Source organism: Pseudomonas sp. C8002, from assembly GCF_013385765.1.
Lineage (GTDB): Bacteria > Pseudomonadota > Gammaproteobacteria > Pseudomonadales > Pseudomonadaceae > Aquipseudomonas.
The window spans coordinates 1-57,671 of record NZ_JACAPJ010000030.1 but is presented as its reverse complement, the minus strand read 5'-3'; the positions used below and the strand labels follow the sequence as shown (position 1 = coordinate 57,671).

The 57,671-nt window shown below is 60.9% G+C and carries 47 protein-coding genes (1 of these 47 running past the window's edge); 19 read left to right on the top strand and 28 right to left on the bottom strand.

Features of this window, described 5'->3' with window-relative positions:
• The 3 genes from HX814_RS27305 to HX814_RS27295 all read right to left on the bottom strand — a co-directional run.
• Positions 1-462, bottom strand: the start of a protein-coding gene (locus tag HX814_RS27305; RefSeq protein WP_177008960.1) for an OmpP1/FadL family transporter. 828 nt of this gene lie to the left of the window's left edge; the window shows 462 of its 1,290 coding nt (coding positions 1-462); the start codon lies at positions 460-462; its stop codon lies off the left edge, out of view.
• Between the two features lie 146 nt (positions 463-608).
• A complete protein-coding gene (locus HX814_RS27300) occupies positions 609-1,091 on the bottom strand; it encodes a hypothetical protein (RefSeq protein ID WP_087695206.1) in 483 nt (160 codons plus the stop codon).
• A 265-nt stretch (positions 1,092-1,356) separates the two neighbouring features.
• On the bottom strand, positions 1,357-1,581 hold the full coding sequence (locus HX814_RS27295; RefSeq protein ID WP_003214941.1) for a hypothetical protein: 225 nt from the start codon (positions 1,579-1,581) through the stop codon (positions 1,357-1,359).
• An 846-nt stretch (positions 1,582-2,427) separates the two neighbouring features.
• Between HX814_RS27295 and HX814_RS27290 the strand changes: the two genes are divergently transcribed.
• Entirely contained in the window at positions 2,428-2,751 is a 324-nt protein-coding gene (locus tag HX814_RS27290) for a sel1 repeat family protein (RefSeq protein WP_023659092.1), read from the top strand.
• A gap of 175 nt (positions 2,752-2,926) precedes the next feature.
• Positions 2,927-4,291 carry a DNA recombination protein RmuC gene (rmuC, locus tag HX814_RS27285; protein WP_173406092.1) on the top strand — a complete coding sequence of 455 codons (1,365 nt, stop codon included), beginning with the start codon at positions 2,927-2,929 and terminating at the stop codon, positions 4,289-4,291.
• Positions 4,292-4,393: 102 nt separating this feature from the next.
• On the opposite strand, the gene HX814_RS27280 is transcribed toward rmuC, so the two are convergent.
• Together HX814_RS27280 and HX814_RS27275 are read right to left on the bottom strand one after the other, a co-directional pair.
• Entirely contained in the window at positions 4,394-7,864 is a 3,471-nt protein-coding gene (locus HX814_RS27280) for a PAS domain-containing hybrid sensor histidine kinase/response regulator (protein ID WP_003214948.1), read from the bottom strand.
• Between the two features lie 120 nt (positions 7,865-7,984).
• Positions 7,985-8,731: a 3-oxoacyl-ACP reductase family protein gene (locus HX814_RS27275; RefSeq protein ID WP_008432692.1), complete on the bottom strand. Its 747-nt coding sequence runs from the start codon at positions 8,729-8,731 to the stop codon at positions 7,985-7,987.
• A 114-nt stretch (positions 8,732-8,845) separates the two neighbouring features.
• On the opposite strand from HX814_RS27275, the gene HX814_RS27270 reads away from it, so the two are divergent.
• Entirely contained in the window at positions 8,846-9,769 is a 924-nt protein-coding gene (locus tag HX814_RS27270) for a LysR family transcriptional regulator (RefSeq protein ID WP_102605104.1), read from the top strand.
• Between the two features lie 118 nt (positions 9,770-9,887).
• Here the strand turns inward: HX814_RS27270 and HX814_RS27265 are convergent, their stop codons facing one another.
• The 3 genes from HX814_RS27265 to HX814_RS27255 all read right to left on the bottom strand — a co-directional run bounded on the left by HX814_RS27265 (position 9,888) and on the right by HX814_RS27255 (position 13,246).
• Positions 9,888-10,616, bottom strand: coding sequence for an aspartate/glutamate racemase family protein (locus tag HX814_RS27265; protein ID WP_003214954.1), 729 nt, complete (start codon positions 10,614-10,616; stop codon positions 9,888-9,890).
• 13 nt (positions 10,617-10,629) lie between these two features.
• On the bottom strand, positions 10,630-12,159 hold the full coding sequence (locus tag HX814_RS27260; RefSeq protein WP_177008961.1) for an NCS1 family nucleobase:cation symporter-1: 1,530 nt from the start codon (positions 12,157-12,159) through the stop codon (positions 10,630-10,632).
• 352 nt (positions 12,160-12,511) lie between these two features.
• Positions 12,512-13,246: a phosphoadenylyl-sulfate reductase gene (locus HX814_RS27255; RefSeq protein ID WP_003214958.1), complete on the bottom strand. Its 735-nt coding sequence runs from the start codon at positions 13,244-13,246 to the stop codon at positions 12,512-12,514.
• A gap of 152 nt (positions 13,247-13,398) precedes the next feature.
• Between HX814_RS27255 and thrH the strand changes: the two genes are divergently transcribed.
• Positions 13,399-14,016, top strand: a complete 618-nt coding sequence (gene thrH / locus HX814_RS27250) for a bifunctional phosphoserine phosphatase/homoserine phosphotransferase ThrH (RefSeq protein WP_102368354.1) — start codon at positions 13,399-13,401, stop codon at positions 14,014-14,016.
• A 115-nt stretch (positions 14,017-14,131) separates the two neighbouring features.
• Here the strand turns inward: thrH and HX814_RS27245 are convergent, their stop codons facing one another.
• The 6 genes from HX814_RS27245 to HX814_RS27220 form a co-directional block, all read right to left on the bottom strand.
• Positions 14,132-14,488, bottom strand: a complete 357-nt coding sequence (locus HX814_RS27245) for a type II toxin-antitoxin system HigA family antitoxin (protein ID WP_003214962.1) — start codon at positions 14,486-14,488, stop codon at positions 14,132-14,134.
• Positions 14,488-14,790 (bottom strand): type II toxin-antitoxin system HigB family toxin, encoded by a 303-nt coding sequence (locus HX814_RS27240; RefSeq protein ID WP_003214964.1) that lies wholly within the window; start codon positions 14,788-14,790, stop codon positions 14,488-14,490. Before HX814_RS27240 ends, HX814_RS27245 begins: the two co-directional genes overlap by 1 nt.
• Positions 14,791-15,016: 226 nt before the next feature.
• On the bottom strand, positions 15,017-16,357 hold the full coding sequence (pabB, locus tag HX814_RS27235) for an aminodeoxychorismate synthase component I (protein WP_177008962.1): 1,341 nt from the start codon (positions 16,355-16,357) through the stop codon (positions 15,017-15,019).
• A 5-nt stretch (positions 16,358-16,362) separates the two neighbouring features.
• A complete protein-coding gene (locus HX814_RS27230) occupies positions 16,363-17,349 on the bottom strand; it encodes an alpha-L-glutamate ligase-like protein (RefSeq protein WP_003214969.1) in 987 nt (328 codons plus the stop codon).
• Positions 17,349-18,881, bottom strand: coding sequence for an inactive transglutaminase family protein (locus tag HX814_RS27225; protein ID WP_003214971.1), 1,533 nt, complete (start codon positions 18,879-18,881; stop codon positions 17,349-17,351). The genes HX814_RS27230 and HX814_RS27225 overlap by 1 nt, the downstream gene beginning before the upstream one ends.
• Before the next feature lie 5 nt (positions 18,882-18,886).
• Positions 18,887-19,420, bottom strand: a complete 534-nt coding sequence (locus HX814_RS27220) for an ATP-dependent zinc protease (RefSeq protein ID WP_023659091.1) — start codon at positions 19,418-19,420, stop codon at positions 18,887-18,889.
• A gap of 272 nt (positions 19,421-19,692) precedes the next feature.
• On the opposite strand from HX814_RS27220, the gene HX814_RS27215 reads away from it, so the two are divergent.
• The 6 genes from HX814_RS27215 (at position 19,693) to prpD (ending at position 28,129) form a co-directional block, all read left to right on the top strand.
• Positions 19,693-20,406 carry a GntR family transcriptional regulator gene (locus HX814_RS27215; RefSeq protein WP_008432676.1) on the top strand — a complete coding sequence of 238 codons (714 nt, stop codon included), beginning with the start codon at positions 19,693-19,695 and terminating at the stop codon, positions 20,404-20,406.
• On the top strand, positions 20,403-21,296 hold the full coding sequence (prpB, locus tag HX814_RS27210) for a methylisocitrate lyase (protein WP_003214976.1): 894 nt from the start codon (positions 20,403-20,405) through the stop codon (positions 21,294-21,296). Before HX814_RS27215 ends, prpB begins: the two co-directional genes overlap by 4 nt.
• 40 nt (positions 21,297-21,336) lie before the next feature.
• A complete protein-coding gene (gene prpC / locus HX814_RS27205) occupies positions 21,337-22,464 on the top strand; it encodes a 2-methylcitrate synthase (RefSeq protein ID WP_177008963.1) in 1,128 nt (375 codons plus the stop codon).
• A gap of 201 nt (positions 22,465-22,665) precedes the next feature.
• Positions 22,666-25,260 carry a Fe/S-dependent 2-methylisocitrate dehydratase AcnD gene (gene acnD / locus HX814_RS27200; protein WP_177008964.1) on the top strand — a complete coding sequence of 865 codons (2,595 nt, stop codon included), beginning with the start codon at positions 22,666-22,668 and terminating at the stop codon, positions 25,258-25,260.
• 42 nt (positions 25,261-25,302) lie between these two features.
• Positions 25,303-26,493 (top strand): 2-methylaconitate cis-trans isomerase PrpF, encoded by a 1,191-nt coding sequence (gene prpF / locus HX814_RS27195; RefSeq protein ID WP_177008965.1) that lies wholly within the window; start codon positions 25,303-25,305, stop codon positions 26,491-26,493.
• Between the two features lie 151 nt (positions 26,494-26,644).
• Positions 26,645-28,129, top strand: a complete 1,485-nt coding sequence (prpD, locus tag HX814_RS27190; RefSeq protein WP_177008966.1) for a 2-methylcitrate dehydratase — start codon at positions 26,645-26,647, stop codon at positions 28,127-28,129.
• A gap of 113 nt (positions 28,130-28,242) precedes the next feature.
• Here the strand turns inward: prpD and HX814_RS27185 are convergent, their stop codons facing one another.
• The 7 genes from HX814_RS27185 to HX814_RS27155 all read right to left on the bottom strand — a co-directional run bounded on the left by HX814_RS27185 (position 28,243) and on the right by HX814_RS27155 (position 36,992).
• Positions 28,243-29,565, bottom strand: coding sequence for an AAA-associated domain-containing protein (locus HX814_RS27185; protein WP_008432668.1), 1,323 nt, complete (start codon positions 29,563-29,565; stop codon positions 28,243-28,245).
• A 14-nt stretch (positions 29,566-29,579) separates the two neighbouring features.
• Entirely contained in the window at positions 29,580-31,325 is a 1,746-nt protein-coding gene (locus HX814_RS27180) for an ABC transporter permease subunit (protein WP_003214988.1), read from the bottom strand.
• 227 nt (positions 31,326-31,552) lie between these two features.
• Entirely contained in the window at positions 31,553-32,281 is a 729-nt protein-coding gene (locus HX814_RS27175; protein WP_177008967.1) for an alanyl-tRNA editing protein, read from the bottom strand.
• 2 nt (positions 32,282-32,283) lie between these two features.
• Entirely contained in the window at positions 32,284-33,276 is a 993-nt protein-coding gene (locus HX814_RS27170; protein ID WP_003214992.1) for a serine O-acetyltransferase, read from the bottom strand.
• A 22-nt stretch (positions 33,277-33,298) separates the two neighbouring features.
• Positions 33,299-34,213 (bottom strand): PLP-dependent cysteine synthase family protein, encoded by a 915-nt coding sequence (locus tag HX814_RS27165; RefSeq protein WP_043225528.1) that lies wholly within the window; start codon positions 34,211-34,213, stop codon positions 33,299-33,301.
• 24 nt (positions 34,214-34,237) lie between these two features.
• Complete coding sequence (gene moeB, locus HX814_RS27160) at positions 34,238-36,097, bottom strand: molybdopterin-synthase adenylyltransferase MoeB (RefSeq protein ID WP_177015438.1); 1,860 nt, start codon at positions 36,095-36,097, stop codon at positions 34,238-34,240.
• Between the two features lies 1 nt (position 36,098).
• Positions 36,099-36,992 (bottom strand): DMT family transporter, encoded by an 894-nt coding sequence (locus tag HX814_RS27155; RefSeq protein WP_166742189.1) that lies wholly within the window; start codon positions 36,990-36,992, stop codon positions 36,099-36,101.
• Between the two features lie 150 nt (positions 36,993-37,142).
• Between HX814_RS27155 and HX814_RS27150 the strand changes: the two genes are divergently transcribed.
• Positions 37,143-38,567: a PLP-dependent aminotransferase family protein gene (locus HX814_RS27150; protein ID WP_102370226.1), complete on the top strand. Its 1,425-nt coding sequence runs from the start codon at positions 37,143-37,145 to the stop codon at positions 38,565-38,567.
• Between the two features lie 189 nt (positions 38,568-38,756).
• On the opposite strand, the gene HX814_RS27145 is transcribed toward HX814_RS27150, so the two are convergent.
• Positions 38,757-39,575 carry a pyruvate, water dikinase regulatory protein gene (locus HX814_RS27145; RefSeq protein ID WP_003215001.1) on the bottom strand — a complete coding sequence of 273 codons (819 nt, stop codon included), beginning with the start codon at positions 39,573-39,575 and terminating at the stop codon, positions 38,757-38,759.
• 178 nt (positions 39,576-39,753) lie between these two features.
• Here HX814_RS27145 and ppsA point away from each other — a divergent pair, with 178 nt between their 5' ends.
• From ppsA to HX814_RS27105, 8 genes are all read left to right on the top strand, one after another.
• A complete protein-coding gene (gene ppsA, locus HX814_RS27140) occupies positions 39,754-42,129 on the top strand; it encodes a phosphoenolpyruvate synthase (protein ID WP_003215003.1) in 2,376 nt (791 codons plus the stop codon).
• Between the two features lie 107 nt (positions 42,130-42,236).
• Positions 42,237-43,226, top strand: a complete 990-nt coding sequence (locus HX814_RS27135) for an alpha/beta fold hydrolase (RefSeq protein WP_003215005.1) — start codon at positions 42,237-42,239, stop codon at positions 43,224-43,226.
• A 222-nt stretch (positions 43,227-43,448) separates the two neighbouring features.
• Positions 43,449-43,940 (top strand): ribonuclease E activity regulator RraA, encoded by a 492-nt coding sequence (gene rraA / locus HX814_RS27130; RefSeq protein WP_003215007.1) that lies wholly within the window; start codon positions 43,449-43,451, stop codon positions 43,938-43,940.
• A gap of 25 nt (positions 43,941-43,965) precedes the next feature.
• Positions 43,966-44,961 (top strand): zinc transporter ZntB, encoded by a 996-nt coding sequence (locus tag HX814_RS27125; RefSeq protein ID WP_177008969.1) that lies wholly within the window; start codon positions 43,966-43,968, stop codon positions 44,959-44,961.
• A gap of 86 nt (positions 44,962-45,047) precedes the next feature.
• Entirely contained in the window at positions 45,048-45,293 is a 246-nt protein-coding gene (locus HX814_RS27120) for a hypothetical protein (RefSeq protein ID WP_010563822.1), read from the top strand.
• Between the two features lie 2 nt (positions 45,294-45,295).
• Complete coding sequence (locus HX814_RS27115) at positions 45,296-46,120, top strand: mechanosensitive ion channel domain-containing protein (protein WP_008432650.1); 825 nt, start codon at positions 45,296-45,298, stop codon at positions 46,118-46,120.
• A gap of 87 nt (positions 46,121-46,207) precedes the next feature.
• The gene (sigX, locus tag HX814_RS27110) at positions 46,208-46,798 is read left to right on the top strand and encodes an RNA polymerase sigma factor SigX (RefSeq protein ID WP_003215014.1); all 591 of its coding nucleotides are present in this window, start codon (positions 46,208-46,210) and stop codon (positions 46,796-46,798) included.
• 107 nt (positions 46,799-46,905) lie between these two features.
• Positions 46,906-47,889 carry an OmpA family protein gene (locus HX814_RS27105; RefSeq protein WP_003215016.1) on the top strand — a complete coding sequence of 328 codons (984 nt, stop codon included), beginning with the start codon at positions 46,906-46,908 and terminating at the stop codon, positions 47,887-47,889.
• A gap of 60 nt (positions 47,890-47,949) precedes the next feature.
• Here the strand turns inward: HX814_RS27105 and cobA are convergent, their stop codons facing one another.
• From cobA to HX814_RS27075, 6 genes are all read right to left on the bottom strand, one after another.
• Complete coding sequence (gene cobA, locus HX814_RS27100; protein WP_003215019.1) at positions 47,950-48,693, bottom strand: uroporphyrinogen-III C-methyltransferase; 744 nt, start codon at positions 48,691-48,693, stop codon at positions 47,950-47,952.
• 9 nt (positions 48,694-48,702) lie between these two features.
• The gene (locus HX814_RS27095) at positions 48,703-51,411 is read right to left on the bottom strand and encodes a nitrate reductase (protein WP_177015437.1); all 2,709 of its coding nucleotides are present in this window, start codon (positions 51,409-51,411) and stop codon (positions 48,703-48,705) included.
• Positions 51,411-51,728, bottom strand: coding sequence for a nitrite reductase small subunit NirD (gene nirD / locus HX814_RS27090; protein WP_003215022.1), 318 nt, complete (start codon positions 51,726-51,728; stop codon positions 51,411-51,413). Before nirD ends, HX814_RS27095 begins: the two co-directional genes overlap by 1 nt.
• Positions 51,725-54,178 (bottom strand): nitrite reductase large subunit NirB, encoded by a 2,454-nt coding sequence (gene nirB / locus HX814_RS27085; RefSeq protein ID WP_177008970.1) that lies wholly within the window; start codon positions 54,176-54,178, stop codon positions 51,725-51,727. Before nirB ends, nirD begins: the two co-directional genes overlap by 4 nt.
• 232 nt (positions 54,179-54,410) lie before the next feature.
• Positions 54,411-56,081 carry a bifunctional protein-serine/threonine kinase/phosphatase gene (locus HX814_RS27080; RefSeq protein WP_177008971.1) on the bottom strand — a complete coding sequence of 557 codons (1,671 nt, stop codon included), beginning with the start codon at positions 56,079-56,081 and terminating at the stop codon, positions 54,411-54,413.
• A complete protein-coding gene (locus HX814_RS27075) occupies positions 56,081-57,292 on the bottom strand; it encodes a NarK/NasA family nitrate transporter (RefSeq protein ID WP_003215029.1) in 1,212 nt (403 codons plus the stop codon). Before HX814_RS27075 ends, HX814_RS27080 begins: the two co-directional genes overlap by 1 nt.
• Positions 57,293-57,671: the final 379 nt, after the last annotated feature.

The window sequence follows — 57,671 nt, the reverse complement described above, 5'->3', positions numbered from 1 at the left end:
GGTTGGCTGGAAGGTGATGACCTTCACTTCGCTCTTACTGCCGAATGCTTTGCCCTGGAAGCCGCTTTCGTAGTCAGTCACCAGGCCAAAGGGTGCATAGACGCCGAAACCGACAGCCCATTGCTCATTGAGTTTATTGGTGTAGAAACCGAAAGGAACGGCAGTGAAAGGGACCATGTCGCCTTTATTGCTACCGCTGGAGCGACCACTGACATCTTTGATGTTGGTGGAAGCATCAATCGCTGCAACACCACCTGTAACTTGCTGGCCTTCAAGGCGAGCCATACCGGCAGGGTTGCCATAAACAGTGCTTGCGTTTTCGGCAGATGAAGAACGTCCCGCAAAACCGGTACCCATCCCGGCAACGTCTTGTTCGTTGAGGGCGAAGCCGCTCGCGAACACGTGGGAGGATGCCATTGCAACGGCGAGGCTAAGTGTCGTCTTGAGCATTACTTTTTTCATTATTAGAACTCCGTGGTGATCACCGCTGCGGAAAGTAACAATAAATTTATGTTTGCGCTATAGCCTCAAACACAGGAGATAGAGCGGTTTTGTAGGACAATCCGACCAAAATCAACGTTTTTAGCCGAATCTTGCAAATCGCCCGGTCAACAGGCGACGTGATTCATGGGTGAAACACAGGTTTGCCAGGCCTGGGTGAAATCCCGGAGCCGGCCTTGAGGGTGAAATATTTCTTTCCAGATACGTGCCATCGCCAATACGTCGTCGGCCGGTGGCAGGTTTGGGCGGTGTTGTTCCACCAGCAGCCAGGCGATGGCGGTGGCGTAACGCAGGTTGACCGTCAGCTCAAGCTGCGGCCCGCTGAGGAAGGCATGCTGGCTGGCGAGTCCGCGTACCAGGCTGGCGCGCTCGGGGTCCAGCGCCAGATAGTTATCCCACAGCGCGCGATGGCGCGGCTCGGTGATGCTGTAGAGGCCATGGCCGCGGCGGTCGTGCAGGGCTGAACCGAGTGCCGACTGGCTGGCGGCGATGCCCAGCAGCAGGGACTCAGCCGTCTGGTTATGGCGACCCAGGTAAAGCAGGGTGGGCCGGATCACATAACGACACAATTCGCTGGCGGCGATGCCCATAAATGCCTCAATCCATGAAATTAATCGGCGATACCTGAGCGAGGGCTTGGCAGCGGTGAATCGGATCTCAGGTCCGCCGGAAGCGGATCATGCCGCTTGAGTTGAAGTGTAGTGTCATATTTACGATGTAAAGGACTGTTTTTAAAATATTTTCATCATTTAGTTATATCGTTTATATCAATTTAAACTTAGCGCGCCTGAATTTCAGGCAATAAAAAACCCCGGGTTTTAACCGGGGTTTTTGTGTTTCAGCGATTCGGGTCGATCAGGCAACCAGTGCCTGGCGAGTACGATCGATCACGGCCTGCAGCGGTTCTGCGCTGGAGTATTGATCGGGGTACAGGCGTTCGCTGTGACGAGCGATGCCGTGTTCGTTGACCAGGGTAAAGCTGAAGCAGCCTTTGCGAGCGGCCATGATCAGGCAGTTCATTGGTGCAAAAGCGTTGGTGAGGGTGCGAATGGCATCCTGAGTGTGGATTTGAGTGGACATATTATTGGTGTTCCTACAAATGACACGGTTAAGAACCGTGCAACGTTAAAACGTTCCAGTGACGTTGATCACCATTGATCGAACGAAGAACCCGACTGGAACAAAGCAGCCAGTTTGAAGCGCTATTAAGTTGGCGCGCTTGGGCTGGCAGGTAGGTACTTAGGAGGGCAGGCAACACAACAGGGGCAAAGGTTCTGGGCCCGGGGTGAAGATCCTGATCAATTTGCAGGTTGGTTCTTTCAGAGTATGGAAACTTCGCGACACCCTTTGCATTGTTCAAAGGCCGTGTCGTCGCAAGTGATACCTGGAAACCATCGAGGTGGTCGATCCCTTTTTGTCGGCGGTGCCGTGAGGGAGTTGTTCGACCAGAATTGACTTTCAGCTTGGTACTAACGCCGCGGATAGTAACGGATTGAAACGATGAAAGGAAGTGTGATAGGCAAAAAACTTTTCGGGTCCTGGGCCTGCGGTAACATTCCTCAGCCGCTGCCTGAGCAAAAAACGCGGTTGATATAACCGGCGAGTGGGTAGTTGTGCACATTGGTGGCGCCCTGTGTAACTGAACTGACATACGCCCCGCAAAGCGCCCGGGTGCCTGCAACTAAAATTTAAGTCAATGAAAAATCGAGCTTTTTTTTATTGGTGAAAAAATCGTCAGTTTGACTGCGGCCCCCGTTCCATGGGCCTTTGCGGGACTTACAGAACGGTTGTCCACTGAGTTATCCACAGCTTCTGTGGATTGTCCCAAGCGCTTGCTCTAGAACGGGCGTGCAGGCTTTTTTCAGCTTTACCTGTACGAAAAAAAGAGTAGAGTGGCGCGCCTTCCGTTCTGTCCCACAGTGCTTTATGAAGTTTCGCTCAGTATCACCTTCTGTTACCGACAGCCCTCAGGTTGTTACCGCACCCAAGCGTTTTTCCCTGAAAGTTGCCTTGTGGTTGCTCGACAGCCCGCGCCTGGGCCACAGCCCCAACGTCAAACATTTTGCAGGGCATTTGCTCAAGCAACCGGCTCGTGCTGGCGTGGTGGTGGCGCAAAGCCGTCTGGGCCAGTTGATGTGCCGCGAGTGCGGCAATGCCCGCGACCGCCGTATCGGCCACGAACTGCTGCGCCAGGCCGCCCGCGCCGGCGACCGCATCGCCCAGCGTGAACTGGGCCAGATCGAAGACTGAGCTGTCCTCAATGCGCTGGCTTGGTTAACCTTCTTCTTTTCGGGTGACGGCAGGAATCGCTATGGCTTTTGACTGGACCAGTGTTGTGCTGGGTCTCGCCGCTGCTGGATTGCCGCTGTTGGGCCTGTGCTGGCAGATTCAGCGCCGACTGAGCGCGCGAATGGCCGGCTGGGAATTGCTCGAAGAGCGCCTGGCCACCGCGCAACTGGCCCAGGAAGGGCTCGCCGCGCAGTTGGACGCCAGCCGTGACGAAATCAGCGACCTGAGCCAGGCCAACGCTGCCAAACAGGCTGATCTGGCCGCCGTGCGCCGGGAAGTCGAACTGCTGCAGATCGACCGTGACAACGCCCGCGACGCCGCCCACGCCTGGAACCTCGACCGTTCCGCCAAGGAAACCGAACTGCGCCGCCTGGATGCCTTGTCCGCGTCCCTGCGCGCCGAACTTCGCGAGCAACAGGAAAGCCATCAGCAACGCCTCAGCGACCTGCAAGGTTCCCGTGATGAGCTGCGCGCGCAGTTCGCTGAACTCGCCGGGAAGATCTTCGACGAGCGCGAGCAACGCTTCGCCGAAACCAGCCAGCAGCGCCTCGGCCAATTGCTCGACCCGCTCAAGGAGCGCATCCAGTCGTTCGAAAAGCGCGTCGAAGAAAGCTACCAGAGCGAAGCCCGCGAGCGGTTCTCCCTGGCCAAGGAGCTGGAGCGCCTGCAACAGCTGAACCTGCGCCTGTCCGATGAAGCCACCAACCTGACCCGCGCCCTCAAGGGCCAGAAAACCCAGGGCAACTGGGGCGAGTTGATCCTGGAGCGGGTGCTGGAACATGCCGGTCTGGAAAAGGGCCGCGAGTACCAGACCCAGGTCAACCTCAAAGGCCCGGACGGCGAACGCTTCCAGCCCGACGTGTTGATCATGCTGCCGGGGGACAAGCAGGTAGTGGTGGACTCCAAGGTCAGCCTGACCGCCTATCAACAGTACGTCGCCGAGGACGACCAGGCGATCGGCCAGGCAGCCCTCAAGCAGCACGTACTGTCCTTGCGCAACCACGTCAAAGGCCTGGCCGGCAAGGACTACAAACGTCTGGAAGGCCTGCACAGCCTGGATTTCGTGCTGCTGTTCGTGCCCATCGAAGCCGCATTTTCGGCTGCACTCCAAGCCGAGCCGAACCTGTTCCAGGAAGCCTTCGACCGCAACATCGTGATCGTCAGCCCGACCACGCTGTTGGCCACCTTGCGGGTGATCGACAGCCTGTGGAAACAGGAACGGCAAAGCCAGAACGCCCGGGAAATTGCCGAGCGTGCCGGTTGGCTGTACGACAAGTTCGTGCTGTTTATCCAGGACCTGGACGAGGTAGGCAACCGCCTGCAGCAGCTGGATAAAGCCTACAGTGCAGCGCGCAACAAGCTGACCGACGGACGCGGAAACCTGGTGAGCCGTACCGAGCAACTGAAGCTGCTCGGCGCCCGCGCCAGCAAAAGCCTGCCGGCCGACTTGCTGGAACGGGCGATGACCGATGAAGACGGCGTGGCGCAGTTGCCAGAATAGTCACCGGTCTCTGTGGGAGCTGGCTTGCCTGCGATGCAGACACCTCGTTCCTCCAGATACACCGAGGCGATGCCATCGCAGGCAAGCCAGCTCCCACATGGGCTAAAGCGGCAGGTGCCGGCTCAACAAGGCCCGCAACGCCGCCGGCTTCACCGGCTTGGCCAGGTAATCCAACCCTGCCGCATGCACCTGGGCCACCATCTCCGGCCGCCCGTCGGCACTGATCACCACACCCGGAATCGGCTCTGCCAGTTGTGCCCGCAGCCAGCCCATCAACTCGGTGCCGGTCTCGCCGTGGTCGAGGTGGTAATCCACCAGGGCCAGTTGCGGCCGCACACCCTCGGCCAGCAACGCGGCACATTGCGCCTGGTCGCGGGCGGTCCAGACTTCACAGCCCCAGCGCGTGAGCAAACTGCGCATGCCGATCAGGATGCTTTCTTCGTTATCCACACACAGCACCTGTGCACCGCTCAACGGCTGGCCGCTTTCCTGCGCCGGCTTGGCAGGCGCGCTGACCTGAGTGCGCGCCAACGGCACACGCACGCTGAACACGCTGCCTTTGCCCGGCCATGAACGCACGCTCAAGCGGTGCCCGAGCACGCGGCACAGGCCATCGGCAATCGCCAGGCCCAGTCCCAGGCCTTTCTCGGCACGGGTCTGGTGACTGTCCAGGCGTTTGAATTCCTCGAAGATGACTTTTTGCTTGTCCTGGGGAATCCCGGGACCACGGTCCCATACTTCCAGGCACAACTCGCCGCGACGGCGCCGCACACCCAATAGCACCGGCCCGTCGGCGTACCGGAATGCGTTGGTGAGGAAATTCTGCAACACCCGCCGCAGCAACTTGATGTCACTGTCCACCCGCAAACGACTGCCCCGCAGACGGAAACGCAAACCCTGCTCCTGAGCCAGCGCCTTGAACTCGGCGCCCAGCGTATCGAACAGTTCATTGAGCACGAAGGGCTGGCGCTGCGGATTGATCTTGCCGTTTTCCAGGCGCGAAATATCCAGCAGGTCGCTGATCAGGTCTTCCGCCGAACGCAACGAACTGTCCAGATGCTGCACCAACTGCCGGGCATCCGGCGACATGCCGTCGTTCTGATGGGAGAGGGCAGCAGAGAACAATCTTGCGGCGTTCAACGGTTGCATCAAGTCGTGACTGACCGCTGCGAGGAACCGGGTTTTCGACTGGCTGGCGGTCTCGGCCACGCCCTTGGCATCGGTCAGCGCGACGTTGAGTTGCGACAGTTCGTGGGTTCGCTCGGTCACCCGCTGTTCCAGGCCTTCATTGGCCTCGGTCAACGCCTGCTCGGCTTCGCGGAACGCGGTGATGTCGGTGAAGCTCATCACAAACCCGCCACCCGGCATCGGGTTGCCGATCAGTTCGATCACCCGGCCATTGGGAAACAGCCGCTCGGAGGTATGCGCACGGCCCTGGCGCATCCAGTGCAGGCGACGCGCCACGTGTACTTCGGCCTCGCCCGGGCCGCACAGCCCGCGCTCGGCGTTGTAGCGAATGATGTCGGCTATCGGCCGGCCCACACTGATCAGGCCTTCGGGGTAATTGAACAGCTCCAGGTACCGCCGGTTCCACGCCACCAGCCGCAGGGACTGGTCGACCACGCTGATGCCCTGGGTGATGTTTTCGATGGCGCCTTGCAGCAATGCCCGGTTGAACTGCAGCACTTCCGACGCCTCGTCGGCGATGCGTACTACGTCCTCCAGTTGCATTTCCCGGCCTTCAATGGCGGCTTTCACCACTGCGCGGGTCGATGAAGCCCCGAGTACACCGGCCAACAGGCGTTCGGTGTGGGCAATCCAGTCATTGTCGGCGTTCTGGTTGGGGTTGAAACCTTTGCCTTGCCGATAGGCGAAGCGCACAAAACTCTGGTGCGCCCGTTCTTCACCGACAAACCGCGCTGCCAGGCTGAGCAAGTCGTTGATCTGCACCGAAAGCATCGAGCGAGCGCTGGCCCGCTGGCTGATTTCCTGGCCGATAAAACGCCCGGCCTGCCAATGTTCCGACACGCGCGTGCGGGACAGCATCGAGACCCACACGAACAACGTGAAGTTACCCGCCAGGGAAAATACGGTGCCCAGCGTCAGAGAAGTTACAGACAAGCCCAGCGGGTGCGAATGCAGCCACGTCATGCCCGGGAAAAGGCTGAACGACCAGCCCAGACTTTTCGCGGTGACCGGCAGGACCAAGGTGTAGAACCACAGGAACGTACCCGCCGCCAATCCGGCAAACACGCCGCGCCGGTTGGCCTGTTTCCAGTACAGCGCACCCAGCATCGCCGGTGCCAGCTGGGTCACGGCGGCGAACGCAATCTGGCCAATGGTTGCAAGGCTGGCGGAGGACCCCAGCAGCCGGTAACTGACGTAAGCCAGCAGCAGGATGATGACAATACTCACCCGGCGTACCGACAGCATCCAGTGACGGAACACTTCGAACGGCCGCTCGGCGCTGGAGCGGCGCAGCAGCCAGGGCAGCAGCATGTCGTTGGAGACCATGGTCGACAGGGCGATGCTCGCGACGATCACCATGCCCGTAGCCGCCGAGGCGCCGCCGATAAACGCCAGCACGGCGAGCGCCGGGTGGGCTTCGGCCAACGGCAGGCTGATCACGTAGGAATCCGGCAATACCGAACCCGGCAGCAGCATCTTCCCGCCGAGGGCAATCGGGATCACAAACAGGGCGGCCAGGATCAGATAGGCCGGGAATACCCACTTGGCCAGGCGCAGGTCCTGGGGGTCGATATTTTCCACCACGGTGACATGGAATTGCCGGGGCAGGCAGATGATCGCCATCATCGCGACGCCGGTCTGCACCACCATCGAGGGCCAGTTGACGGTCTCTTTCCAGTATTCCTCCAGCCGTGGCGCGAGCATCGCCTGGCTGAACAAATCGTCGAAACCGTCGTACAGGCCGTAGGTCACAAACGCACCGACGGCGAGAAACGCGAACAGCTTGACCAAGGATTCAAAGGCAATCGCCAGCACCATGCCGCGGTGGTGTTCCGTGGCGTCCAGGTTGCGGGTACCGAACACAATGGTGAACAACGCCAATACCAGCGACACGATCAGCGCCGTGTCCTGGGAGCGGGTGCCCGTGGTGTCGGCGCTGGCGCCGATCAGCAGGTTCACCCCCAGCACGATGCCTTTGAGTTGCAAGGCTATATAAGGCAGGACGCCCACCAGGCAGATCAGCGCCACCACCACCGCCAGGGATTGGGATTTGCCGTAACGGGCGGCGATAAAGTCGGCGATGGAGGTGATGTTTTCCTGCTTGCTGATCAGCACCATCTTCTGCAGGACCCACGGCGCGAGCACCAACAGCAGCACCGGTCCCAGGTAGATCGGTAAAAACGCCCACAACTGTTCGGCCGCCTGGCCTACGGCACCAAAGAATGTCCAGCTGGTGCAATACACCGCCAGCGACAGGCTATACACCCAGGCACGCATCCGCGGCGGCAGCGGCGCATGGCGACGGTCACCGTAAAAGGCGATGGCAAACATAATGGCCATATAGGCCAGGGCAACGGCGGCGATCAGCCCGCTGGACAGCGTCATGAGAACTCCAGACATAAGAACGCCCGGGCATTCCCGGCCCGGGCGAACAGTCTCGCATGATGCTTGGCGTTAGTCAGTGTCGACCAAGGTCGGAGCGTGGTGTGATGTCGCAGCGTTGGTTCAGGCGCCGAAACCGCCGTCGATGGTCAGGCTGGCGCCGGTGATGTAGCCGGCCTCAGGGCCTGCCAGATAGGCGACGAAACTGGCGATCTCTTCTACATGGCCATAACGGCCCACGGCCATGAAGCCGATCAGGCTTTCGGCGAAATCACCGCTTGCCGGGTTCATGTCGGTGTCCACCGGGCCTGGCTGCACGTTATTGATGGTGATGCCCCGTGGGCCCAGGTCGCGGGCCAGGCCTTTGGTCAGGCCGACCAGCGCCGATTTGCTCATGGCGTACGGGCCGCCACCGGCAAACGGCATGCGATCGGCATTGGTGCTGCCGATGTTGATGATGCGGCCACCTTCGCCCATGTGCCGCGCGGCTTCCTGGGTGGCGACAAATACGCTGCGTACGTTGATGGCGAGGGTGCGGTCGAAGTCTTCCAGCTTGAAATCTTCCAGCGGGCCGACGGCCAGCACGCCTGCGTTGTTGACCAGGATATCCAGGCGCCCGAACGCTTCGACGGTGGCATTGACGGCGCTGCGGATGGCGTCTGCGTCGGCGCTGTCGGCATGAATCGCCAGGGCTTTGCCGCCTTGGCTGATCACGCTGTTCTGCAACTCTTCAGCCTTGGCAGCCGAACTGACGTAGGTAAAGGCGACGGCAGCGCCCTGTGCGGCCAGGCGCTTGACGATGGCGGCGCCGATACCGCGGGAACCGCCCTGGATCAAGGCGACTTTGCCGCTGAGGTTCTGTGTGGTCATGTCGATCTCCAAAAGGTGTGTTGAGGTTGGAGTCGAGTATCGACCTCACCCGGCGCGCCCGGTAGACCGTGATTGCTATAGTCTGTGTAAACCAAAAGTTTAGAGTGGGGCGATATGGAAAGCTTTGGCAGTATCGAATGCTTCGTGCGCAGCGCCGAAGGCGGCAGTTTTGCCGAAGCTGCCCGGCACCTGAGCCTGACCCCGGCGGCCGTGGGCAAAAGTGTGGCCAAGCTGGAGGCGCGCCTGGGTGTAAGGCTGTTCCAGCGCAGTACCCGGCGCCTGACGCTGACTGAGGCCGGCAAGCTCTTCCTCGAAGAAGTCAGCGGCAGCCTCACCACCATTCAAAACGCCGTGGCTAACCTGGCCAGTGCCGAAGGGCGGCCAGTGGGCACGCTGAAAGTGAGCATGGGCACGGTGTTCGGCAACCGTTATGTGGTGCCGTTGCTGGGGGAGTTTCTAAAGCGCTTTCCTGATATCAACCCCGACTGGCATTTTGATAACCGCCAGGTGGACCTGATCGGCCAGGGCTTCGATGCCGCGATCGGCGGTGGTTTTGAGCTGCCCCAGGGCGTGGTCGCGCGCAAGCTGGCGCCGGCGCACCGGATCCTGCTGGCCTCACCGGAATACCTCGCCAAACGCAAGCCGGTAGTCGCGCCCGAGGACTTGTCTGTGTGCAACGGCATCCTGATCCGCTCACCGCAAACCGGCCGCGTGCGTTCGTGGCAACTCACCCACCGCACGCGCGAACAACGCCCGCTGGTGCTCAAGCCGCGCATGACCATGAGCGACTCGGGCGCTGCCTGCTGCGCCAGTGCCCAGGGCCTGGGGATTGCGCTGGTCAGCATGCCGATGGCGGTGCCGTATCTGGACAGCGGCCAACTGGTGCGAGTGCTGCCCGACTGGTACGTCGACGACGGCAACATCTCGCTGTACTACGCCGAACACAAGCTGCTGCCCGGCAAGACCCGGGCGTTTGTGGATTTCATCCTGGAGCAGTTTGTCGAACGCGAGTTGGGGCGGCGGTTCAGCGCCATTTGATCCTTGTGGGGATCAAAGTGTGGGAGCGGGCTTGCTCGCGAAGGCGGTGTGACAGTCACCACATGCATCGACTGATCCACCGCTTTCGCGAGCAAGCCCGCTCCCACATTCTGGATCTTCAATGTCCGAACTTTCCGGGCCAGCCGATCACTTTCTTCGGCCTCGGCGTCGCATACGTGCGTATCTTCGAGGTCGACAGCCCCAACCGCACCAAGCCTTCGGCAATCGTGACAGCCGAGGTCACACCGTCCACCACCGGCACACCCGTGCGGTAGCGAATCTGCTCATCCAGCCCGGCCATGCCGCCGCAGCCCAGGCAGATCACTTCGGCCTTGTCTTCGCTGATCGCCAATTCAGCCTGGCGCACGATGGCCTCCATGGCCCGCAGCGGGTCTTCCTCCAGTTCCAATACCGCCATGCCGCTGGCCCGTACCGACGCGCACCGCTGATATAAGCCGGCCAGTTTCAGCCGGTCCTCGATCAGCGGCACGGTGCGGTCCAGAGTCGTCACCACGGAGTAGGCATGTCCGAGGAACATCGCGGTGCTGGCGGCCGCTTCGGTGATGTCCACCACCGGCACGTTGAGCAACTCCTGCAAGCCTTCGCGGCCATGTTCGCCGTAGCCGGCCTGGATTACCGCATCGAACGGCTGGTCGTAAGCCATCACCCGGTCCATCACCGCGATGGCCGCCAGGTAGCTTTCGAAATTGCCTTCCACCGATTCGGCACCGAAAAACGGAGTCAGGCCGACGATCTCGGTGCCGGGGGACGCCACCGCCCGTGCCTGTTTGGCGATGGCCTCGGTGATGGACTCGGTGGTGTTGACGTTGACCACAAGGATGCGCATGGAATGTCCTTACTTAATGACTGACGTTATCGACTGCAATGCTTTCGCCGCTCACATCGGCGTAGTACAGCTGGCGCTTGGCGAACAGCAGGTACAGCAGCCCTGCAATACCGGCGCCAATCAGCCAGGAGAACGGCGAGACAAGGGCGAAACCCGGCAGCAGGGCGAGGAGAATGGCGATCACCGCCGCAGGAATAAACGCCGCCACCGCCCGCAAATTGATCCCGCGGCTGTAGTAATAAGCGCCATTCGGGTCTTCGCTATACAACTGCGGCACGTCCACCTGGCTTTTACGGATCAACCAGTAGTCGACCATGATCACCCCGTACAACGGCCCCAGCAGAGCGCCCAGCCCCGAGAGGAAATACACGATCACCAGCGGGCTGTTGTAGAGGTTCCACGGCAGGATCAGCACCGCCACGGTGGCGCTGATCAGCCCGGCGCGGCGGAAGTTCAGGTACTTGGGCGCCAGGTTGCTCAGCACAAAGGCCGGCGCGACGAAGTTGGCCATGATATTCACCGCCACGGTCACAATCAGGAACGCCAGGCAGCCCAGCACCAGGAAGAACGTATTCGGAATCGCCGCAATGATTTCCGTGGGGCTCTCGATCACCCGGCCATTGAGGTGGAACTGCCCGCCGCACAGCAGCACGGTGATGGCCGCGAACACCAGGATATTCACCGGCAGGCCCCAGAAGTTGCCGACCTTGATGGTCTTGCGGCACGGCGAGGAGCGGGCGAAGTCGCAGAAATTCAGGATCAGCGTGCCGTAGATCGCCAGCCACAGCGCGCCGCCGGCAAAGATATTGCGCCACATCTCACCACCGGTCAGCGGCTCGCGAATGGCCCAGGCAATGTGGCCGTCCGCCTGGAAATACATCCAGCCGGCCAGGGACGCTACTGTCAGCAGAATCACCGGCCCGGCGAAGGCTTCATAGCGGCGCACCATCTCCATCCCATAGGCGAGGATGGCGAGCTGCACAAACCAGATCGCCACAAAACACGCCCAGCCCAGGGTGGACAGGCCGAGGATCGAGTTGTGGTCGTAGTCGGCAAAACCTGGATGAACCGCCGTCAACAGCACGCGGAAAACCACCGAGGCCAGGTAGGTCTGTATCCCGAACCAGGCAATCGCGATCACCGCACGAATCAGTGCCGGGATCTGCGCACCATGGATGCCAAAACTGATGCGGCTGATCACTGGAAACGGTACGCCGGTCTTCTGCCCCATATAGCCCGACAGGTTCATGAAGAAGTACACCAGCGCCGCGCCGATCCCCAGGGACAGCAGAATCTGCCAGCCACCCAGGCCCAGCGCATACAGGCCGATGGCGAAGGAGTAGTTGGCGATGTTGTGCACATCGTTGGTCCACAAGGCAAAGATGCTGTAGCGGCCCCAGCGCCGGCCTTCGGCCTTGGTAGGCGCCAGGTCCTTGTTGTGCAGGCGCGGGCTGAGGACCAACGGGCCGGGGCTCGTGGCCTCGGCGTTCAGGGTGGAGGAGGGCAGATCCAGTGCGATGTTATTGGAGAGACTTGTACGCATTCCGGCAGGCTCCTGGACATCAGCAGGAGAGCGGCTGATGTCAAAGTGTATGTATCTTTTTTATTAATTGTATACAAAGTGTGTTTTGCCTTAAGCCACATGCGTGCCAGATTTTCGCCGGGTGAAATACACGGCGATTTGGTTTTTAGCGTGATTGGAAATAACAGACTGAATTTAAAGCGATATAAATTGACCGTTTGAACAGCTATTTATTTTGTGGTGCAGAGAGGGGCGGGGATTTAAGAAGAGGTGTGACGAGGGAGGATGTAACTTTTCGGTGCAGGATTTTATAAGTGCACACAAAAATGGCACCGATGGTGACATTTCTGTGTACAGGATTCTGGCTCAGGCGTTACGCCTTGCTGATGATGTTCCCGGCGTGCAACCCGCATTCTTTTTGGGTTGCTTCTTCCCACCACCAACGGCCTTCGCGTTCGTGCTGGTTCGGCAGTACCGGACGGGTGCACGGCTCACAGCCGATGCTGATAAAACCGCGCTCGTGCAGGCTGTTGTACGGCAACTCCAGCATGCGGATGTAACCCCATACTTCCTCACTGGTCATCTGCGCCAGCGGGTTGAACTTGTACAGGGTGCGTTCCGGGGTGGAAAAAGCCGTATCGATTTCCAGCGCGGCCACCTGGCTGCGGGTGCCGGGGCTCTGGTCGCGGCGCTGGCCGGTGGCCCAGGCGCTCACACCGGACAGCTTGCGGCGCAGCGGTTCGATCTTGCGCACGCCACAGCACTCGCCATGGCCGTCCTTGTAGAAACTGAACAGGCCCTTTTCCTTGACGAAGGGTTCCAGCTTGCTCTGGTCCGGCGAGATCAGTTCGATGTCGATCTTGTAGAACTCACGCACCTGCTCGATAAACCGGTAGGTCTCCGGGTGCAGGCGACCGGTGTCGAGGCTGAACACCTTGACGTTCTTGTTCAGCTTCCAGGCCATGTCTACCAGCACCACGTCCTCGGCACCGCTGAAAGAGATCCACAGGTCGTCGCCAAACTGGCTGAAGGCCAGCTTGAGAATGTCCTGGGCGGATTTGTTGGCGTAAGTCGCGGCGAGTTCAGCGACGTCGAAGGCTTGGTTCATCAGGACGGTTCCTACAGGTCAGTGGCGCTGAGCGCTCTATAGGGGGGCGATGGTAACAAAATCCCGCCTGCGTTGCGGCGGCCAGCGTGAATCGCTAGAGTTCGGCAGTCCTTTTGCTCGCTCAACTCAATAACTTTAAATGGGAGTGTCTTGTGGAAATTGCCTGTCTCGACCTGGAAGGGGTGCTGGTTCCGGAAATCTGGATCGCCTTCGCCGAAAAAACCGGTATTGAATCATTGCGGGCCACCACCCGGGACATCCCCGACTACGACGTGCTGATGAAACAGCGCCTGCGCATTCTTGATGAGCATGGGCTGAAGCTCTCGGACATCCAGGAAGTGATCGCCACCCTCAAGCCGCTGGACGGCGCCATCGAGTTCGTCAATTGGCTGCGCGAGCGCTTCCAGGTGGTGATCCTGTCTGACACCTTCTATGAGTTCTCCCAGCCGCTGATGCGCCAACTGGGTTTCCCGACCTTGCTGTGCCACCGGTTGATCACCGACGAGAGTGACCGGGTGGTGAGCTACCAGCTGCGTCAGAAAGATCCCAAGCGTCAGTCGGTGCTGGCCTTCAAGACCCTGTACTACCGCGTGATTGCCGCTGGTGATTCCTACAACGACACCACCATGCTGGGTGAGGCCGACCGTGGGATTCTGTTCCACGCGCCGGAGAACGTGATTCGCGAGTTCCCGCAGTTCCCGGCGGTGCATACGTTTGAGGATTTGAAGAAGGAGTTCATCAAGGCGTCGAATCGGCAGTTGAGCCTGTAAGTTATTTGGCGTGGCTGACGCCTCATCGCAGGCAAGCCAGCTCCCACATGTTGACCGCGCTCCCATGTGGGAGCCGGGCTTGCCCGCGATAGGGCCGGTATGGCCACTGCACAGCCTAGACCCCTGCCAGCAAACTCTCATAAGGAATGCGCAAGCCTTCATGCAGGCGTTTGATCATCGACAAGCTCAGCTTGCGCTTATGATTCAACACTTCGGAAACCCGCCCGCTCGGACCTATGAAAGGCTCCAGGTCACGGGCGGTCAGGCCTAGTTGCTCCATTCGAAATCTAATCGCTTCTACGGGATCCGAAGGCGGCATTGGGAAATGCTCCGCTTCGTACTTTTCGATAAGTATCGCGAGAATTTCCAGCTCGTCACCCTCGGGCGAGCCGATTTCCGCTTCCCATAGCTGTTCGACGCGCGCGAGCGCAGCGGTCAGGTCTTCCTGGGAATGAATGGGTTTGATGTTCATCACACGGTCTCCGCATTGATCTGATCGTACTGCGCGTGGGTCCCCACGAAGCGAATGAACGCAAGCTGTCGCTGATAATTGATCGCCATGATCACTCGATACTTGTTGCCGCCTATGTTGAACACAACCCTGCCCCCTTTGAGAATGCTCGCTGTCCTTAGCTCTGCCTTGAGGGCCTGAGGGGTTGGGTAAACAGCTTTTTCCATATGGCGATACAGCTCGACCAGCGGCGTTTTGGCATCCATGCAACCAGGGTGGTTTTCCCAGAATATTCGTAGGGCAGACAGAGCGATTATCCGCATCGCTGCGATCTCCCAATTTGGGAGATAATAGGTGCGGTTGAGGGCAGATGCAATCTCGGAAATCTTTCCTGACAAGTAGGCAGTCGTTTCATGTGATCCTTCACAGACGGCTGGTGGACGGTTGAAACCGGACGCTATCCTCCGGCTTCGACCTCGTCTACTTCGGTACTGATTCAGGTCTTTTCTGCTGCCTGGCTCCGCGTCGCAGAGCAGGGAGGGCTGCGTGCTACAGGCTTTCCAAGGTTTGTAACAACACCCGCACCTTGGTCATCGACTCCTGATACTCCGCCTGCCACTCCGAGTCCGCGACAATCCCGCCGCCGCCCCAGCAGCACACCTGACCATCCTTGACCAACAGGCTGCGAATGGCGATGGAGCTGTCCATCTCGCCGCGCACGTCCAGATACACCAGCGAACCGCAATACAACCCGCGCCGGGTCGGCTCCAGCTCGTCGATGATCTGCATCGCGCGAATCTTCGGTGCGCCGGTGATGGAGCCGCCGGGGAAGCTGCCGGCGATCAGGTCGAGGGCGTCTTTGTCGTCCGCCAGCTCACCGGTGACGCTGCTCACCAGATGATGCACGTTGGGATAGCTTTCCAGGCTGAACAACTCCGGCACTTTCACCGAGCCGGTGCGGCAGGTGCGGCCCAGGTCGTTGCGCAGCAGGTCGACGATCATCAGGTTTTCGGCACGATCCTTGGGGCTGGCCAGCAATTCAGCGGCGTTGGCTGCATCTTCCTCAGGCGTCGCACCCCTTGGCCGGGTGCCCTTGATCGGGCGGGTTTCCACCTGGCGCTGGCTGATTTTGACGAAGCGCTCCGGCGATAAACTCAATACCGCGCCATCATCCGGCAAGCTTTGGAACCCGGAAAACGGCGTCGGGCAGGCTTCGCGCAAGGCGCAGTAGGCCACCCACGGATCGCCACTGCACGGGGCACGGAAACGTTGGGCAAAGTTGACCTGGTAGCAGTCACCGGCCTGGATGTAGTCCTGGATACGGGCGAGGGCGTGCTGGTAGGTGTCGGCTGTCACGTCCGGGGCCATTGGGCCTTGCAGCTTGAAGGTGGCCGATGCGCTGATGGTCGGCTGACCGAACAGTGCGATCAGGCGTTGCCGTTCGCTTTCCTCCAGTTTGGGGTGGAACACCAGTTGGCTGGTCTGCGCCTGGTGATCGCTGATCAAGGCCCAGGCGTACAGGCCAAAGCGTGCATCCGGCAGGTGCAGGTCGTCCACCGCCAGGTGCGGCAGGTGCTCAAGATGACGACCGAAGTCGTAGCTCAGGTAGCCGATGAGGCCACCGGCAAACGGCAGTTCGTAGGGCGCGGGGATCGTGGCTTCACCCAGCAACGTCAGGTTTTCCCGCAGGCGCTGCAGGAAATCACTGCCGCTTTCGTCGGGCAGTACCGCCAGGGTCGTCTCGGGCCAGGCGCTCAGCAGGTCATAACGGCCGCGCTCGGCCGCCGGTCGGCCACTGTCCAGCAGCACCGCGCCGGGCGCATGGCGGATTGCTGCAAAGTATTCGGCAGGGTTGGCCCGGTAGGGCAGCGGGTGTACGGAGCAGGTCACTGGGTTTATCCCTCGACCGCCGGAATATGCCCAAACATTTCCTGCACAAACTTAACCCGTTCCTCCGGTGTTTCCGTTACGCCCGCCGCCTTCAGCTCTTCCAGTCGAGCCTCCACGGCATGGGTGCGCAAGGTCAGGCCGCAGTCGTTGGCAATCTGGATGTTCAGCCCCGGGCGAGCGTTAAGTTCCAGGATCAACGGACCCTTTTCCTGGTCCAGCACCATGTCCACGCCGATATAGCCCAGGCCGCACAGCTCGTAGCAGCCGGCGGCGAGCTTCATGAACCCGTCCCAGTTGGGCAGTTGCACGCCGTCCACCGCATTGGTGGTGTCGGGGTGCTTGGTGATGATGTTGTTCAGCCAGGTGCCGCGCAGGGTCAGGCCGGTGGCGAGGTCGACACCCACGCCAATCGCGCCCTGGTGCAGGTTGGCCTTGCCGCCGGACTGGCGGGTTGGCAAGCGCAGCATGGCCATCACCGGGTAGCCCATCAGCACAATGATGCGGATGTCCGGTACGCCTTCGTAGCTGATGCTCTTGAAGATCTGGTCGGGCACCACCCGGTATTCGATCAGTGCCCGGTCCCGGTGGCCGCCGAGGGAATACAGGCCGGTGAGGATGCTGGAAATCTGATGCTCGATTTCTTCATGGCTGATGATCTTGCCGGAGACGGTCCGGTAGCGCCCTTCAAAACGGTCGGCGATCACCAGGATACCGTCACCACCGGCGCCCTGGGCCGGCTTGATCACGAAGTCGCTGCGCCCGCCGATGATCTCGTCGAGCTTGTCGATTTCCTTCTCGGTGGAAATGACCCCGTACATTTCCGGCACGTGGATGCCGGCGGCCATGGCCCGTTCCTTGGTGATGATCTTGTCATCGACGATCGGATACAGGCTGCGCTTGTTGTACTTGAGCACGTAGTCGGCATTTCGCCGGTTGATGCCCATGATCCCCCGCGCTTCCAGGGCCTTCCAGGTCTTCCAGAAGCCGAACATTACGAGTCAGCCTTGAGGAAGGCCTTGAAACGCACCAGTTCGGTCAGGCGGTAGCCGCGATAACGACCCATGGCCAGCATGAAGCCCACCAGGATCAACAGGATCGCCGGGAAGGTGAACACGAAGTAGATCAGTTCCGGCACGCTCATGATGATGTGCGCCAGGGAAGCGGCGAACAGCGTGCCGATCGCGACTTTCATCGCATGGCCGCCACCGCGTTCTTCCCAGGTAATCGACAGGCGTTCGATGGTCATGGTCAGGATCACCATCGGGAACAATGCCACCGACAGCCCGCGTTCCAGGCCGAGCTTGTGGCTGAACAGACTGATGGCGGCGATCAGCACCACCACGAAGGTCAGCACCACCGAGAGCCTCGGCAGCATCTGCAGCTTCAAGTGTTCCAGGTAAGACCGAAGCGACAGCCCCAGCGCCGTAATAATGGTGAACAGCACAATCCCGAAGCCCAGCTGTGTCTCGCGGAACGCCAGGGCAATCAGCACCGGGGTAAACGTGCCAAGGGTCTGCAGGCCGATCAGGTTGCGCAGGATCAGGATCACCAGCACGCCAATCGGGATCATCACCATGATCATGAAGGTCTGCTGGGTTTGCAGCGGCAGGCCGTACAGCGAGTACTCGAGGAAGTTGGCGTCGGTGTTTTCGTCCGTCAGCTTGGCCAGGCGAATCGCGTTCATTTCGCTGTTGTTGAGGCTGAAGGTCACCATGGCCTTCTTGCCGCCGTCGACGGTGATCAGGTTTTCATCACCGGTCCACCACAGCAGGCGGTCGGCCGGCAGGCCTTGCTCGCCGGTGTCGGGGTTGAAGTACAGCCAGTCGTTGCCATTGAAACTGCGCAGCCAGAGTTCCGGGGTTTGCGGCTGGTCGGCCACCAGGCGGATGGTGTGGACCTTTTCCACCGGCACGTGGGCGATGGACAGCAGCAACTCGACGATCTTGGCCTTGTGCGGCGTCGACGGGTCGCCCGCCAGCAGCAGCTTCACGTTGTCGTCGTTGAGGTTGTTGGTGCGCTTGATGGCTTCGCTGATAAAGGTCTCGACGTCGGCCGAGTGCTGGCGGATCGGCGCCAGCAGGGCTTCGGCGGCGATTTTTTCCGGGCCTTCGACGGCGATGCTGTCGCGGAAGGTCGGGCCCTTGACCTTGACCTTTTCACCGCTGTAACGCTTGGTCAGCACCAGGCGGTAGTAGAGGGTCTGGTTGCCCTTGGCCCGGCGTGCCGACCAGGTGACCTTGCGGTTGCCGTCGAGGCGATTGACGCTGACGCCGTAGTTATTCGAGATAAAGCTTTCATTCAGGCTGACGAAGTCGCGGCTCAGGGGCGGCACGAACATCTGGATTTTCACCGGGTCCTTGGCGCTGGCGACGAACTCGACCTTGGCGTCGATGTTCCACAGGTCGTCGGTGGCGTCCTCGGTGACGGGAATCCCCAGCACGAAAATCTGATAGGCGGTGACCGAAATGCCCAAGACCACCAAAACGGCGATCAGGATTTTCAGGTGCAGATTAAGAGAGCGCATTCAAATTACTCAGCGGTATGAGCGTCGGAGGCGCAGGCAGGTTTGCCCGCCGCGTATTTAAGACTGGGGTCGACCAGCGCATCAAAGCGTTTCAGCGCTTCGGAGCCGATCAGCAGCGGGTATTGGAAGGCGCTGCGGTCAGTCAAGTTCACTTCGATACTGCGTAAAGCGGTGCCCATGCAGATGTCCAGGGCGATGACTGGACGGGCGGTGTAGTTCTTGTCTTCATCGGGGTCGTAGTCACCGGCGCGGCGCTTGATCTTGCTCACGCGGGCCAGGGGACGCTCGATGGGGTGGGAGTGTGCGGTGTCGATGGCCAGGTAGAAGCGCACCCAGGACTCGCCGTTGCGCTTGAAGCGCTTGATGTCGCGGGCGCTCAAGGACGCGGTCTTGGCCCCGGTGTCGAGCTTGGCGGCCACTTCCAGGTCAATGCCGGCCAACTTGGCGTATTCATTGAGTCCATAAACGGTCTTCTCGGCAGCAACGCCAAGGCCCGGGATAAACAGTAGAAGCAAAAGGGGGAAGGGCTTGAGTCTCATAAATCCTGACGCGGTGCAGTGCGATGTTCAATTCAAGGCGACTGGCATTGCTGCGCAAGCTCCCTCGTGCGCCTTTTCATCCAGGGATGTGAGGCAAAAGTGGCCGGCATTCTAACATGAAGGTTTTCTGGCGCCAGCGCTGGCAGCCGGCCATGCCCCGATAGAGTGCAAGGCGGGTTATTAGACGATTGTCGACAATGTGTATTTATTCTTTGACTATCCGGGGCTGATTGGCTAGTTTTTGCGGCATTGCTTTTAAAGGTGTCGACAATATGCTGGATCAACTGGAAACCCCAGTGATGGCCCAAGACGATTCCCAGACCATGTCCGAGAACGTCTTCCGGCGTATCCAGGCCGCCATCGTCAAGGGCGAAATCGCCCCCGGCAGCAAGATCTCCGAGCCGGAACTGGCGCGCACCTATGGCATCAGCCGTGGCCCGCTGCGCGAGGCGATTCATCGCCTGGAAGGCCAGCGCCTGCTGGTGCGCATCCCCCATGTGGGCGCGCGAGTGGTCTCGTTGAGCCATGAAGAACTGATCGAACTCTACGAAATCCGCGAATCCCTGGAAGGCATGGCCTGCCGCCTGGCCGCCGAGCGCATGACCGACGCCGAGATCGAAGAGCTGCGCCAGGTGTTGCACACCCACGAGCGCGATGCGGCCTTCCAGGCCGGTGTCGGCTACTACCAGCAGGAAGGCGACTTCGATTTTCATTACCGGATAATTCAAGGCGCCGGTAATCGCACCCTGACCCAAATGTTGTGCGGCGAGCTGTATCAGTTGGTGCGCATGTACCGCATCCAGTTCTCCGCCACCCCCAATCGTCCACGCCAGGCCTTTGCCGAGCATCACCGCATTCTTGACGCGATTGCCGATCGCGACGGTGAACTGGCCGAGTTGTTGATGCGCCGGCATATCGGCGCCTCCAAACGCAACATTGCCCGTCACTTCCCGGACGGCGCTCCCCAATCACGAGGTGAGTCATGAGTTCCAATAACAACACCACTCCAGGCCAGCGTTTCCGTGACGCGGTTGCCAGCGAGCACCCGTTGCAGGTAGTCGGCGCGATCAACGCCAACCATGCGCTGCTGGCCAAGCGCGCCGGCTTCAAGGCGATCTACCTGTCGGGTGGCGGGGTGGCTGCCGGCTCCCTCGGTGTGCCGGACCTGGGCATCACCGGCCTGGATGACGTGCTGACGGACGTGCGCCGCATCACCGACGTGTGCGACCTGCCGCTGCTGGTGGACGTGGACACCGGTTTCGGCTCCTCCGCGTTCAACGTAGCGCGCACCGTCAAGTCGATGATCAAGTTCGGCGCGGCGGCGATCCATATCGAAGACCAGGTGGGCGCCAAGCGTTGCGGCCATCGCCCGAACAAAGAAATCGTGTCCCAGCAGGAAATGGTCGACCGCATCAAGGCTGCGGTGGATGCGCGTACCGATGACAGCTTCGTGATCATGGCCCGCACCGACGCACTGGCCGTGGAAGGTTTGGAATCCGCCCTGGAACGTGCCGCCGCCTGCATCGAGGCCGGTGCCGACATGGTGTTCCCGGAAGCCATCACTGAGCTTGAGATGTACAAGCTGTTCGCCTCTCGCGTGAAAGCGCCGATCCTGGCCAACATCACCGAATTCGGTGCGACACCTCTCTATACCGTCGATCAACTGAAATCTGCGGATGTTTCCATCGTCCTGTACCCGCTCTCGGCCTTCCGCGCCATGAACAAGGCGGCCGAGAACGTCTACACCGCGATCCGTCGCGACGGCACCCAGCAGAACGTGATCGACACCATGCAAACCCGCATGGAGCTTTACGATCGCATCGACTACCACACCTTCGAGCAGAAGCTCGACGCGCTGTTCGCCGCCAAGAAGTAACGCGAGCGCCTCACTAATAACTACAAGATTGGAGATAACCATGGCCGAAGCAAAAGTACTCAGTGGAGCTGGCCTGCGTGGCCAGGTTGCCGGGCAAACCGCACTGTCCACCGTGGGCCAGGCCGGTGCCGGCTTGACCTATCGCGGCTACGACGTGCGCGAACTCGCCGCCGATGCCCAGTTTGAAGAAGTCGCCTACCTGCTGCTCTACGGCGAACTGCCGACCAAAGCCGAACTGGCCGCCTACACCGCCAAGCTCGGCAAACTGCGCGACCTGCCCCAGGCGCTGAAAGAAGTGCTGGAACGCATCCCCGCCGACGCGCACCCGATGGACGTGATGCGCACCGGTTGCTCGTTCCTGGGCAACATCGAGCCGGAGAGAGACTTCAGCGTGCAGCGCGACGTGACCGACCGCCTGCTGGCCGCGTTCCCGGCGATCATGTGCTACTGGTACCGCTTCAGCCACGACGGCCAGCGCATCAACTGCGTGACCGACGAGCCGAGCATCGGCGGGCACTTCCTGCACCTGCTGCACGACAAGAAGCCCAGCGACTTGCACGTCAAGGTGATGAACGTGTCGCTGATTCTCTACGCCGAGCACGAATTCAACGCCTCGACCTTCACCGCCCGCGTGTGTGCGTCGACCCTGTCGGACCTGTATTCCTGCGTGACTGCCGCCATCGGCTCCCTGCGTGGCCCGCTGCACGGCGGCGCCAATGAAGCGGCGATGGAGATGATCGAGCGTTTCTCTTCCGCCCAGGAAGCGGTGGAAGGCACCCTCGGCATGCTGGCGCGCAAGGACAAGATCATGGGCTTTGGCCACGCGATCTATAAAGACAGCGACCCGCGTAATGAAGTGATCAAGGCCTGGTCGAAAAAACTCGCCGACGAAGTGGGCGACACCGTGCTGTTCCCGGTTTCCGAAGCCATCGACAAGACCATGTGGGAGCAGAAGAAACTGTTCCCCAACGCCGACTTCTATCATGCCTCGGCGTACCACTTCATGGGCATCCCGACGAAGCTGTTCACCCCGATTTTCGTCTGCTCGCGGCTGACAGGATGGGCAGCTCACGTGTTCGAGCAGCGAGCCAACAACCGCATCATCCGTCCGAGCGCCGAGTACATCGGCGTTGAGCAGCGCAAGTTCGTGCCAATCGAACGTCGCTGAGTGGAGAAACCGCTGATCTTGGGGTGAAAACGGATCAAAAAGGTGGGAGCGGGCTTGCTCGCGAAGGCGGTGTGACAGTCGCCATGTGTGTTGCATGACACACCGCCTTCGCGAGCAAGCCCGCTCCCACATTTTGATCGCATTCCACCTTGGATCAGCACCGGTTCTTCCTTTTGCAACTACTGTGACCGAGTCCTGACGATGAACACTGAACACCGCAAACCGCTCCCCGGCAGCCGCCTCGATTTCTTTGACGCCCGCGCGGCAGTCGATGCAATCACCCCCGGCGCCTACGCCACACTGCCGTACACCTCCCGCGTACTCGCGGAGAACCTGGTGCGTCGCTGTGACCCGGCGACCCTCAACGCGTCCCTGAGCCAACTGATCGAGCGCAAACGCGACCTCGACTTCCCGTGGTTCCCGGCCCGCGTGGTGTGCCACGACATCCTGGGCCAGACCGCTCTGGTGGACCTTGCCGGCCTGCGCGACGCCATCGCCCTGCAAGGCGGTGACCCGGCCCAGGTCAACCCGGTGGTGCCGACCCAACTGATCGTCGACCACTCCCTGGCCGTCGAAGCCGGTGGTTTTGACCCGCAGGCGTTCGAGAAAAACCGCGCCATCGAAGACCGTCGCAACGAAGACCGTTTCCACTTTATCGAATGGACCAAAAAGGCCTTCAAGAACGTCGACGTGATCCCGCCGGGCAACGGCATCATGCACCAGATCAACCTGGAGAAAATGTCTCCGGTGATCCAGGTACGTGACGGCGTGGCCTTCCCGGATACCTGCGTCGGCACCGACAGCCACACGCCTCACGTTGATGCCTTGGGCGTGATCGCCATCGGCGTTGGCGGCCTTGAAGCAGAGAGCGTGATGCTCGGCCGCGCCTCGTGGATGCGCCTGCCGGAAAGTGTCGGCGTGGAGCTGACGGGCAAGCTGCAACCGGGCATCACCGCCACCGACATGGTGCTGGCGCTGACCGAGTTCCTGCGCAAGCAGAAGGTCGTCGGTGCGTGGCTGGAGTTCTTCGGTGAAGGTGCTTCGGCGCTGACCCTGGGCGACCGTGCCACCATTTCCAACATGGCCCCGGAATATGGCGCCACCGCCGCGATGTTTTACATCGACCAACAGACCATCGCCTACCTGAAACTCACCGGTCGTGAAGACGAGCAAGTCACCCTGGTGGAGCAGTACGCTCGCCACACCGGCCTGTGGGCGGACGACCTCAAGGGCGCGCAATACGAGCGTGGCCTGAGCTTCGATTTGTCCTCGGTGGTGCGCAACATGGCCGGCCCGAGCAACCCCCACGCCCGCGTCGCCACCAGCGACCTGGCGGCCAAGGGCATCTCCGGCCAGTGGGATGACGTGCCGGGGCAAATGCCCGACGGCGCGGTGATCATCGCCGCCATCACCAGTTGCACCAACACCAGCAACCCGCGCAACGTGATTGCCGCCGGCCTGCTGGCACGCAATGCCAACAAGCTCGGCCTGGCCCGCAAGCCGTGGGTCAAGTCGTCCCTGGCACCGGGTTCGAAAACCGTCGCGATGTACCTCGACGAAGCCGGGCTGACCACCGAACTGGAGCAACTCGGTTTTGGTGTGGTGGCGTTCGCCTGCACCACCTGCAACGGCATGTCCGGTGCACTCGATCCGGTGATCCAGCAAGAGATCATCGACCGCGACCTGTACGCCACCGCCGTGCTTTCGGGTAACCGCAACTTCGACGGCCGTATCCACCCGTACGCCAAGCAAGCGTTCCTCGCGTCGCCGCCGCTGGTGGTGGCCTATGCGATTGCCGGCACCATCCGTTTCGACATCGAAAAAGACGTGCTGGGCCTGGACGCCAACGGCAAGGAAATCCGCCTCAAGGACATCTGGCCAAGCGACGAAGAAATCGACGCGGTGGTCAAGGCGTCGGTCAAGCCGGAGCAGTTTCGCCAGGTGTACATCCCGATGTTCGCGATCCACGAAGACACCGGCCCGAAGGTCACGCCGCTGTACGACTGGCGCCCGCAGAGCACCTACATCCGTCGCCCGCCGTACTGGGAAGGTGCCCTGGCCGGTGCACGTCCGCTCAAGGGCATGCGCCCGCTGGCGGTGCTGCCGGACAACATCACCACCGATCACCTGTCGCCGTCCAACGCGATCATGCTCGACAGCGCCGCGGGCGAATACCTGGCGAAAATGGGCCTGCCGGAAGTCGACTTCAACTCTTACGCGACCCATCGTGGCGACCACTTGACCGCGCAGCGCGCCACCTTCGCCAACCCGAAACTGTTCAATGAAATGGTGGTTGAAGACGGTAAGGTCAAGCAGGGTTCGCTGGCGCGCCTGGAGCCGGAAGGCAAGGTCACGCGCATGTGGGAAGCCATCGAAACCTACATGGAGCGCAAGCAGCCGCTGATCATCATTGCCGGCGCCGACTACGGCCAGGGTTCGTCCCGGGACTGGGCGGCCAAGGGCGTACGCCTGGCCGGTGTTGAAGCGATTGCCGCCGAAGGTTTCGAGCGCATCCACCGCACCAACCTGGTGGGCATGGGCGTGCTGCCGCTGGAGTTCCTGCCGGGCACCGACCGCAAGACCCTGAAGATCGACGGCACTGAAACCTACGACGTGATCGGCGAACGCACCCCGCGTGCGCAACTGACGTTGCTGATCAACCGCAAGAACGGCGAGCGTGTCGAGGTGCCGGTGACCTGCCGGCTGGACACGGCTGAAGAAGTGTCGATCTACGAGGCGGGCGGCGTGTTGCAACGTTTTGCCCAGGACTTCCTGGAATCGGCTGTAACTGCCTGATAACTGCGGCCGGGGTCAACGCCCCGGCCCATGAGGACCACCATGGCACACGTACCGCAGATCAAGATTCCCGCCACCTACATGCGTGGCGGCACCAGTAAAGGCGTGTTTTTCAGCCTCAAGGATTTGCCCGAGTCGGCCCAGGTGCCGGGCGCGGCGCGGGATGCGTTGTTGTTGCGGGTGATCGGCAGCCCCGACCCGTATGACAAGCAAATCGACGGCATGGGCGGCGCGACTTCCAGCACCAGCAAAACCGTGATCCTGGCCAAAAGTACCCGCGCCGATCACGACGTGGACTACCTGTTCGGCCAGGTGTCCATCGACAAACCGTTCGTGGACTGGAGCGGCAACTGCGGCAACCTGTCGGCGGCGGTGGGTTCGTTCGCCATCAGCGCCGGCCTGGTAGATGCCGCGCGCATTCCGCACAACGGCGTGGCCGTGGTGCGGGTGTGGCAGGCGAATATCGCCAAGACCATCATCGCTCACGTACCGATCACCGACGGCGCGGTGCAGGAAACCGGCGACTTCGAACTCGACGGCGTGACCTTCCCGGCCGCCGAGGTGCAGCTGGAATTCATGGACCCGGCGGCGGAAGAAGAGGGCGGTGGTGGTTCGATGTTCCCTACCGGCAACCTCGTGGATGACCTGGAAGTGCCGGGTGTCGGCACGTTCAAAGCGACCCTGATCAATGCCGGGATTCCCACCATCTTTATCAACGCCCAGGACCTGGGCTACACCGGCACCGAGCTGCAGGGCGCGATCAATAGCGACCCCAAGGCCCTGGCGATGTTTGAAACCATTCGTGCCCACGGTGCGTTGCGCATGGGCTTGATCAAGCATCTGGACGAAGCGGCCCAGCGGCAGCACACGCCGAAGGTGGCGTTTGTGGCGCGGCCTGCGGATTACGTGGCATCCAGTGGCAAGGCGATCAAGGCGGCCGATGTCGACCTGTTGGTGCGGGCGTTGTCCATGGGCAAATTGCACCACGCAATGATGGGCACGGCAGCGGTGGCGATTGGCACGGCGGCGGCGATTTCCGGCACGCTGGTGAATCTGGCGGCGGGCGGCGTGGAGCGCAATGCCGTGCGGTTCGGGCATCCGTCCGGGACGCTGCGGGTAGGCGCCGAGGCCAGCCAGGTCAACGGTGAATGGGTCGTGAAAAAAGCCATCATGAGCCGCAGTGCGCGGGTTTTGATGGAAGGGTTCGTGCGCGTACCCGGCGATGCTTTCTAACCTTGCGCCGTACGGGACGCGGAGCGTCCAAGGCGGCATTCCCACGCAGAGCGTGGGAACGATCACAGGCAGGCACCAAGACCTGCCTTTTATAAAACTTCAACCCTGACCCTGAGGATGGACCACACCTAACCCACTTTGGAGTACTGCCATGAGCGCCAACGTCGACCAGAACAACCGCCCCGACTACGACCAGGTCCTGCAGGACATCGCCGACTACGTCCTTAACTTCAGGATCGAATCCCGCGATGCCTTGGACACCGCCCGCAACTGCCTGATGGACACCCTCGGTTGCGGCCTGCTGGCCCTGCGTTTCCCGGAGTGCACCAAGCACCTGGGGCCGATCGTGGAAGGCACGGTGGTGCCGTTCGGCGCACGGGTGCCGGGCACCTCGTTCCGCCTGGACCCGGTCAAGGCCGCATGGGACATCGGCTGCATCGTGCGCTGGCTCGACTACAACGACACCTGGCTTGCCGCCGAATGGGGTCACCCTTCCGATAACCTCGGTGGCATCCTCGCGGTCGCCGACCATCTCTCGCAAAAACGCGTGGCCAACGGCGACGCACCGCTGACCGTGCGGGCAGTGCTTGAGGCGATGATCATGGCCCACGAAATCCAGGGTGTGATTGCCCTGGAAAACTCCTTCAACCGTGTCGGCCTTGACCACGTGCTGCTGGTGAAAGTCGCCTCCACCGCCGTCACCGCCAAACTGATGGGCGCCAACCGTGAGCAGCTGCTGTCGGCATTGTCCCAGGCGTTTGTCGATGGCCAGGCGTTGCGTACTTATCGTCATGCGCCGAACGCCGGTTCGCGCAAGTCGTGGGCGGCGGGGGATGCGTCGAGTCGCGGGGTGCGTCTGGCCGACATCGCCATGCGCGGCGAGATGGGGATTCCCGGTGTGTTGAGCGCGCCGCAATGGGGCTTTTATGACGTGCTGTTCAGCCACACCAACAAGGACCTGGCGCTCAAGCCCGAAGACAAGCGCGCCTTCAGCCTGTCGCAGCCCTACGGCACTTATGTGATGGAGAACGTGCTGTTCAAGATCAGTTTCCCGGCCGAGTTCCATGCGCAAACCGCCTGCGAGGCAGCAGTCACCCTGCACCCACAGGTGAAGCACCGCCTGCATGAGATCGACAAGATTGTCATCACCACCCACGAATCGGCGATCCGGATCATCTCCAAGGTCGGGCAGTTGGCCAACGCGGCGGACCGCGATCATTGCCTGCAGTACATGACCGCCGTACCGCTGGCGTTTGGCAACCTGGTGGCCGAGCAATACGAAGATGAATTCCACGCGGCCCATCCGATCATCGATGAGCTGCGCGAAAAGATGGTCATCGTCGAGGAGTCGCGCTACAGCCGCGAATACCTGGAGGCCGACAAGCGCTCCATCGCCAATGCGGTGCAGGTGTTCTTCAAGGATGGTTCCAGCACCGAACAGGTGGCCGTGGAATACCCGATTGGCCACCGTCGCCGTCGGGTGGATGGCATTCCGTTGCTGGAAGACAAGTTCAAGGCCAACCTGGCGACCCGGTTTACCGCGCAGCGCAGTGCCGAGATTTTTGCGCTGTGCAAGGATCAGGCACGGCTTGAGGCCACTCCGGTAAACCGGTTTGTGGACCTGTTCGTCATCTGAAGAACACCACTGGTCAAATGTGGGAGCGGGCTTGCTCGCGAATGCGGAGTGTCAGCCAATACATATATGGCTGATCCACCGCATTCGCGAGCAAGCCCGCTCCCACATTAAACCTACATGCTGCCTTCCACATCATCCAGGCTGAATGTCTCGGTATGGTCGTCATAGGAGAAGATCTCCGCATACCGCCCCCAGGCCACCACGCTTTCCAGGGTTTTCTCCACAAAGGCTTCCGTCATCGAGTCTTCCAGCTCCTGCTCGAAGCGCACCCGTGGCGCCCGGTGGCCGCTGCGCTCAAGCAACACCTGGTGAATGCGCGCGGCCAATGGCACGTGGCGGATCAAGTGTTCGGCGAACAGGGTTTTACGCTCCTGGGTGCCGTAGTCGGCGAACAGTTTGCCGGCATCGGTCAGGGTGATATCGGCACCCTTGAGTTCGGCGAAGCCCAAATGCTCAAGCATCTCCGCCACCGGGAACAGATCGTCGACTTCCAGCAAACGCCGTTCAGCCACGGTAGGCAGGCCGGCGTGGCCATTGTAGGGCTCGGCGGCCAGGGTTTCGATCAGGCCAGCCATCAGGTTGGTGGAGACTTCCGGCAACAGGCTGCCCATTTTCAGCTCAGGCAAACCTCTGCTCGCGTCGGCGCTGCGGCGGTCGGTCATCAGGGCGTAGATGTCGTCGACCATTTGCCGGAAGGTCGGGTCCAGGCGGTTGCGCGGGTGGGCAAACGGCACCTTGATCTCGGCCACCACCCGGCCAGGGTTGGACGACAGCACCAGGATGCGGTCGCACATCAGCACCGCTTCTTCGATGTTGTGGGTCACGATCAGGATCGACTTGATCGGCAGTTGCTTGCCGCTCCACAGATCCAGCAAGTCGGTGCGCAGGGTTTCAGCGGTGAGCACGTCCAGCGCCGAGAACGGTTCGTCCATCAGCAACAGGGTCGGGTTGACCACCAGCCCGCGGGCGAAACCTACGCGTTGGCGCATGCCGCCGGACAGTTCGCGCGGGTAGGCGTTTTCAAAACCGTCCAGGCCGATCAGGTCGATGGCCGCCAGGGCGCGCCTGCGGGATTCCTTGCGCTCGACCTGCAAGGCTTGCAGGCCGGCCTCGACGTTTTCCAGCACGGTCAGCCACGGGAACAGCGCGAAGGTCTGGAACACCATGGCCACGCCTTCGGCCGGGCCGGTGAGTGGCGCGCCGTTGTAGCGCACTTCGCCCGACGACGGCTGAATCAGCCCGGCGATGATGCGCAGCAAGGTCGACTTGCCCGAGCCGGACCGGCCGAGCATGCCGACAATCTCGCCTTCGTGCAGGCTCAAGTTCACGCCGCTGAGGACTTGCAGCTCGTCTTTACCTTTGCCGAACACCCGGTTCACGTTTTTCAACGAGTAGATTTCCGGAGTGTCGGCGGCATGCTCGGTATAGGTAGTCATCACAGCGAGTCCCATCAATTCAGACGAAGTTTGTTTTCAGCCATGGCGTACATCGGCCGCCACACAGCGCGGTTGAACGCCACCACGAAGATCGACATCACCACCACGCCCAGGGCGATCTTCGGGAAGTCGCCGGCCGCGGTGGTCTGTGCGATGTAGGCGCCCAGCCCGTGGGCGACCACGTTGTCGTGGCCCCAGGACACGTACTCGGACACGATACTGGCGTTCCAGGCACCGCCCGAGGCGGTAATCGCGCCGGTGACGTAGTACGGGAAAATCCCCGGCAGCATCACCTTGCGCCACCACAACCAGCCGCGAATGCGGAAGTTGGCGGCGGCTTCCTTGAAGTCATTCGGGAACGCGCTGGCTCCGGCGATCACGTTGAACAGGATGTACCACTGGGTGCCCAGCACAATCAGCGGGCTCAGCCAGATATCCGGGTTGAGGTTGTAGTGCAGGATCACGATGACGAACACCGGGAACAGCAGGTTCGCCGGGAAGGCCGCAAGGAACTGCGCCAGCGGCTGGATTTTTTCCGCAAGCGCAGGGCGCAAGCCGATCATCACGCCCAGCGGCACCCAGATCAGCGAGGCTATCAGGATCAGGCCGACCACCCGCAACAACGTGATCAGCCCTAGCACGAATACATGGCCGACTTCGGCCAGGGTCACTTCGGTGCCGACGTACTGCACGATGTGGTACAGCGCATAAGCGGCCAGCAGCGCGATGAGTGCGCCCCATACCCAGTCGATCACTTTTGACGCTTTCGGGGTTTCTGCCGGCAGCGCCTTGAGTGCACCGCCCGCCAGGCTGAAGCGCTTGTTGCCAATGCGGCTGATGGCGCGGGTGACAGGCCGCAGGATGCGCTGGACGATGCGCGTGCGCTGGATCAGGTTCAGCAGCCAGGATTGCGGCGCGGCACCCTGGGAGGCGGTGGTCTCCATGCGGAACTTGTCGGCCCAGGCCACCAGTGGGCGGAACAGGAACTGGTCGTACATCAGGATGACCACAATCATCGCCAGGATCACGTAGCCCACGGCGTGCAGGTCTTTCTGGGCAATCGCCAGGGCCAGGTATGAGCCCACGCCCGGCAAGGTGATGGTCTTGTCGCCGACGGTAATGGCCTCGGAGGCGACCACGAAAAACCAGCCGCCGGACATGCTCATCATCATGTTCCACACCAGCCCGGGCATGGCGAAGGGCACGTCGAGCTTCCAGAACCGCTGCCAACCGGAAAGTCGCAGGTTGGTCGACACTTCCACCAGGTCATGGGGCAGCATGCGCAGCGACTGGTAGAAGCTGAACGTCATGTTCCAGGCCTGGCTGGTGAAAATCGCAAAGATGGCCGCGAACTCCGCGCCGAGCACACGCCCGGGGAACAGCAGCAGGAAGAACGTCACTGTGAACGAGATGTAACCCAGCACTGGTACTGATTGCAGGATGTCGAGCACGGGCACCAGCAGTTTCTCGGCGCGCCGGCTTTTGGCGGCCAGGGTGCCGTACAACAGGGTGAACACCAGCGCTGCAACCATCGCCGCCAGCATGCGCATCGTGGTGCGCATCGCGTATTCCGGCAGGTTGGCCGGGTCCAGCGAGATCACTTCACTCTGCAGGGTGGCGATAGGCGCCCAGGTTTCCCGCGCAGTGATGGAGAAAAACAGTAAAAAGCCGATCACCAGGGGCAGGGCGACCAAATCCCAGCGGTTGGGGAGCAAGCGCAATGTGGATGCAGGGATGTAGTGACGGAACACTCTTTTCATAGGCAGTCATTCCTGCAGCGTTCAGGTTCAGGGGCGTGATGGGAGTGAGCTTAGCTGCTGCACGAATGACCCACCGAGAAGGGCGGGCGCTGTTTTCGCGAGTCAGGGGCAACGAGGCGTTGCTGGCGGGATTGTACGTTTCTGAATGTTACAAGCGCATAAATTTGCTGTCAGTTTCCTGTACGAACGGCGACTAGGGCGTCGGCGCCCCGGTCGTCGCTCGGCGGTTATTCAAACCGCAGGATCACCCTGCGATTGTGTTTGCTCTTCTTCTCGATTTTTTCGCAGAACACCCGGCCGATTTCCTCGGTATTGGTCACATGGGTGCCGCCGCAGGGCTGGATATCGATCCCGGCGATTTCAATCACCCGTACTGCCCCCTGGATGACCGGTGGCGCCACCGCCTGGGTGCGAGTGATCTGCAGCAGGGTTGAATACTCCGAGGCGGGCATGGACAGGGTTTTCACCCCATGAGCCTGTTCGATCAAGGCATTGAGGTCACGGGTGATGGTCTCTTTGTCGAGGGTCATTTCCGGCAGGTCGAAATCCAGGCGGCCCTTGTCGGCGCCGATACTGCAACCGGTCACCGGAGCGTCGATGATCGAGCACAGGAGGTGCAGGCAGGTGTGCATTTTCATGTGCTGGTAGCGACGTTCCCAGTCCAGGCTGGCGTCGACCTGCATCCCGGCGGCCAGTTGCTCGGGGCAGTGTTCTACCTGGTGCCAGATGATCGAGCGCAGTACCGGGTCACGCACGGTGCCGGTGATGTCGACGCGGCTGCCGTTGGGCAGGATGAAATGGCCGGTGTCCCCCGGTTGGCCGCCGCCGGTGGGGTAGAACAGCGTGTGCTCCAGGGCGATTCCCTGTTCGCTGACGGCAATCACCCGCGCACTGAAGGCATTCTGGTAAGGCGCGCTGTCGAACAGCGCGAGGGTTTCCATGGTGTGCACGGACATGTTCAACCTCCGACGATCAGTGGGCTGGCTTGCAGCAGGCGACGAACCATCGCGCTCAAGCCAGGAGGAGATAGCAGGGTGATTTCAAATTCGGGCCCGGTCACTTTCAGGTTCAGCGGCAGGCGCGGCGGGTAGGCGTTGGTTTCGATGTGCCGCAGGCGGAATTGCAGGTGATGACGTTCCTTGACTGTCGGCTCCAGCAGCAGGCCGGGCAGGGGATGAAAGTCAGCGTCCAATACCGTCACCTTGTGGCTGGCGTTGACTTCGCCCACCACGTGCAGGCGTTCGTCGAGGGCAAACGCGCCGAGGTAATTGCTGTGGTCCGACTCATCGTTTTTCTGCAACTGGATCTGGTTGACCACCTTGACCTTGGTGCCGGCCGGCACGTCCTGGGTGATCACGCAGGACGGACTGATGAACACGTTGTCACCGATCAGCACGTAACCGAGCACCCGCGCGCCGGAGCCGACTTCCACGTTGTTGCCCAGCCGCGGGTGGCGCTTGCCGTCCGGGTTGTTGGCGATGCCCCGGGCGCCGAGAGTCACGCCGCAGAGGATGTAGCAGTCGTTGCCGATCTCGCAGGTTTCACCGATGACCGTGCCGTAACCGTGGTCCAGCACAAAGCGCCGGCCGATCCGCGCCGCGGGGTGAATTTCGGCGCCGGACAGGATCTTGCCCTGGTTGCTCAGCTTCAGGGCGATGGCGGAAAACACACCGTTGTTCTTGTCCGGGAAATTCCACACCAGGTGGGCCAGGCGGTAATACAGCACGGCCTTGAACGAGGCGTAGGACTCCAGGATCAGCTCTCCGCGCCCACGGGACGCCGGGTCGCGCCAGGCATAGGCGATCAGGTCTTCGGCCACCGCCTGGGCCGCCGCCTGGATCAGCGGCGCGAGATGCGCCTCCAGCTGCTTCAACTGCGCAGGCGTAAGCGTGGTGATGAGGTGGGTGAGCAACTCATCGTGCAGTTGTTGCATGTCGATAAAGCCCCCCATGGAGGCACCCCCGCAATAGTTGTTATTCAAAACAGGGCAGATAGCTGTCGGCACTGTCGTAGACCATGGTCAGCACGACGGTGTCGGTGGGCAGCTCCGGCGCCAGCTTGGCGATGGCTACCATGTTGGCGGCCGACGACAGCCCGAGGCTGATGGCGTCGGTGCGCATGATGCGTTTGATCATATCGAGGCATTCCTGGCGCGACACCTTGAGCATTCCGTCAATGATCGCGACGTTGAGAATGCTCGGGATCAAGCCGATCGACAGGCCCTGGATATGGTGCGGCGCATGGCGGTCACTGAGCAGGTCGCACTCTTCCGGCTCCACCCCCATCACGCGGATCGCCGGCCAGGTGCTCTTGAGGGTTTCGCCGATGCCGGTGATATGGCCCCCGGTGCCGATGCCGCTGACGAAGTAGTCCACACGCAGCTCGCCGAAGGCGCGGATGATTTCCCGGGCGGTGGTGTCACGGTGGGTCTGCGGGTTGGCGCCGTTGCGCTGCTGGTTGAGCATCACGTAGCTGGGGTTTTCCAGCTGCAGCTCCATGCACTTTTCGCCGTGGGAATTGTTGCCCAGGCGGCTGTCCGACAGCACCACCCTGGCGCCGTACAGGCGCAGCAGTTTCTGCTTCTCGGGGCTGTAGTTGTCGGGGATCACCAGCACCACTTTGTAGCCCAGCACGTTACCGGCCATCACCAGGCCGATGCCGGTGTTGCCGCCGCTGGGCTCAATGATGGTTTGCCCTGAGCCACGAATCAGAATGCCCCGGCGCTCGGCGTCGAGGATCATGCCCAGGGCGATGCGTGCCTTGTGGCTTCCGCCGGGGTTGAGGGATTCCAGCTTGGCGTAGACCTCGATGCCGAGGTCTTCGGAAAACTGTTCCAGGCGCACGATGGGCGTTTGGCCAATGGCGTCGAGTATCGAGTTATGCAACATCAAGTAAGAGCCCATGGCCGCTGATCAGTACAAAGGCATGTCGGGTTCGACGTCGCGAACCCAGTGTTTCATGCCACCTTGCAGTACTTTTGTGTTGGCGAATCCGGCGGCCAGCAAGGTGCTGGCGGCTTGCTCCGCGCGGGTCCCGGCGTAGCAGATGAGGTAGTGGGTGTTGTCGCGGCTGAGGTTGGCGAGTTGCCCGTCGAGCTCGGCCAGCGGGATGTGCACCACCCCCGGCAACTTGCACACTTCCAGCTCGCTGGCGTCCCGCACATCCAGCAGTACGTCGGCCTTGCTGTGTTGCTCGAGCAGTTGCTTGAGCACCCGCGGCTTGATGTAGCGTTCTTCGGCCAGCGACGGTTGGCTTGGCAGGGAGTCGGCGCAGACGGCGGGGGCGATGGTTTGGCTGTGGCGCAGTTCCGAGCAGCAAGGGCAGTCGGCGCGGCGCTTGAAGCGGATCTCGCTGAACTTCATCGCCAGCGCATCAAAGCGCATCAGCCGGCCCGAGAGTGGTTCGCCAATGCCGATCAGCAGCTTGATCGCCTCGGTGGCCTGGATCATTCCGACCACCCCGGGCAATACGCCGATGACCCCGCCGGCGCTGCAGTTGGGCGCCAGTTCCGCCGGTGGTGCCTGGGGAAACAGGCAGCGATAGCACGGCCCGCCTTTATAGTTGAGCACGCTGATCTGCCCGTCGAAGCGGTAGATGGCGCCGTACACCAACGGCTTGCCCAACTGCACGCAAGCGTCGTTGACCAGGTAGCGGGTTTCGAAATTGTCGGTGCCGTCGATCACCAGGTCATAGGCGCCCACCAGTTCCAGGGCGTTGTCGGTGTTGAAGGCGGTGTCGTAGGTGTTGATCTGGATGTGGCTGTTGAGGTCCTGCAAGCGCTGCTTGGCGGACTCGACCTTGGGCAGGCCCAGGGTGCTGTTGCCGTGGACGATCTGGCGTTGCAGGTTGCTGCTTTCCACCACGTCGAAATCCACCAGCCCCAGGGTGCCGATGCCGGCTGCCGCCAGGTACAGGCTAATGGGCGAACCGAGGCCGCCGGTGCCGATGATCAGCACGCGGGCTTTCTTCAGGTTCAACTGGCCTTCGCGGCCGACGCCGGGCAGGGTGATGTGGCGCACGTAGCGCTGCACTTCTTCGTTGCTCAGTTGGTCGACGTCCATGCCTCCGGAAGTGGCCAGCAACACTTCGATTTTGGCTTTTTCGGGCAACCGGTCGTTGGCGTCGATCAGTTCCTCTTCGGCGGTGAACAGGAAGTGTTCCTTGAGCTGGTTGTTCTCGTAGAGCAGGTGCGCCCGCAATTGCGGGTGCTCGATGCAGAGGTTTTCAATGACTTCGCGCAATGTCGATCCGGCACCCTCGAGGGTCGATGCTGGCAGCTTGGCCACGCGGACCAGGATGTCGGGGAAAGAGACAGCGTTCATGCACAACTCCGTTTGCAGGTCGTTGAAGGGTTTTTGGGCGAAGTGTTTGCCATCCCAGGCAAACAGCTTGGAACCTTGGGTCTTGCCCTGGCGAACATCCACCACCAGGTAACTTACGGGGTAGATCGGCTCGCCCATGAAAAGGGCCTTGTCCTGGTCTTCGTCGCTGAAATACGCGCCGACGTCAGGGTGGGAGTGGTAGATCACCACCACCGGGTTATCACTGCGAAACGCCTTGTTCATCATCAGCGTGTCGGCCACCGAAAAGGTGTAGCCGTTGGCGGCGCTGCGTGAATACATATCCGGGTTCTTGCGGTGCAGCTCGTTCTGGATGTTGCTGCCCAGGTACACGCTGCCATCGGCGAAAACGAAACCGCAGCATTCCTCGGGGTAGCTGCGGTCGGCGTGGGCGTAGATCTGCTCCAGTGCGCTTGGGCTCAGGACCTTCATCTCAGTTTTTCTTCGCCAGGAGCTTTTCGATGGGCAGCTTGGTGATGGCAAAGCCGGCCAGCAGGATCGCCGAATACATCATCAGGTCCCTGGAAATCTGCACGCCCTCGTACCAGGCCCCGATGATCACCGCGAACACCGGGAAGATGATGAACACGAAGGACAAAATGATCGGGCTCAGGCGCTTGAGCAGCATGAAATACACGATAAAGCCGCCCACCGAGGCCACCAGCCCGAGGTAGAACAGCGCACTCCAGGAACGCAGGGTGATGTCTTCAAAGGTCGGGGTTTCAAACCACAGCCCGGCGACAAACAGCATCAACCCGGCGATGCCGATGGGCAGCGTGTTGTAGGTGATAACGCTGATGGCACTGCCTTGTTTCTTGGTAATCACGTAGCACAAGGCGTGCATGATCGCGGCGGCGAGGATCGCCAGCACGCCGAAGAACTCGGCATGGTCCAGGTGCAGGCCCTGGCTCTTGATGATCATGTACAGGCTGCCGAACCCGATGGCGATGCCGATCACCTGGGAAAAGTAGATGCGCTCGCGCAGGAACAGCGCGGAGAAAATCAGGATAAACACCGGCATGCAGCTGAACAGCAGCGCGGTGAGGCCGGACGAGACATGCATCTCGCCGTAGTTGAGCAGGTAATACGGAACGCTGAAGTAGGACAGCGTCACAAACACGAAGAACCAGCGGCTTTCCCGGGGAAACAGGATCGGCTCGCGGCGCACCCAGGCGAAACACAGGAACAGCGGAAACGCGATCAGGAACCGCAGCCCGGCGGAGGTCAGCGGTGGCACGCTTTCCACGGCGATCTTGATGCCCAGCCAGGTAGTGCCCCAGCTGAGACACACGATCAGGAACATCACACTGGTAATCAGCCCGGCCAACCACTGCTTGTGAGTTTTTGTTTTTTCAGCATTTTCGAGAACGGCGGACATTGGCATCGTGACATTGCTTCCATGAGACCGAATTGACCTCTATATTGAGTGCCATGATTCGGTGATTGAACCCGTAAAAGCACACTATTAGGGCGAATGATGGCTGTCAAAACAAATATTGACATGGTGTCAATTATGCGAGAAGGACTCTCCAACGGGCAGGGCGTGAAGTACAAGCGCCTGTCCGATGTCATGGAGCGAGGCATCCTTGAAGGCTTGATTGAACCGGGAAGAAAACTGCCGCCTCATCGGGTGCTTTCCGACAATCTGGGGGTAACCATTGGCACCATCAGCCGCGCCTACGGTGAGCTGGAACGCCTGGGGCTGGTAGTGGCGCGGGTGGGCGACGGCACTTTCGTACGCAAGCGTGGGATGGAGCGCCAACGGGATGAAGGCTTTCGCAACTTCAGCGACGAGCCGCGGCAATACTTTGATATGAGCCGCAACATGCACATCCCCGGGCAGGAGACCACGTTCCTGGCCCAGAGCTTCCAGACGCTGGCGAACAACGCCAAGTTCTTGCAGGACATCAGTGCCTACACCCCGGATGCCGGGCTGCCGCGTTACCGGGCGGCGGGTGCGCAGTGGCTGGTGCAGCGGGATTTCCACCCGATTCCCGAGCAGGTGATTTGCGTGAACGGCGGCCAGCATGGGTTGCTCTGCGCAATGATGGCGCTGTTGCGAGCCGGCGATACGGTGGTGACCGAACAGTTGACCTATCCAGGGTTGATCACCGCCGCGCGCATGCTGGGCATCCGCCTGATCGGCCTGGAAATGGATGAAGAAGGGCTGCTGCCGGGGGCGCTGGATGAAGTCTGCCGCAATCACCGGGTGTCGGCGTTGTACTGCACGCCGACCATCCAGAATCCTACGACAGCGGTGCTATCGGTCCCGCGCCGTGAGGCATTGGTGAAGGTCTGTCGGGAACACAACCTGCTGATTCTCGAGGATGAGGCCCACGGTGTGCTGGTGGAAGACCGTCCGCCGCCCCTGAGTCATTTTGCCCCGGAGCGTACGATTCTGATCAGCAGCCTGAGCAAGGCGGTATCGGCAGGCTTGCGCGTTGGGTACGTGCATGCACCGCCGGCGCTGGTCAGCCGGATTTCTGCGGCCTTGCGTTCCACCTGCTGGATGGCCACGCCGGTCACCCTGGAACTGGCGACCCAGTGGATCGAAAACGGCACGGCGGAACACCTGTTGCACCAGCAGATCCAGGAAATCAGCCGCCGCAAGGCACTGGTGGAAGGTTTGTTGATCGGGCTGGAGTACCGCACTCACCTGAACAGCCCGCACTTCTGGATCGAAGTCCCGGAGCCATGGCGCGCGTCGGAAATCGAAGCGGAGTTAAAGCAGAACAATTACCTGATTGCGACAGCCGAAGCGTTCGCGGTGGGGCAGACGGCGGTGCCGCAATTCATTCGGGCGAGCATCTGCAATACGTCGGGGGATGATCAGTTGCTGCTGGATGGGTTCGATGCGCTGGCGACGGCGCTGGGGCAGGGTGGGGGGCGGTTTCATCTGTGAACCAACAGCTTGTTGTGAACATGGCCCCTGTGGCGAGGGAGCTTGCTCCCGCTGGGCTGCGAAGCAGCCCCAAAGCCATTCACTAAATACCAGTCGTCTGGTTTGCGACTGCTGCGCAGTCGAGCGGGAGCAAGCTCCCTCGCCACAGAAGCTCCCTCGCCACACAAGCACCTTGGCCAGAGCGCGGAGTTACTTGAACCGCCGCTCCACCCCTTTCTCCACCAGAATCTTCGCCGAAATCTCTTCCACCGAAAAATGCGTGGAATTGATGTGCGCAATATTTTCCCGGCGGAACAGATTTTCCACCTCCCGCACTTCAAATTCGCACTGAGCATAGCTGGAGTAACGGCTATTGGGCTTGCGCTCGTTGCGAATCGCCGTCAGGCGGTCCGGGTCGATGGTCAGCCCGAACAGCTTGTGCTGGTGCGCGCGCAGGGCGCTCGGCAGCGTCAGGTGCTCCATGTCGTCTTCGGTCAGCGGGTAGTTGGCCGCGCGAATCCCGAACTGCATGGCCATATAAAGGCAGGTCGGCGTCTTGCCGCAGCGGGACACGCCCACCAGGATCAAATCAGCCTTGTCGTAGTAGTGGGTGCGGGCGCCGTCGTCGTTGTCGAGGGCAAAGTTCACCGCCTCGATCCGCTCCATATAGTTGGAGTTATGGCCAATGGAGTGAGATTTTCCGACAGAGTATGACGAATGTTCACTTAACTCTTGTTCCAGCGGCGCCAGGAAGGTAGAGAAGATGTCGATCATGAAACCATTGGAGGTGGCGAGGATCTCACGAATGTCCTGATTGACGATGGTGTCGAAAATGATCGGACGAAATCCGTCTTTTTCGGCCGCCAGATTGATTTGTTGTACCATGGCTCGCGCTTTATCCACGCTATCGATATAGGGTCGCGTGAATTTGCTGAAGGTAATGTTTTCGAACTGCGCCAGCAGGCTTTGACCCAGGGTTTCGGCTGTAATGCCGGTGCCGTCGGAGATAAAGAAAGCAGATCGTTTCATTTGAGCCTTGGGCCTTAAGCTGATGACGAATCTTGGATATGATAGGCGCGATTTTGCCGTCCCGCAGTGGGCCGCATTCTCACTTATTTTCCAGGTCCAGGCCACAAACGCCGGTAACCGCTCCTACTGAGCCGCCGGCGTCCTGAGCTTTTCCAACACAGAAAGTGGAGAGATCACCTTGGTAGAGTACGTAGTTTCCCTCGATAAGCTCGGCGTCCATGATGTAGAGCACGTAGGGGGCAAGAACGCATCCCTGGGCGAGATGATCAGTAATCTTGCGGGTGCCGGTGTATCGGTGCCAGGTGGTTTTGCCACCACTGCCCAGGCTTACCGTGATTTCCTCGAGTTGAGCGGCCTCAACGATCAGATCCATGCCGCCCTCGATGCGCTGGACGTCGATGACGTCAACGCCCTGGCCAAGACTGGCGCCCAGATCCGTCAATGGATCATGGAAGCCGAATTCCCCGAGAAGCTCAACGCCGAGATCCGCACCGCGTTTGCCACGCTGTCGGCCGGTAACCCCGACATGGCTGTCGCCGTGCGCTCCTCGGCCACCGCCGAAGACCTGCCGGACGCCTCCTTTGCCGGCCAGCAAGAAACCTTCCTGAACATCCGCGGCGTGGAAAACGTGATCCGCGCAGCCAAGGAAGTGTTTGCCTCCCTCTTTAACGACCGTGCTATTTCCTACCGCGTACACCAGGGTTTCGACCACAAGCTGGTGGCCCTGTCTGCCGGTGTGCAGCGCATGGTGCGTTCGGAAACCGGCACCGCCGGCGTGATGTTCACCCTGGACACCGAATCGGGCTTCCGCGACGTGGTGTTCATCACCGGCGCCTACGGCCTCGGCGAAACCGTCGTACAAGGCGCGGTGAACCCGGACGAATTCTACGTCCACAAACACACCCTTGAAGCCGGCCGCCCGGCCATCCTGCGCCGCAACCTGGGCAGCAAGGCGATCAAGATGATCTACGGCGACGAGGCCAAGGCCGGTCGCTCGGTGAAAACCGTTGATGTCGACAAGGCCGAACGCGCGCGTTTCTGCCTGACCGACGCCGAAGTCAGCGAACTGGCCAAACAAGCGATGATCATCGAGAAGCACTACAAGTGCCCGATGGACATCGAATGGGCCAAGGACGGCGACGACGGCAAGCTATACATCGTCCAGGCCCGCCCTGAGACCGTGAAGAGCCGCACCTCGGCCAACGTCATGGAACGCTACCTGTTGAAAGAAACCGGCACCGTGCTGGTGGAAGGCCGTGCCATCGGCCAGCGCATCGGCGCCGGCAAGGTGCGGATCATCAAGGACGTGTCCGAGATGGACAAGGTCCAGCCAGGCGACGTGCTGGTCTCCGACATGACCGACCCGGACTGGGAACCGGTGATGAAGCGCGCCAGCGCCATCGTCACCAACCGTGGCGGGCGTACCTGCCACGCGGCGATCATCGCCCGCGAGCTGGGGATTCCGGCAGTGGTCGGTTGCGGTAACGCCACCCAACTGTTGAAAGACGGCCAGGGCGTAACCGTGTCCTGCGCTGAAGGCGACACCGGCTTCATCTTCGAAGGTGAGCTGGGCTTCGATATCAAGCAAAACTCCATCGACGCCATGCCCGACCTGCCGTTCAAGATCATGATGAACGTCGGCAACCCGGACCGCGCCTTCGATTTCGCGCAATTGCCGAACGCCGGTGTGGGCCTGGCCCGCCTGGAGTTCATCATCAACCGCATGATCGGTGTGCACCCCAAGGCCCTGCTGAACTACGACGGCCTGCCGCCGGACATCAAGGAAAGCGTCGACAAGCGCATCGCCGGCTACAACGACCCGGTGGGCTTTTACGTCGAGAAGCTGGTGGAAGGCATCAGCACCCTGGCAGCGGCGTTCTACCCGAAAAAGGTCATCGTGCGCCTGTCGGACTTCAAGTCCAACGAGTACGCCAACCTGATCGGCGGCAAGCTTTACGAGCCGGAAGAAGAAAACCCGATGCTGGGCTTCCGTGGCGCCTCGCGCTACATCAGCGAAGCCTTCCGCGACTGCTTCGAGCTGGAATGCCGTGCCCTCAAGCGCGTGCGCAACGAGATGGGCCTGACCAACGTCGAAATCATGGTGCCGTTCGTGCGCACCCTGGGTGAAGCGAGCCAGGTGGTGGACCTGCTGGCTGAAAACGGCCTGTCCCGTGGCGAGAACGGCCTGCGCGTCATCATGATGTGCGAGCTGCCATCCAATGCCATCCTGGCTGAAGAATTCCTGGAGTTCTTCGACGGCTTCTCCATCGGTTCCAACGACCTGACCCAGCTGACCCTGGGCCTGGACCGCGACTCCGGGATCATCGCCCACCTGTTCGACGAGCGTAACCCTGCGGTCAAGAAGCTGCTGGCCAACGCCATCCAGGCGTGCAACAAGGCCGGCAAGTACATCGGGATCTGCGGCCAAGGCCCTTCCGATCACCCGGACCTGGCCAAGTGGCTGATGGAGCAGGGCATCGAAAGCGTCTCGCTGAACCCCGATTCCGTACTGGAAACCTGGTTCTTCCTGGCTGAAGGTCAAGCCCAGGCGTAATACGCAACACCCAAAAGTGCCGGTCAACCTTGCGGTTGGCCGGCATTTCTCATTCTGTACAGGGCGGAACTCCTTCCGGACGCCGCCCTTTTTTGTGCAAGAGCATTATGCAAAGCAGCAGCAACCTGTTTCCCGTCGCCTTGATCAGCGCTGAGCGTCGTGGCGACCTGAGTGAAGATGTGTATCGGCTGAAACCCGGCAACAGCCCTGACGGTACCGTCGAGCTGGCCGTGACCCGCCTGGGCCTGGCTGACGTCCCGGAAAACCGGGGCGTGCCGGTGGTTTTGTTGCATGGCAGTTTTTCCAACCGTCGCTTCTGGTACTCGCCCAAGGGGATCGGCCTGGGCGCCTACCTGGCGCGCGAAGGGTTTGACGTCTGGATCCCGGAAATGCGCGGTCACGGGCTGTCCCGGCGCAACCAGGACTACGCCAGGAATCGTGTCGCCGACTATGCTCGCTACGACTTGCCGGCCATTGCCGCCTTCGTGCGTGAGCAAAGCGGGCAGATTCCCCACTGGATCGGGCATTCCCTGGGTGGCACAACCCTGGCTGCGGCCCTGGGTGGGCAGCACCTTGGCGCGCCGGCAGTGGCCTCGGTGGCGCTGTTTGGCTGCCAGGTCAGTCGCACGCATTGGCCGTTGAAGTTGCCACCGGTGGAGTGGACCGGTCGCCTGCTCTTGAAACGTTTCGGCCAATTGTCCGGCGCTCGGTGGAAACGCGGCCCGGAGGACGAGCCGGCGGGCGTATTGATTGAAGCCATGCGCTGGAATGGGCTGTTCGGCCGCTTTGGCGAAGGTAAGCAGGATTGGTGGAAAGGCCTGGCCGAGGTTGACGTGCCGCTGTTGGCGGTGAGCGCCGCCGGCGATCACCAGGACCCGGATTGGGCCTGTCGCAAGCTCTTTGAGCAGGTCGGCTCCGAGCATCGCCAATACCTGTGCCTGGGGCGCCAGCAAGGGTTCAGCGGGGATTTCGGGCATGTCGAGATGCTCGTCAGCAAGGCCGCCCAGGCTGAAGTGTGGCCGCTGGTGACGCGCTGGTTGAAAAATCCGCTTACACCTTTGCTGGGGGCGCAGGCGCAGGAACTGGCAGCGGTTTGAGCGCAAGGCTCTATCAGGGGCGTTTCGCTTGTTTGCCGTAGAGGCTAAGATATGACGCGTTGAGTGGTTCTGGTCATATTCAGTCGCGCAGTGGGTCTTGCGTTGCTATCCGATGGGCCTGACTATTCGGCCCGGATTAAAGAACCTTCACGGCAAAGCGTTTCCAGATGTAAGTAAACAGTGGGATGTTTGACACCTTCTTTCACCTACAGGAGTTTCTCGATGAACCATTACCTTACCCCCGACCTGTGTGACGCCTATCCGGAGCTGGTGCAGGTGGTTGAGCCGATGTTCAGCAATTTCGGCGGCCGGGACTCCTTTGGTGGCGAGATCGTGACCATCAAGTGCTTTGAAGACAATTCCCTGGTCAAGGAACAAGCCGAGCTCAATGGGGCCGGCAAGGTGCTGGTGGTCGATGGTGGGGGTTCCCTGCGCCGCGCGTTGCTGGGCGACATGATCGCCGAGAAAGCCGCGAAAAACGGCTGGGAAGGGCTGGTGATCTACGGCTGCATCCGTGATGTCGACGTGATCGCCCAGACCGACCTGGGCGTGCAGGCCCTGGCCAGCCACCCGATGAAGACTGACAAGCGCGGTATTGGCGATTTGAACGTGGCGGTGACATTCGCCGGCGTGACCTTCCGTCCCGGTGAGTACGTGTACGCCGACAATAACGGCGTGATCGTCTCCCCAAGCCCGCTGAAAATGCCTGAATAAATAGCCGTAGCCGACAGGGGTGAGGATGTTCGAGGAAGAAAACGCGCAGTGGGGGCTGGTGCATGCCCTGGTGCTGGACGGTAAAGGTGGTGCGCGTTCGATTGCCCGGACAGAGCTTGATGAGCTGCAACTGCAGCCTCAGGAAAGCCTGTGGCTGCATTGGGACCGTAGCCATCCCCAGACCCAGACCTGGTTGCGCAAATCCAGCGGCCTCAGCGAATTCGCCTGTGACCTGCTGCTGGAGGAGAACACTCGCCCACGCCTGTTGCCGCTGCCGGATGCCGAACTGCTGCTGTTTTTGCGCGGGGTCAACCTCAATCCCGGCGCCGAACCGGAAGACATGGTCTCGGTGCGGATCTTTGCCTCGGCAGCGCGGGTGATTTCCCTGCGTTTGCGCCCATTGCGCGCCACCGACGAGTTGCTGGTGCAACTGGCAGACGGCAAGGGGCCGAAGACTTCCTCGGAACTGGTCCTGTATATGGCGCAGTACCTGACCAACAAGGTTCAGGATCTGGTCAGCGACTTGTCCGAAATCGTCGATATCGAAGAAGAAAAACTGGATGCCGACGAACGGTATGCTCCGGAGCACGGCAGCGTTTTGCAGATCCGTCGGCGCGCCGCCGGGCTTAAACGTTTCCTGTCGCCGCAGCGGGATATTTTCGCGCAGTTGACCCGGATCAAATTGCCCTGGTTCTGTGACGACGATGCTGACTACTGGAATGAATTGAACAACAGCCTGACCCGCTACCTGGAAGAGCTTGAGCTGGCCCGGGAGCGCGTGGGGCTTGTGCTGGAGACCGAAGACCGGCGTTTGAGCCTGCGCATGAACCGCACCATGTACCGCTTCGGGATCATCACCGGGATCTTCCTGCCGATGAGTTTCCTGACCGGTTTGCTGGGCATCAATGTAGGCGGAATTCCGTTCTCTTCCAGCCCTTACGGGTTCCTGATTGCCTGCCTGATGATGGTCACGGTGGCGGTCGGGCAATGGTGGTTGTTTCGACGGTTACGTTGGGTTTGAGCTGAATGTGACCTGAACGTGGAAAGAGGTCATGTGACCCGAAGAATTTTACCCTCGTCTTTTAAATCACTTGCGAGAGGTTTTTTATGCACGATCCGTTCGAACAGTCTTTGCGTGACATGCTCAATGCCTCGCCGTCCAACCGGGACGACGATGCTTGCCTGGGTCGCGTCTTGAAAACCGCCAACCGCCAGGTCGGGGCTGGGGATCTGTTCGGTCTGCTTGGCCGCTGGTTGCCGGCGTTGATGATGGCCTTGAACAATGGTTCGGCCCATGTCTCACCGGTTTCCCGTCGTAAATCTCTTGCTCGCACTGCTGATAAGGCTGAATGAATATGGAACTCGATCTCTGGACCCAGAGTCTGGTAACTGCAATGACTGCGTTGTGGACCAAGGTGGCGAATTTCATTCCCAACCTGTTTGGTGCACTGGTGGTGGTACTGCTGGGTTTTGTCGTGGCCAAGCTGCTTGACACCCTGCTTTCCAAGTTGCTGGCTAAGCTGGGTCTTGATCGATTGATGGGTGGCACCGGCCTGACCAAGATTTTGGGGCGTGCCGGGTTGCAAGTGCCGATCTCGACACTGATCGGCAAGATCGTTTATTGGTTTGTTTTGCTGATTTTTCTGGTTTCTGCGGCTGAATCCCTTGGACTTGAGCGAGTTTCAGCTACGCTCGACATGCTGGCGCTGTATTTGCCGAAAGTATTCGGTGGCGCGCTGGTGTTGCTGGTAGGGGTTTTGCTGGCGCAACTGGCCAATGGCCTGGTGCGTGGCGCGGCTGAAGGCGTGGGTCTGGATTACGCCAGCGGCCTGGGGCGAATTGCCCAGGGTCTGGTGATTATCATCAGTATTTCGGTCGCGATCAGCCAGCTGGAGGTCAAGACTGACCTGCTGAACCATGTGATTGTGATTGTTTTGATTACCGTTGGTCTGGCCGTTGCGCTGGCCATGGGACTGGGAAGCCGGGAAATTGCCGGGCAGATTCTTGCGGGAATCTATGTGCGTGAGCTATATCAGGTTGGGCAACAAGTGCGTGTGGGCGAGGTCGAAGGGCAGATCGAGGAGATCGGCACGGTCAAGACGACAGTGCTGACGGACGATGGCGAACTGGTGTCGCTTTCGAACCGGATCCTGCTGGAACAGCATGTGACTAGCCGCTAACCCGGCGAATCCTGCTAATGTACGCCGCCGCAAACCTGGGTATCCAGGCCATGGCGGACATTGACCTGACTGTCGGCACGACTTGTTTTGAATAAAGCCCAAACGCTGTCCACGCGCTATGACCCCCGTGAGCTCTCTGATGAGGAGTTGGTCGCGCGCTCGCACACGGAGCTGTTTCACGTAACACGCGCGTACGAAGAATTGATGCGCAGGTATCAACGCACTCTGTTCAACGTTTGTTCAAGGTATTTAGGGAACGATAGAGATGCGGATGATGTCTGTCAGGAAGTGATGCTCAAGGTGCTATACGGCCTGAAGAACTTCGAGGGAAAATCGAAGTTCAAGACATGGCTCTATAGCATCACGTACAACGAGTGCATCACGCAGTATCGGAAGGAACGGCGAAAGCGTCGCTTGATGGATGCTTTGAGTCTGGACCCCCTTGAGGAAGCGTCTGAGGAAAAGGCGCCTACCCCGGAAGAAAAGGGCGGACTCGATCGCTGGTTGGTGCATGTGAATCCGATTGATCGGGAAATTCTGGTGCTACGATTTGTCGCAGAGCTGGAGTTTCAGGAGATCGCTGACATCATGCATATGGGTTTGAGTGCTACAAAAATGCGTTACAAACGCGCTCTTGATAAATTACGTGAGAAATTTGCGGGCAGCACTGAAACTTAGTGCGTGGCAAATATCTCTTACGTGTAGGCAAGTTCTGTTAGACTTGTCGCCGAGTTGTCCCCCGGTATGTGGGACTGCTTTACAATCACCAGATGGGGATTTAACGGATGAAACTGAAAAACACCTTGGGCTTGGCCATTGGTACTCTTATTGCTGCCACTTCTGTCGGCGCTCTGGCACAAGGCCAAGGCGCAGTTGAAGGCCAGCTGTTTTACAAAAAGCAGTTCAACGATAGCGTCAAACATATCGAAGACGGCTTCAATCCTGGCGCCAGCATCGGTTACTTCCTGACCGACGACGTGTCGATCAACCTGAACTACGACACTACCAACCACACCCGTTCGAACGACGGTACTGGCAACCAGAAGATCAAAGGTGATACCGGCAGCGTTACTGCCCAGTACCACTTCGGTCAAGCTGGCGTCGACTCCCTGCGTCCATACGTAGAGGGCGGTTTCGGCCACCAGAGCCGTACCAACGTTGAAGCTGATGGTCACAAAGGTCGCGATCAATCGACCCTGGCTATCGCTGGCGCTGGTGTGAAGTACTACTTCACCGACAACCTGTTCGCACGTGCTGGTGTTGAAGCTGACTACGCTATCGACAACGGCAAGTGGGACTACTCCGCACTGGTTGGCCTGGGCGTAAACTTCGGCGGCAACGCTGGCAAAACTGCTCCAGCTCCTACCCCAGCACCAGCTCCAGAGCCAACCCCAGAGCCAGAAGCTCCGGTTGCTCAGGTTGTTCGTGTTGAGCTGGACGTGAAGTTCGACTTCGACAAGTCGGTTGTTAAGCCTAACAGCTACGGCGACGTGAAAAACCTCGCTGACTTCATGAAACAGTACCCACAAACCACCACCGTTGTTGAAGGTCACACTGACTCCGTCGGTCCTGACGCTTACAACCAGAAGCTGTCCCAGCGTCGTGCTGACGCTGTTAAGCAAGTCCTGGTCAAAGACGGTATCGCTCCTAACCGTGTAAGCTCGGTTGGTTATGGCAAATCCCGCCCAGTTGCTGACAACGCAACTGAAGCTGGCCGTGCTATCAACCGTCGCGTAGAAGCCTCGGTAGAAGCACAAGCAGCTCAGTAATTACTGAGTTGTAGAAAAAAGCCCGGCTTAGGCCGGGCTTTTTTTCGCCTGTAATTTGCCTCAGGCCGTGGCGCTGGCCAGGGCCGCAAGCGCCTGCGTCGCTTGCGCAACCCGGCCAATCACCAGGATAGCCGGGCTCTTGAGCGCGAATTCGTGCGCATCATCCTGCATCCGGGCGAGGCTGCTGCGGCATTCGCGCTGTTGTGGCAGTGAAGCGTTTTCAATCATCGCCACCGGCATGTCATCGCTCATGCCACCTTCCAGCAATTGCCGGCGGATTTCCCCCAGTTTCGCCACCCCCATATAGATCACCAGCGTCGTTCCGCCCTCGGCCAGGGCCCGCCAATTGAGGCTGCTGTCGTCCTGGGTATGGGCCGTGACCAACGTGACGCCACGGCTGACACCGCGCAACGTCAGCGAGATATCGCAGTTCGTTGCCCCGGCCAGCCCTGCCGTAATGCCGTTGACCAACTCCACTTCCACCCCTTGCTGCCTGAGCCACGCCGCCTCTTCGCCGCCGCGACCAAAAATGCACGGGTCGCCGCCCTTGAGCCGCACCACGCACTTACCCTGCCGGGCATAACGCAACATCAGGCGATGGATAAACGCCTGTGGGGTGGAACGGCAGCCACCGCGTTTGCCCACGGTGATCAGCCGTGCAGCGGGGCAATGCTCCAGCAGCGCCGGGTTGACCAGATCATCGATCAGCACCACATCGGCTTCCCGCAGGGCTCTCACCGCCTTGAGTGTCAGCAGTTCCGGATCGCCGGGGCCTGCGCCCACCAGCCAGACTTTTGCGCTCATATGCTTGCCTCACACTCTGATCGCGATTGGCTGCTTGCCACTCGCCAATAACCGTTTGATTTCCGGCACACAGGAGCCGCATTGCGTGCCGCAACCCAGTTCCTGCTTCAGCCCGTTCAGGTCCAGGCCCCGGGCAATGCCGGCGCAGACCGCGCTTTCGCTGACGTTCTTGCAGTTGCACAGCGTCTTGTTGCTGCTTGAGCCGCCCCCCGGTGGCGCACTCAATGGCGCCAACAACCAGCGGCGTAACTGCTCATCGGTGCGACCTTCCAGCCACAGGCTTTGCAGCCAGTGGCGAGCCAGGGTTTCGCCAGCCAGGCGGATCGCGGTGATACGGCCTTTTTCAATCTTTACCCGCTTGCCAATGGAGCGCCGCGGGTCGTCGTACGCCATCACGGGGCCGTCGTTGAGGCCCAGCAGTTGGTCGATCTGCTTGAGCAGTTCAAGGGCGGGCGCCTCGTGATGCGCCGCACGAATCAGCAGGGCAGGCCGCTCGCGTCCGGTCAGGCTCAGGCTGACGTAGGCAAAGCCGTCACACAGCGGTCGCAACGCTTCGAAGTGTTGCTGCACATCGCCTTCAATCAGCGCAAACAAGTGCCAGGGCAGCCGCACCGCCTCCAGGCGCACGCCGCTGTGCTTGAGTTCCGGCTGTTTGGACAGCGGGTCGAATGCCGGCTGGGTCAGCGCATTTACGCCGCCTTTAAGAAAACGGTCGCCCCAGTGCATCGGCAGGAAAGCCTGGCCGGGACGCACGCTGTCATCGCTGCCGACGGCCACAATCACGCTGCCGCGCCGGCTTTTCAGGCTGACCAGATCCCCTTCCTTCAAGCGATGGCGACGCAGTTCGTCCGGGTGCAGGCTGAGCACTGCTTCACTGACATGGCCGAACAGCTGCGCAGCGGTGCCGGTGCGGCTCATGCCATGCCATTGGTCCCGCAGGCGGCCGGTGATCAGGGTGAGTGGGAAGCGCGCGTCACGCTGCTCCTTGGCGGCGCGATAAGGGTCGGCGACAAAGTGCGCCCGGCCAGTCTCCGTAGGGAAAAATCCGTCGGTGTACAGCCTTGGCGTTCCGCCCACCGCATCGGCCGGGAATGGCCATTGCTGCGGGCCTATCCGGTCCAGCAGCGCGTGGCTGATACCCGACAGGTCCAGGTCCCGCCCACGGGTCAGCAGCTTGTATTCATCAAAGATCTGTGCCGGTTGCTCAAAGGCAAAAAGCCCCGGTTTTCCGGGACAAAGACGCTGCTCCAGGCGTCGGGCAAAATCCACGGTGATTGCCCAGTCCGGCCGCGCTTCCCCAGGTGGGGCGATGGCTCGGCGAACGTGGGAAATGCGCCGCTCAGAGTTGGTCACTGTGCCTTCCTTCTCGCCCCAGCTCGCGGCTGGCAGCAACAGGTCGGCGTAACGCGCCGTCTCGGTTGTACGAAAGGCTTCCTGTAGCACCACGAACGGACACGCTTCCAGGGCCTGGCGCACGGTGTTCTGGTCGGGCAGGGATTGGGCGGGGTTGGTGCACGCGATCCACAAGGCCTTGATCTTGCCGGCCTGCATCTGTTCAAACAATTCGATGGCGGTCAGCCCGGTGCTGGCCGGCAGTTGGTCGACCCCCCAATACGCGGCTACTTCTGCCCGATGTTCGGGGTTGGCAGCCTCACGATGGCCAGGCAGTAAATTCGACAAACTGCCGGTTTCCCGCCCACCCATGGCATTCGGCTGACCCGTCAGGGAGAAAGGTCCGCAGCCAGGGCGGCCGATGGTGCCGGTCGCCAAATGCAGGTTAATCAAGGCGCTGTTCTTCGCGCTGCCGGCGGTGGACTGATTGAGCCCCATGCACCACAACGACAGAAAACTCGCCGAGGTGCCGACCCATTCCGCACACAGACGCAGTTGCTCGACACTGATCCCGCACAACTGCGTGACCATTTGCGGTGTGTAGTCGTGAACCAGGCGTTTGAGTTCGACCAGGCCGTCGGTATGGGCCTGGATAAAGTCGCGGTCGATCCAGTCTTCCCACAACAGCAAGTGCAGGATCCCATGGAACAATGCGACATCCGTACCCGGCAAAATCGCCAGATGCAGGTCCGCCAAGTCGCAGGTGTCGGTGCGCCGGGGATCAATTACCAGCACTTTCATCTGTGGCCGGCGGGCCTTGGCTTCCTCCAGGCGTCGGAACAACACCGGATGCGCGTAGGCCATATTGCTGCCGACGATCATCACGCAGTCGCTCGACTCCAGGTCCTCGTAGCTGCACGGTGGCGCGTCGGCCCCCAGGCTGCGCTTGTAGCCGACCACCGCCGAAGACATGCACAGCCGCGAGTTGCTGTCGATATTGTTGGTGCCCACCAGCGCCCGCGCCAGTTTGTTGAAGCTGTAGTAATCCTCGGTCAGCAACTGCCCGGAAATATAGAACGCGACGCTGTCCGGCCCGTGTTCAGCGATGGTTTCGGCAAACACGTTCGCCGCGTGCTCCAGGGCGGTATCCCAGTCGGTGCGGCTGCGGGCCAGGCCTTTGCCCAGCCGCAGTTCCGGGTACAACGCGCGGGCCGCGAGGTCTCCGGTGAGGTACAGGCTGGAGCCCTTGCTGCACAATTTTCCGAAGTTGGCCGGATGACTCGGATCGCCACTGACGCCGAGGATCTGCGAGCCATCATGCTCGATCAGTACGCCGCAACCGACCCCGCAGTAGCAGCAGGTGGACGCGGTGGTCTGGCGGTTCATCAACCGGCGTCCCGCAGCGCCAACATCACCCGGCCGTTTTCCACACGGGCCGGGTGGTGATGGGCGCAGCCGACGTCCGGTGCCTGGGCCTCCCCGGACTCCAGGTCGATCTGCCAGTTGTGCAGCGGGCAGGCCACGCGCTTGCCGTAGATCAAGCCTTGGGACAGCGGGCCACCCTTGTGCGGGCAGCGGTCGTCGAGGGCGAAAACCTCGTCGTCACTGGTACGAAAAATCGCGATGTCGCCTTTTGGCCCGCTGATGATGCGCGAGCCCAGGGCGTTGATTTCTTCGAGGGCGCAGATATCCAGCCAGTTCATGCCGGCACCTCCAGCAGTTTGACGGGGATGGTGTCGAATTCCTTTTTCAGCAGCGGCTGTTCCAGGCGTTCTTTCCACGGGTCCTGCTCGAACGACAGGGAGAATTGCAGGCGTTCATTCAGTGCCTGGCGCCGCGCCGGGTCTTCCAGTACAGCCTTCTTGATGTGCTCCATGCCGACCCGTTGCAGGTAGTGCACGGTGCGCTCCAGGTAGAAGGCTTCTTCCCGGTAGAGCTGTAGGAAAGCGCCGTTGTATTCGCGCACTTCTTCGGCGGTTTTCAGCTTGACGAAGAACTCGGCGACCTCGGTCTTGATCCCGCCGTTACCGCCGATGTACATCTCCCAGCCGGAATCGACGCCGATGATTCCCACGTCCTTGATCCCCGCTTCCGAGCAGTTGCGCGGGCAGCCGGACACTGCCAGCTTGACCTTGTGGGGCGACCACATATTGAACAGGTCATGTTCCAGCTCAATCCCCAGTTGCGTCGAGTTCTGCGTACCAAAGCGGCAGAACTCGCTGCCGACGCAGGTCTTCACGGTGCGGATGGATTTGCCGTAGGCGTGGCCGGATGGCATATCGAGGTCTTTCCATACGCCGGGCAAGTCCTGCTTCTTGATGCCGAGCAAATCGATGCGCTGCCCGCCGGTAACCTTGACCATCGGCACGTTGTACTTGTCGGCCACATCAGCGATGCGCCGCAGTTCCGACGGATTGGTCACACCACCCCACATCCTTGGGACTACCGAGTAGGTGCCGTCTTTCTGAATATTGGCGTGGGCGCGTTCGTTGATCAGGCGCGATTGCGGATCGTCTTTTGCCTCGCCGGGCCAAGTGGAGATCAGGTAGTAGTTGAGTGCCGGGCGGCAGGTGGCACAGCCGTTCGGGGTGCGCCAGTTCAGGTAGCTCATGGTGCCGGCGATGGTCAGCAGGTGCTGGTCGCGGATGGCCTGGCGGATTTGCCCGTGGTTGAGGTCGCTGCAGCCGCAGATGGCTTTTTCGCTTTTCGGTTTGACGTCCGCCGCGCCGCCCACGGTGTTGATCAGGATTTGTTCCACCAGCCCGGCGCAGGAACCGCAGGAACTGGCAGCCTTGGTGTGCTTCTTCACGTCGTCGACGCTGAACAGACCGTGTTCCTGAATCGCCTTGACGATGGTGCCCTTGCACACGCCGTTGCAGCCGCAGACTTCGGCGGTGTCGGCCATGCTCATGGCTTTGTCCTGGCCTTGGTGGCCTACATCTCCCAAAGCATTTTCACCGAACATCAGGTGATCGCGGATCTCGCCAATGGCATGGTTCTCACGGATCTGCCGGAAATACCAGCCGCCGTCAGCCGTATCGCCGTACAGGCAGGCGCCGACGAGGATGTCGTCCTTGATCACCAGCTTCTTGTACACACCGCCAATCGGGTCGGAAAGCGTGATGGTTTCCGTGCCTTCGCCGCCCATGAAGTCCCCGGCGGAGAACAGGTCGATGCCGGTGACTTTCAATTTGGTCGAAGTCACCGAGCCTTGATAGCGCGCGAAACCCAGTTGGGCGAGGTGGTTGGCGCAGACCTTGGCCTGCTCGAACAGCGGTGCCACCAGGCCGTAGGCAATCCCGCGATGGCTGGCGCATTCGCCGATGGCATAGATGCGCGGGTCGTAGGTTTGCAGGGTGTCGTTGACCAGAATCCCACGGTTGCACGGGATGCCGGATTTTTCCGCGAGTTCGGTGTTGGGGCGGATGCCCGCAGCCATCACCACCAGGTCGGCGGGGATCACATCGCCATTCTTGAATTGCACCGAGCCGACGCGGCCGTTGCCAGCGTCATGCAGCGCCTCGGTCTGCTCCTTCAAGCGAAACACCAGGCCACGGCTTTCCAGTTCGGTTTGCAGCAACTGGCCGCTGGTCTTGTCCAGTTGCCGTTCCAGCAGCCACTCGCCGATATGCACCACGGTCACGTGCATGCCACGCAGCATCAGGCCGTTGGCGGCCTCCAGGCCCAGCAGGCCGCCGCCGATGACGACCGCGTGCTTGTGGGTCTTGGCGGTGTCGATCATGGCCTGGGTGTCGGCGATGTCGCGGTAGCCGATCACACCCTGCAACGTATTGCCCGGGATCGGCAGGATAAACGGCGTGGAGCCGGTGGCGATCAGCAGGCGATCGTACTCGGCCTCGCTGCCGTCTTCGGCGATGACTTTGCGTTTGACCCGGTCGATCTGCACCACTTTGCGGTTAAGCAACAGCTTGATGTTGTTATCGAGGTACCAGCTCAAGTCATTGAGCACGATCTCTTCGAAGGTCTGCTCACCGGCCAGCACCGGCGACAGCAAAATGCGGTTGTAATTGGTGTGGGGCTCGGCGCCGAAAACGGTGATGTCGTACAGGTCGGTGCTCAGCTTGAGCAATTCTTCAAGGGTGCGAACCCCGGCCATGCCGTTGCCGATCATCACCAGTTTGAGTTTCTTCATGTCGTTCTCCGCAGTGGCTCGACAAATCGTGCGCAACAAAAAAAGGCGTCCCCGCTACGTAAGTAGCGAGGACGCCTTTGTCCTGGTCCCGTTCTCTCGGGAAGCCCGACCTTCGACGTTGAAGGTGCGGCTATATGTGTGTTGATGGGAAAGCTAATGCAGCGGTTGTGCCAAGTAGGATTTTGGCCGGTTTTGCTAAGTGAGGCGGTGATGTATCAAGAAATTTCGCCTCTTAGTGGTGCAACAGCCAGTACAACAGCACCAGATTGATCAGCAGCGACAGCACGGCCAACGTTTGCCAGACCTTCAGCGGTTCGCGCTCCAGCAGCGGTTTTGGTCGCGTGCTCAACTCGCGGCGATCCGCCTGCTCCAGTACCAGCAACCATTCCTCGGCAGTTTCATAACGCTGCTCGGGTTGCGCGGCGACTGCGCGCTCCAGGCTCTGTTGCAGCCAGTCGGGCAGGTCGGGGCGGTAGCGGCTGGCGCCGACAGGCGTAATGAACCTGGGACGCTGGAAAGCTTCGATTTCGCCGTAGGGGTAATGCCCGGTGAGCAGGTAATACAAGGTCACACCGACGCTATACAGGTCCTGTTGCGGGGTAGGGCGTTCGCCGTTGAAGGCTTCCGGGGCGATAAAGCTTGGCGTGCCAGGCAACAGGTGCGCGCGATCCTCCGAGAGCCCGTGGCAGTAGGCCAGGCCGAAGTCCAGCACACGCAATTCGCCATCCTCGGCCAGCAGCAGGTTTTCCGGCTTGATGTCGCGGTGCAGGATCTGCCGGCGGTGCAGCAGCCCGACGGCACGCAACAGGCGCTCGGCCAGGGTTTGCCACTGCGCCAGGGGCAATGGGCCCTGGTGCTTGAACAGTTCGGCCAGGGTTTGGCCGGAGTATTCACGCATCACGTAGTACAAATGCTGACGGCCACTGGCTGGATGGACTTCAGGAAACGCGCGGCCGGCGACCCGGCGCAGGAACCATTCCTCTGACAGCAATGCCTGGGCGGCGAACACGTCATCGTCGTGGCTGAGCGGCAAGGTCTTCAGCAGCCACGCCTGTTGATGGGCATCGCGCACCCGATAGAGCAAGGATTGGCGGCTTTGCCCCAACAGCGACTCTACGTGCCAGCCTTCGAAGCGCTGGCCGGGTTTCAGGGGGGGCGGCAGGGGCCATTGCTGCAACTGCACCAGCGCATCGCCGAGGGTGGCGGCGCCAAGCTGGTCGACGCGGACCAGCAGGGCGCTGGCGTTGTCCTGGCTACCGGCCAGGTGCGCGGCGCTGACCAGGGTGTTTACCGCGAGGTCCAGGTCCGACTGTTCCCGCAGGATTGCGCTGATGTTGTTGTCATCCAGGGTCGCCCACACGCCGTCGCTGAGCAGCAGGAAACACTCGCCTGCCCGCAACTCGCCGTCGAGGAAATCCAGCACCAGATGCTGATCCAGGCCCATGGCGCGCTTGAGCACATGCTGCATGCCCGGTTGCTCCCACACATGCTCCTGGCTCAGGCGCTGCAACTGGCCATCGAGCCAGCGATACACCCGGCAATCACCCACATGGGCCAGGGTGAAACGCTGGCCGCGAAACACCAGGACGCTGAGGGTGGTCAGCAACGGCTGGCCGCCGCCGTTGGCTTGCAGCCAGCGATTCTGGGCCACCAGCAAGCGTTCCAGGGCCTGGGCCACGCCCCAGGTTTGCGGCGTGGCGTAATAGTCCAGGACCAGCGCTTGCAAGGTCGAGCGTGCAGCCAGTCCGCCATCGGCGCATTGGCTGACGCCATCGGCGATGGCACACAGGTAGCCTTTGCTGGCGGCCAGCTCCGGGGCGGGAGTGACCAGGCGCAAGGCGTCCTGGTTTTCCTGCCGTGGGCCGGTGGCGCTGGCTTGGGCGAAGCTCAGTTGCAGGCTCATCAGACCCGTGCAGCCGTCACCGCAGCCGAGCCCCAAGTGGTTCTCCAGCGACGCTTGACGCCGTACAGGCCGAACCAGGCCAGCACGCCCAGGCTGGCGAACAACCACAGCGCCAACTGATAGCTGCCGGTGCTTTGCTTGATCGCGCCCATGCCCGCCGCCAGGGCGAAACCGCCGATGCCGCCGGCCATGCCGATCAGGCCGGTCATCACACCAATCTCGCGGTGAAAGCGTTGGGGCACCAGTTGGAAGACTGCACCGTTACCGGCACCCAAACCGAGCATGGTGCACACAAAAAGCGCCAGTGCTGCGTAGGAGCTTGGCAGGTTGAACCCCACCGCCGCGATGCAGATCGCTGCCACGCCGTACATGCCGAGCAGGGTGCGAATCCCGCCGAAACGGTCGGCCAGGGCGCCGCCCAAAGGCCGCATCAGGCTGCCGCCGAATACGCAGGCGGCGGTGTAGTAGCCGGCGGTGACCGGGCTCAGGCCGTATTGGTCGTTGAAATAGCCGGGCAGGGCGCTGGCCAGGCCGATGAAACCACCGAAGGTCACACTGTAGAAGAACATGAACCACCAACTGTCGCGGTCGCCCAGGGCTTTGAAGTAGTCGGCCATGGACTTGGCCTTGGGTCGTTGCGGGGCGTTGCGGGCGAGCCAGGCGAAGACGATCAGCGTCAGGATCAGCGGGATCAGTGCGAAGCCGAACACATTGCTCCAGCCAAACGCGGCGGCGAGCACCGGTGCCAGCAGGGCAGCAAACACCGTCCCGGAGTTGCCGGCGCCGGCGATGCCCATGGCCTTGCCCTGGTGCTCGGCGGGGTACCACTGGGACGCCAGGGGCAGGGCGACGGCGAACGAGGCTCCCGCCATGCCGAGGAACATGCCCAGCAGCAGGGCTTGCTCGTAGCTGTGGATTCCGAGTTTCCAGGCGACGAACAAGGCGCCGATGACAATCACCTGGCCGATCAGGCCGGCGGTCTTGGGGGAGAGTTTGTCGGCGAGCATGCCCATCAGGAACCGCAGCACTGCGCCGGCCAGGATGGGGGTGGCGACCACTAGGCCGCGTTGTTGGGTGGTGAGGTGCAGGTCGGCGGCGATTTGTACCGCCAATGGGCCCAACAGGTACCAGACCATGAAGCTCAGGTCGAAATACAGGAACGCGGCGAACAGGGTCGGGGTGTGACCGGATTTCCAGAAGCTTGATTTCATCACGCACCTCAGCGGTAAGGGGTCTTATGAGAAGGCCTGGTGATGGAACGGCTGTGGCCGCCCCATCGGCCCCGGGCTATGGGGCCAAAACGAAAAAACGCCGCCACCGGGTTCGCTGGGGCAAACCGGGTGTGCGACGTCTTTGTCGTGGAGGGGGCAACCGCCGTTGGCTACCTGTGGGGATTCTTTAGCAAGAGGTGGGCCAACAGGGGGTGGGGGCGTTGTGGTGTGGTGTGGTGTGGTGTACATATCCGTTGCTGCGGTAACGGCGGCTTAGGGTTCCGCTCTTACAGCGGGTCACTTTTGGCAAACGCCCCAAAAGTAACCAAAAGGTCTTTGGACCACTACTCGGTGGCTCGGTTAGGCTCGGAGTGCCAGC

Excerpts from the sequence above, each read along its gene's own strand:
- HX814_RS27280 (WP_003214948.1), bottom strand. The coding sequence starts at position 7,864 with ATGACGCTGTCCAGCGGGCTGATCGCCGCCGTTGCCCTGGCCTATATG.
- HX814_RS27265 (WP_003214954.1), bottom strand. The coding sequence starts at position 10,616 with ATGCGCATCCTTGTGGTCAACGTCAACACCACCGAGTCCATCACCGAG.
- rraA (WP_003215007.1), top strand. The coding sequence starts at position 43,449 with ATGAACCATTACCTTACCCCCGACCTGTGTGACGCCTATCCGGAGCTG.
- HX814_RS27215 (WP_008432676.1), top strand. The coding sequence starts at position 19,693 with ATGCTGGATCAACTGGAAACCCCAGTGATGGCCCAAGACGATTCCCAG.
- prpD (WP_177008966.1), top strand. The coding sequence starts at position 26,645 with ATGAGCGCCAACGTCGACCAGAACAACCGCCCCGACTACGACCAGGTC.
- HX814_RS27220 (WP_023659091.1), bottom strand. The coding sequence starts at position 19,420 with ATGAGACTCAAGCCCTTCCCCCTTTTGCTTCTACTGTTTATCCCGGGC.
- HX814_RS27180 (WP_003214988.1), bottom strand. The coding sequence starts at position 31,325 with ATGAAAAGAGTGTTCCGTCACTACATCCCTGCATCCACATTGCGCTTG.
- HX814_RS27120 (WP_010563822.1), top strand. The coding sequence starts at position 45,048 with ATGCACGATCCGTTCGAACAGTCTTTGCGTGACATGCTCAATGCCTCG.
- HX814_RS27115 (WP_008432650.1), top strand. The coding sequence starts at position 45,296 with ATGGAACTCGATCTCTGGACCCAGAGTCTGGTAACTGCAATGACTGCG.
- acnD (WP_177008964.1), top strand. The coding sequence starts at position 22,666 with ATGAACACTGAACACCGCAAACCGCTCCCCGGCAGCCGCCTCGATTTC.
- HX814_RS27170 (WP_003214992.1), bottom strand. The coding sequence starts at position 33,276 with ATGGGGGGCTTTATCGACATGCAACAACTGCACGATGAGTTGCTCACC.
- HX814_RS27165 (WP_043225528.1), bottom strand. The coding sequence starts at position 34,213 with ATGTTGCATAACTCGATACTCGACGCCATTGGCCAAACGCCCATCGTG.
- HX814_RS27075 (WP_003215029.1), bottom strand. The coding sequence starts at position 57,292 with ATGAAATCAAGCTTCTGGAAATCCGGTCACACCCCGACCCTGTTCGCC.
- HX814_RS27125 (WP_177008969.1), top strand. The coding sequence starts at position 43,966 with ATGTTCGAGGAAGAAAACGCGCAGTGGGGGCTGGTGCATGCCCTGGTG.
- nirB (WP_177008970.1), bottom strand. The coding sequence starts at position 54,178 with ATGAAGAAACTCAAACTGGTGATGATCGGCAACGGCATGGCCGGGGTT.
- HX814_RS27185 (WP_008432668.1), bottom strand. The coding sequence starts at position 29,565 with ATGACTACCTATACCGAGCATGCCGCCGACACTCCGGAAATCTACTCG.
- HX814_RS27225 (WP_003214971.1), bottom strand. The coding sequence starts at position 18,881 with ATGCGCTCTCTTAATCTGCACCTGAAAATCCTGATCGCCGTTTTGGTG.
- cobA (WP_003215019.1), bottom strand. The coding sequence starts at position 48,693 with ATGAGCGCAAAAGTCTGGCTGGTGGGCGCAGGCCCCGGCGATCCGGAA.
- prpB (WP_003214976.1), top strand. The coding sequence starts at position 20,403 with ATGAGTTCCAATAACAACACCACTCCAGGCCAGCGTTTCCGTGACGCG.
- HX814_RS27255 (WP_003214958.1), bottom strand. The coding sequence starts at position 13,246 with ATGAACCAAGCCTTCGACGTCGCTGAACTCGCCGCGACTTACGCCAAC.
- HX814_RS27105 (WP_003215016.1), top strand. The coding sequence starts at position 46,906 with ATGAAACTGAAAAACACCTTGGGCTTGGCCATTGGTACTCTTATTGCT.
- HX814_RS27145 (WP_003215001.1), bottom strand. The coding sequence starts at position 39,575 with ATGAAACGATCTGCTTTCTTTATCTCCGACGGCACCGGCATTACAGCC.
- HX814_RS27300 (WP_087695206.1), bottom strand. The coding sequence starts at position 1,091 with ATGGGCATCGCCGCCAGCGAATTGTGTCGTTATGTGATCCGGCCCACC.
- HX814_RS27150 (WP_102370226.1), top strand. The coding sequence starts at position 37,143 with ATGGCTGTCAAAACAAATATTGACATGGTGTCAATTATGCGAGAAGGA.
- HX814_RS27275 (WP_008432692.1), bottom strand. The coding sequence starts at position 8,731 with ATGACCACACAGAACCTCAGCGGCAAAGTCGCCTTGATCCAGGGCGGT.
- HX814_RS27270 (WP_102605104.1), top strand. The coding sequence starts at position 8,846 with ATGGAAAGCTTTGGCAGTATCGAATGCTTCGTGCGCAGCGCCGAAGGC.
- HX814_RS27095 (WP_177015437.1), bottom strand. The coding sequence starts at position 51,411 with ATGAACCGCCAGACCACCGCGTCCACCTGCTGCTACTGCGGGGTCGGT.
- HX814_RS27230 (WP_003214969.1), bottom strand. The coding sequence starts at position 17,349 with ATGTTCGGCTTCTGGAAGACCTGGAAGGCCCTGGAAGCGCGGGGGATC.
- HX814_RS27295 (WP_003214941.1), bottom strand. The coding sequence starts at position 1,581 with ATGTCCACTCAAATCCACACTCAGGATGCCATTCGCACCCTCACCAAC.
- HX814_RS27240 (WP_003214964.1), bottom strand. The coding sequence starts at position 14,790 with ATGCGGATAATCGCTCTGTCTGCCCTACGAATATTCTGGGAAAACCAC.
- HX814_RS27135 (WP_003215005.1), top strand. The coding sequence starts at position 42,237 with ATGCAAAGCAGCAGCAACCTGTTTCCCGTCGCCTTGATCAGCGCTGAG.
- HX814_RS27245 (WP_003214962.1), bottom strand. The coding sequence starts at position 14,488 with ATGAACATCAAACCCATTCATTCCCAGGAAGACCTGACCGCTGCGCTC.
- HX814_RS27290 (WP_023659092.1), top strand. The coding sequence starts at position 2,428 with ATGAAGTTTCGCTCAGTATCACCTTCTGTTACCGACAGCCCTCAGGTT.
- HX814_RS27260 (WP_177008961.1), bottom strand. The coding sequence starts at position 12,159 with ATGCGTACAAGTCTCTCCAATAACATCGCACTGGATCTGCCCTCCTCC.
- moeB (WP_177015438.1), bottom strand. The coding sequence starts at position 36,097 with ATGAAGGTCCTGAGCCCAAGCGCACTGGAGCAGATCTACGCCCACGCC.
- HX814_RS27175 (WP_177008967.1), bottom strand. The coding sequence starts at position 32,281 with ATGTCCGTGCACACCATGGAAACCCTCGCGCTGTTCGACAGCGCGCCT.
- prpF (WP_177008965.1), top strand. The coding sequence starts at position 25,303 with ATGGCACACGTACCGCAGATCAAGATTCCCGCCACCTACATGCGTGGC.
- prpC (WP_177008963.1), top strand. The coding sequence starts at position 21,337 with ATGGCCGAAGCAAAAGTACTCAGTGGAGCTGGCCTGCGTGGCCAGGTT.
- HX814_RS27080 (WP_177008971.1), bottom strand. The coding sequence starts at position 56,081 with ATGAGCCTGCAACTGAGCTTCGCCCAAGCCAGCGCCACCGGCCCACGG.
- nirD (WP_003215022.1), bottom strand. The coding sequence starts at position 51,728 with ATGAACTGGCTGGATATCTGCGCCCTCGAAGAAATCAACGCCCTGGGC.